The organism is Bacteroides sp. ET71 (assembly GCF_023336905.1).
GTDB lineage: Bacteria > Bacteroidota > Bacteroidia > Bacteroidales > Bacteroidaceae > Bacteroides.
Window position 1 is genome coordinate 56,981 of record NZ_JAMBLS010000003.1, and the last position, 57,671, is coordinate 114,651.

Genomic DNA, 57,671 nt, shown 5'->3' on the forward strand with positions numbered 1-57,671 from the left:
CGTATCGCAAACCTTGTTCGCGTAAAACTCGCCGTTTGGAACCAAGACTTTAACACCCGCTTCCTTATTCTCGGCTGTTTCTGGCTTCACTACTTTTAATAACACCTCCACTTTCTTTATATCGTCGTAAAACCTTTCCAATTTCAAAGCTTTTTTCTGAATAAAAGCCTGAAGACGCTCGGATGCGTCAAAGTGAATTGATTGAATTCTTACTTCCATACTTACCTCCTTTTTATTACGCCCGAGGATGGGCTTGGTTATACATTCTCTTAAGTTCTTCAAAAGTGGTATGCGTATAAACCTCAGTCGTAGTCAAGCTCTCATGCCCCAAAAGTTCCTTTATCGCCGTCAACTGAGCATCATGGTTCAGCATCATGGTTGCAAAAGTGTGCCTTAGCACATGAGGAGACTTCTTCTTCAGCGTCACCACTTTCGAAAGGCTTCGCGTCACAATAGATTCAACGATACTGCGGTATAATTGTTCACCGGTTTTGCGCACAAAAAACGCTTTCACGTCCGGTTTCACATATTCATCCCGCATCTTGACATAGACTTGCAAATCTTTTTTCAGTTCTTCACCAAAGGGTATCAGACGTTGTTTGTTCCGTTTTCCCGTCACTTTTATGAGGGAAGAAGAGAAATCCACATCTTCATCCTTAAGCCCAATCAGCTCAGACAAACGGATGCCCGTCAGATAGAACACTTCTACAATCGCGCGGTCACGACAGGCTTCAAAGCCTTCTCCGAAGTCCACATCGTCCAGCAATCTGTCCATTTCTTTTTCCTTCACGAAAACCGGCAACCGCTTCTTTTTCTTCGGGCCTACGATTTTCAGCATCGGATTATTCTGACAGACGCCCCGCTTCATCAGAAATCGATAAAAAGAACGCAAGGTACTCAGCTTACGGTTTACGGTAGCAACGGCAACGTTTTCATCCATCAACGACAGAATCCAACCCCGCACTGTCTGCGTCCCGACCTCGGCCAATGAGTAAGACTCTTCTTTTGTTTCTTTCGCACAGTAGACCTCAAATTGCATCAGGTCTTCCCTATACGCTTTTACGGTTTCCTGCGAGTAATTTCGTTCATACCGCAGGTAATCCAAAAAAGAGTCTGTCAAGTCCATACCGTCACATATCTAAAATCATGCAACGAATGTATGAAAAAGAATTCAATAAATCAAAGGATTTTACGATTTATTAATCCTCTAATTGCTGAAGTTTCTGCACGTAAACGGCACGTTCTCTTTTAAGTCTCTTGATTACAGAGGGTTTGTCAAACTGCTGTCTGTTTCGCAATTCTTTCACGATGCCGGTTTTTTCGAATTTACGCTTGAACTTCTTCAGCGCCTTCTCGATGTTTTCGCCTTCTTTTACAGGTACTACAATCATTGTTTTTGGTTTAAAAAATAACAGTTAATGGTTTTGTTGTCAAATTCGAGCGGCAAAATTACACATACTTTCTTTATTTACAAAACTTTCAACCTTTTTTCTGCAAAATGGTCTTGAGAATACCCGCACCGGACACGCATAACCAGGAGAACGGAAGGCGTACGCAGCCTCTCCGGTCACTTCCCTTCTCCACCCGGCCTGATGTCCGGAAGAAGCACGGCTACCACGCCCAGCAGCGGTAGCCATGTACTGACGTGGAAAATGTATTCAATGCTGGTCAAGTCGGCCAGCCAGCCGAAGAAGGCCGAACCTATGCCGCCCAGGCCAAACATCAGGCCGAAGAAGATGCCGGCTATCATGCCTACCTTGTCCGGCATCAGGTCGGTGGCATACACTACGATGGCCGAGAAAGCCGAAGCAATCACCAACCCCGTTATAATGGCCATGGCCAACGTTCCAAACAAGTTCAGGTAGGGCATGGCCAGCGTGAAGGGAGCTGCTCCCAGAATGGAGAACAGGATGACATACTTCCGTCCGTAACGGTCACCCAAGAAACCGCCCAGCAATGTACCTGCCGCGAAGGCTGCCAGATAAGCGAACAGACAATACTGAGACTGCTGCACCGTCAGGGCAAATTTATCCATTAAGTAGAACGTGAAATAGCTGGTCATGCAGGCATTGAAGAAATACTTTGAGAATATCATCAGCACCAGGATGCCCAACGCTACGCGCACTGTCTTCCGGGGCAGAGAAGAAGTTGCAGCCTGTGCCTTGCGGCGAAATGTCTTTATCTCACGCAGCATCAAGCTATACCAATAGCCCACCCGCGCCAACAGAAATGAGGCCAGCAAAGCGGCCAGTGCGAACCAGCCCACAGCGTGTTGCCCATAAGGGATGACAATCAGAGCCGCCAACAACGGGCCAACAGCGCTTCCGCCGTTTCCGCCCACCTGGAAAATGGATTGTGCCAGGCTCTTCCGCCCACCAGAAGCCATCTGTGCCACGCGAGACGCCTCGGGATGAAACACCGAAGAGCCACAGCCTATCAGCGCCACCGACACAAGAATCAGCAGGAAATCGGAAGAAAAGGCCAACGCCAACAGCCCTACCAGCGTAAAGCACATCCCCAACGACAGGGAATAGGGCTGCGGATGACGGTCGGCATACAGCCCGATGAAGGGCTGGAAAATAGAGGAAGTCAACTGGAAGACCAACGTAATCAGACCAATCTGCGCAAACGTAAAACCGTACAAATCCTTCAGCAAGGGGTACAGTGCCGGAATAACAGACTGAATCATGTCATTCAGCAAATGGCAAGTCCCCATGGTGAACAATATCGCATAAGCCGTACCTTGCGCAAGGCTCGGATGCCCTTTTATCTTATTCCATACATTCATATTCATATACTGTCTCCTTTGACCCATATCAGGTGTCTGCTTCCTGCCGCGCGAACCACGGTGAAAGCAGATTCCCCCCAATTCGGGGGGGACAAAGGTATATCGTTTTCAGCAAAAGGCAAACAACAAGAAAAGAAAAAGAGGCTGCCTCAGCATGCAGGAAGGTTCTTTCCCACATCACGAGACAACCTCAATAATGCCGCTCCGGCGGGCACCAGCCGCGAAGCCATCATTGAAGCCGGGCAAAGAATCGCCCTGTATTTTCCGGTCTTCCGGAGCATCCACTTTGTTGTTGCCTATGGCCGGTCCTGCATCGCCGTCCAAGCCTACGGATTTCAGACCGTCGGCCTGCCAGCCTCCGGTCAGATTGGTTTCTACCTACAACAAGACTACGCCATCGGCATACGCCTGTGTCCGAAGAGACAGCCGGCCAGCGCGAAACGCCTGGACTTCAAGCCGCCAACCGGGCATCTGCGGCAATGCAACGGATGAGGATATCCCTCCATGTATATCCGGTTTATAAGTCAATGGTCTGGGTATATGTCTCACCGAAACGATTGGTCCACTCCACTTTCACCTGGCGAGCGCCGTCGGCAGGCAAGGCACGGAACAGGTGAGGAGTCTGCACGGCTGCGGAGCGGTCTTTCAACTGCGAAGCACGTTCCTCGTCGGCGCCGACAAACTGTTCCATCTCGCCCATGGGCTTGCCGTCCTGATACCAGACGATGCGGCAGGCATCGTCCCAATCCCAGACGTTGGCCACCACGAAAGGAGCCTGGCTCTGGAACTCACCTTTATTATACAGGCGGAACTGGTAAGAGAAGTCGCGACGGGTGGCCTTGTAGTGCCACTTCAAACGGTCACCGTCCACGTCTACCACCAGGTAGCCGTTCGGTGCGCCGCACTGGTTTACCCAGCCTGCCCACCAGGCACCGCAAGCAGCGCCTATGTTATGTTGATAGAGGTTAGAAGCGACTTCGACGTTCTGGAAGAAATGGGTATGCCCGCAGAACACGTGCACGTTATAGTCTTTCAGTGCCTCCTGCAAACGGGCCGCGTTGCGGATGTTTCCGTCCTTACCCACACGGTTCCACGCAGCGGCGTGCATGTTCAGCAGCACCAGACTGCCTTTGGGCACATAGCTCAAGTCCTTCTCTAACCACGCAATCTGGTCGCCTGTCATTGCCTCGAGGTAGTGTTTGTTTCCTACGTAGTTCAGGTTCTTCATCGTCACGACGTGAGCCTTTCCGATATTGAAGGAGTAGTCGGTGGGGCCGAAATAGCGGTTGTAAACCATCTCGCCGTAGACGGGTGTTCCGGCGGCCATGTTGTGCAGGTCTTGGTACTGCTTGTCGAAGTCGTGGTTGCCGATGCACTGGAAGAAGGTGGCTCCCGTGTTTTCCAACGAAGCCTTATATTCGCCATACAGCGACATGTTGTCGAACACCAAGTCACCGAGGGTCATGCCCACTACCTCGCGCGACTGCTTCAGCGAGTCGATGACTTCCACCATATCGGGCACCGTCTCTTGGCGCCAGCGTTTCATCTCACGCTCGTTGCGCACTTGAGGGTCGGACACGGGGATGAAGCAGAAGCGCTCGGACACCTGGCGGCGTTTCTGCAACACGAAGTCGTGCCGTCCTCCGGCCACGGCCAGCGCGCGTACCGACACGTAATGTCCGGCGGCCAGTCCGTCTTGTTGCGGCAGCTCGTAAGCGGCCGGCGTGGAAATGCTGACAAACTTGCTGCGCGTCGTGTCTGTACGGAGGCTCCATGCGCCTTTGGCGTCGGTCTGCGTAAAACTCATGCCGTCGTTCACCACGACTCCGGCAATACCCTTCCCTGCTTTGTCGACCACTTTGCCGCCAAAGCTAAACACGGCATCCTGCGCAAAGGTTTCCACACAGAAACCAGCGCACAAGACGCCCACCATCCATGCTTTGAATTTCATCTTTTTTATTTTAAGTTATCTCCAGATTTTTGACGGTGCAAAAGAACAGCGAATGTGTTTCAAACACGTTACGAAGGCGCGACATTCCCGTGTCTTTCCGTATTCATTCTTGTGACAGGCGCCCGCCGGGGCCATGCCGCACTCCGGTGCATGCCCAGCGGGAGACGCGCGGGAGGCTGTGAGAAGAAGAACGGCGGCCGGAAAGCGGAAAGCGAAAAGATTCCGGCCGAAAAGTTTTCCTTTTACCCGAAAAGGCGTACCTTTGGAAGACGGTTTGAAAAACCGTCCGAATACGGAACTTTTAAAGTAAACAACCATGAACAATCCCGTCAAAGAACGAATCAAACGACTGCGCGGCATGATGCAGCAACAGGGAATAGCCGCTTTCATCATCCCCAGCACCGACCCGCACATCAGCGAATACGTGGCCCCGCACTGGCAGGCACGCGAGTGGTTCTCAGGCTTCACAGGCTCGGCAGGCACGCTGGTCGTCACCCGCGACGAAGCCGGGTTGTGGACAGACTCGCGCTACTTCCTGCAAGCGGCCGCACAACTCGAAGGAAGCGGCATCTGCCTGTACAAAGAAGGGCTGCCCGACACGCCGGACATACCGGCCTATCTCGCCACCCATGCCGACCGGAGTCTGCCCGTAGGCTACGACGCGGAGGTCTGCGCCGACAGCTATGCCGAAAGACTACGCCGGCTGTTGTCCGAAAGAAGCATCGCTATCACCCACGTGAACGACCCCTACCAAGGGATATGGACAAACCGCCCTCCCAGGCCCGACGGGAAAGCCTATATATATAAGGTAGCATACGCCGGACAAAGCTGTGACGAAAAGCTCGGCATCCTGCGACGCGAGATGGACAGCCAAGGCTGCGACGCCCTGCTGCTGGCGGCGTTGGACGAGATTGCCTGGACACTCAACATCCGTGGAAACGACATCCATTGCAACCCGGTGGCCGTGTGCTACCTGCTGATAGGCAAGGAGAAGGCGATACTCTTCATCGACCCGGAAAAGACAGACTGCGAGCTAAACGCCTACCTGAAGGAGAACGGAGTGGAGACCCGCCCGTATGCAGACTTCTGGACACACATCGCCGGGACGGCTTACGGCACCGTCTGGGCAGATTCCGACAAGACCAATGCACGGGCCATGTCGCTGCTTGCCGCCCGCAACAGCCTGCTCCGCCAGCCGTCGCCAGTCGCCCTGCTGAAAGCCGTGCGCAATGCCACAGAGATAGAAGGGCTACACCGCGCCATGCAACGCGACGGGGTAGCCTTGGTGAAGTTCCTGAAATGGCTGGAAGAAGCCGTCCCCCGGGGCGGACAAACAGAAATCAGCGTCAGCCGGAAATTGCAGGAACTGCGGGCAGCGCAACCGCTGTACATGGGCGAAAGTTTCGACACCATTGCCGGATACGGCGAACACGCCGCCATCGTCCACTACGAGGCTACGCCGGAAACAGACATCCCGCTGCGCCCCCGGGGATTCCTCCTGCTGGACTCGGGCGCACAATACCTGGACGGCACCACAGACATCACCCGCACCATCGCCCTGGGCCCGCTGACAGAGGAAGAACGCACGGACTATACATTGATACTGAAAGGACACATCGCCCTGGCACGCGCAGTCTTTCCCGAAGGAACCCGGGGCGCACAACTCGACGCCCTGGCACGCATCCCGCTCTGGCAACACGGCATGAACTTCCTGCACGGCACCGGACACGGCGTAGGCCACTTCCTCAACGTGCACGAAGGGCCTCAGAGCATCCGCATGAACGAAAACCCGACACCGCTGCGCCAGGGCATGCTGACGTCAAACGAACCCGGGGTCTACAAGGCCGGCAGCCACGGCATACGCACGGAGAACCTCATGCTCACCGTCCCGGCCGGCGAAGGAATGTTCGGACGCTACCTGCGCTTCGAGACCGTCACCCTCTGCCCCATAGACACGCAGGGCATCGTGCGCGAAATGCTGAACAACGAAGAAGTCGACTGGCTGAACAGCTACCACCGCCGGGTCTGCCAACTGCTGGCCCCCGGCCTGGACGAAACAGAACGAAACTGGCTGGCCGAAAAATGCAAGGAAATAACACTATAAACACTAACAACCACAGCAATCATGGCACTCATCAAATCAGTCAGGGGATTTACCCCGGAGATAGGGAAGAATTGTTTTTTGGCAGACAATGCCACACTGATAGGCGACGTAAAATTGGGCGACGACTGTAGCGTATGGTTCAACACCGTGTTGCGCGGCGACGTCAACTCCATCCGCATCGGCAACGGAGTGAACATACAAGACGGCAGCGTACTGCACACGCTCTACGAAAAGTCCACCATAGAAATAGGCGACCACGTATCCATCGGACACAACGTCACGGTGCACGGGGCGGACATCCGCGACTACGCCCTCATCGGCATGGGAGCCACCCTGCTGGACCACGCCGTGGTGGGCGAAGGAGCTATCGTAGCCGCCGGAGCCTTGGTGCTGAGCCACACCGTGATAGAACCGGGCAGCATCTGGGCAGGCGTCCCCGCCAAGTTCATCAAGAAGGTAGACCCCGAACAGGCCAAAGAACTGAACCAGAAAATCGCACACAACTACCTGATGTACGCCGAATGGTATAAATAACGCCCGAAGAAGATTCAGAAATTAATCTTGCTCAGAATCTTTTCCGTTGCCCCGGCATGACCGGTCACGTAGGCTCCTGCCTTCTCGCCGGTCTGCCGGCGGAAAGCCTCATCCGTCAGCAAGCGATCCAACAGAGCGGTAAGCTCTCCGCCAGTCTTGATAGAATAAGCACCGCCAGTCTGTATCAGCTCCACAGCCTCCTGGAAGTTCTGATACTTGGGGCCGAAAATGACAGGAATACCATAAACGGCAGCCTCGAGCGTATTGTGGATACCAACGCCAAAGCCCCCGCCAATATAAGCAATCTCGCCATAACGATAGATAGAGGACAACAAACCGAAGCAATTGACAATCAAACAATCGGCTTTCTCGATGTTCCGCTCGTCAGCACGGGTGTAGAGTACGTACGGGCGCTTCAGCTTGGCAGTAATCTCCACCAGGTGATTCTCGTCGATGACGTGCGGCGCGATAATCATTTTTATCTCCGGATGTTGGTTGAAGTAATCGATGAACAGGTCTTCGTCGGGCTGCCACGAACTGCCGGCAATAAAGGTCGTAGCCCCGTTCTTGAACCGCTCCACCAACGGCAAATCCTTGGCTTCCCTGCGTATCTGGAGCACCCGGTCGAAACGGGTATCCCCCACCACCGTCACACGGTCGATGCCTATCTTGGCCAGGAAACGCTTCGAAAGCTCGTTCTGCACAAACAGATGGTCAAAATCGCGCAACACATTGCGGTACGTTCCTCCATACCACTTAAAGAAAATCTGTCCGCGACGGAAAATGGAAGAAACGCTATACACCGGAATACAACGCTTGTGCAGTTCGTCCAGATAGTTCTTCCAGAATTCATATTTAATGAAGAAAGCCATGCAGGGATTCACAATATCCAGGAACTTGCGGACATTGCGCCGTTTATCGAAAGGCAAGTAGCACACCACGTCCGCACCCCGGTAGTTTTTCCTGACCTCGTAACCCGAAGGCGAGAAGAATGTCAGCAAGATGCCGTATTCCGGATAACGGGCACGAATAGCCTCTATCAGCGGACGCCCTTGCTCGAACTCGCCAAGGGAAGCTGCATGAAACCAAATGTAGCGCACGTTTTTTTCCAAACGCTGGCGCAGTATTTCGTACGCTATCCAATGGCCTTTCATCATTTTGCGGGGCTTGCGACTGAAAGGCGCAGCCAGATGCACCGCTATGTCATAGAGAGCGATTGCCAAATCGTAGAACATGGTACTTCTATCGGATTAAATGCACAACAGACTTCGGGTTATTTCAATGTTTCAACGGCACGGGCGATGCGTTTCAGGGTCTCTTCCTTGCCCAGCAGTTCGGTGATGTCGAACATGTGAGGGCCTTTACATTCACCCACGACAGCCAGACGGAAAGCGTTCATGACGTTGCCCATGTGATAGCCTTTCTCCGAAATCCACCCTATTACGATGTCTTCGGAGGGCTTCGACGAGAAGTCATCTATGCCGCGCAACACGTCCATCAGTTCACCCATGATACGGGGAGTGTCTTCATTCCAACGTTTCTTCACATCTTTCTCGGCATACGTGTCGGGAGCCACAAAGAAGAAGCGGGCTTGGTCCCAGATTTCTTTCACGAAGTTGACACGGCCTTTCACCAGCGAAACAACGCGAGTCAGGAAGTCATCAGTGTAATCGGTGACACAGATGCCGTGAGCTTCCAACACCGGTTTGAACAGTTCGGCTACTTCAGCGTCGGGTTTGCGCAGAATGTACTCGTGATTGAACCAGATACCTTTCTTGTAATCGAACTTTGCCCCCGCTTTGCTGCAATGACTGAGGTTGAAGAGTTTCACCAGTTCGTCCATTGACATGATTTCCTGGTCGTTGCCCGGGTTCCATCCTAAAAGTGCCAGAAAGTTGATAACGGCTTCGGGCAAATAGCCAGCCTCACGGTACCCCGACGATACCTCGCCCGTCTTGGGATCATGCCATTCCAAGGGAAAGACCGGAAAGCCGAGACGGTCGCCATCGCGCTTGCTCAGCTTACCGTTGCCTTCGGGTTTCAACAAAAGGGGCAGATGTGCAAAGGCCGGCATGGTACCTTCCCACCCAAAGGCGCGGTAAAGCAAAACATGCAGCGGAGCTGAAGGCAACCACTCTTCACCCCGGATGACATGAGTGATTTCCATCAGATGATCGTCGACAATATTAGCCAGATGATAGGTGGGCAGCTCGTCGGCAGACTTGTAGAGTACTTTATCATCTAATATCGAAGAATTGATGACGACATCTCCTCGGATAAGGTCTGCCACGTGAATGTCTTCGTCAGGTTCTATTTTGAAGCGCACGACATATTGTGTACCAGCAGCCAGTAGTGCATCGACCTCGTCTTGAGACAAGGAAAGCGAGTTGCGCATCTGCATGCGTGTGGAGGCATCGTATTGGAAATTGGGGATTTCCTTGCGCTTCTCGTCCAATTCGGCCGGGGTGTCGAAAGCAATATAAGCCTTACCGGCATCAAGCAGTTGCTTCACATATTTCTTATAAATATCACGACGTTCGGATTGGCGGTAAGGGCCATGGTCGCCCCCAAAGCTGACGCCTTCGTCGAAATGGATGCCCAGCCAGCGGAATGATTCGAGAATGTACTCTTCGGCACCGGGAACAAAACGGTTGCTGTCTGTATCTTCAATCCGGAAAACAAGTTCGCCGCCATGTTGACGGGCAAAGAGGTAATTGTACAGGGCGGTACGGACTCCGCCGATATGAAGTGCACCCGTCGGACTGGGTGCGAAACGTACTCTAACTTTCCTTTCTGTCATAGCTTTTATGCGTTTATTCTCAATTTAGAGTTATTTAGAGTGCAAAAGTAGCCCTTTTTTTTCACACTAAGGATTTTTTTCGTACTTTTCGCCGGAAAATCGTTGAATATAACACTGGAGCTTATGAAAAAGATTAAGATATCGAGAAACTTGTTGTACAAAGCGCTCATCTTCGTCATTACTGTAAGCGTCATCGTGTACTTTATGCCACGAGACAGCAAGTTCAATTACCAATTTGACATCGGTAAGCCGTGGAAGTATGGGCAACTGATGGCGACATTCGACTTTCCCATCTACAAAGGTGCAGAAGTGATAGAAAAAGAACAAGACAGCCTGATGCACCATTTCCAACCGTTCTTCAACATCGACAAGGAGCAGGGGAGGAAGGCACTGGAGATGCTGAAAGAAGATTGCCAGGGAGAGCTAAGCCTGGTCTTGCCCGCAGACTATATACGATATGTGGAAAGACAACTGAAGGAGATTTATGAAACAGGAATCCTGACCACGGAGGCATTGGATTCGCTGCAGAAAGACAGCACGGAAAGCATCATGATCGTGGACGAGAAGCTGGTCAACCAACAGAGAACGGACGGACTTTATTCGGTAAAGACGGCCTATAAGAAGCTGCTGACGGCGGATACGCTCAGATACAGACCCGGCGTGCTGCAAGCGGCGGGTCTGAACAATTACCTGATGCCCAACCTGACGTATGACAAGGAACGCAGCGAGGCTGCCCGGCAGGAGTTGCTGGACAGTTATTCCTGGGCCAGCGGCATTGTTTTAAGCGGGCAGAAAATTATCGACCGGGGAGAGATTGTCAGCGAAAAGACGTACAACATCCTAATCAGCTACCGGCAAGAGTTTATCAAACGCAGCGAGACAAACGGCCAGCGGCGCCTGGTACTGACAGGGCAGATTCTGTTCGTAGGCATCTTCATGCTGTGCTTCATGCTCTACCTCGACCTGTTCCGGAAAGGATACTATGAACACCGGGGAGGGATGGCGCTGCTCTTTGCCGGAATAACGATTTACTGTGCCATAACGGGGCTGATGATGTCCCAACATTTCATGACGGTGTATATGCTGCCGTACGCCATGCTTCCCATCATCATCCGCGTGTTCTTAGATTCGCGAACGGCGTTCCTGAGTCTGGTCGTGACGGTGCTGATTTGTTCCGTCAGCCTGCGCTATCCGCACGAGTTCATCTTGCTGCAATGCGTGGCAGGCCTGACGGCCATCTACAGCCTGCGGGAATTGTCGCAACGCTCGCAACTGTTCCAGACGGCAGCCGTGGTGACAGTGGCTTATGCGGCAACATACTTTGCTTATGAACTGATGACGGAAAGCGACCCGAGCAAATGGAACGCTGCGATGTATATCAACTTCATCATCAACGGCGTGCTGCTGCTGTTTACGTATCCTTTGCTGTTCCTGGTGGAAAAGACGTTCGGCTTTACGTCGAACGTGACGCTGGTCGAGCTGTCCAACATCAATACGCCTTTGCTGAGAAGGATGTCAGAGACGGTGCCGGGAACGTTCCAACACAGCATGCAGGTGGCCAACCTGGCTGCGGCTGCCGCCAATGCCATCGGCGGAAACGCGCAACTGGTCAGGACGGGGGCGCTGTATCACGACATCGGAAAGATGGAACAGCCGGTATTCTTCACGGAAAACCAGTCGGGAGGCGTCAACCCGCACAAGGCGCTGACCTACGAGCAGAGCGCGCAGGTGGTCATCAGCCACGTGACCAACGGGCTGAAACTGGCGGACAAGTACGGGTTGCCGAAGGTGATCAAGGATTTCATCTCCACGCACCACGGCAAGGGAGTCACGAAGTATTTCTACATCTCCTGGAAAAACGAGCATCCGGGCGAGGAGACCGACCCGGCCATATTCACTTATCCCGGTCCGAACCCCTTCACCAAGGAACAGGCCGTGCTTATGATGGCCGACTCGGTGGAAGCGGCTTCGCGCAGCCTGCCCGAATATACGGAACAAGCGATAGGCAACTTGGTAGACAAAATCATCGACGGACAACTGGCCGACGGTTTCTTCCGCGAATGCCCCATCACGTTCAAAGACATTGCAACGGTCAAAGCAGTCTTCAAGGACAAGCTCAAGACGATGTATCACACGCGCATCAGTTACCCGGAACTAAAGAAATAAGATATGTACGAGAAATACGACCGGCAGGTCGAGCGCCTGCTTCGAAGGAAAAGAATCGACGAACGGGAAGTCAAGTCATTCAGCTTCATGAAGCGTTATACGCCCGTGACGGACAAACACAGTGAAAGGAATCTGTACGGCCCGGGCATACTGACGCTGCATCTGAGTGACGGCACGGAGCGTGCCTTTATCTTGCACACGCGCCACCACCCCACTACCGCCGTACACTACCTGCTACGTAAGGGCATCCCGATGGACAACGAAGGACAGGTGCCGCGCAAGGAAGTGCCGCAGCAGCCGCTTACCTTCCGCCGCCCCTCGCTCTTGCTCGTCTGGCAGGCCCTGCTCAGTCTGGCGTTTTTCTGCCTGGGGTTCTACTTGGCCGCCATGCAAGACGGAGCGGCCGGGCTATGGCTCAGCCTGCCTTGCTTCGTACTGGCCATCTACGGCAGCTATACGTTGCTGACGCGCTACTGCTACGTGACGCTCGACAGCCATGCGCTACAAGTGCACAGCATGGGGCGGACGCTGGCTTTCCCTTACGAGGACATCCGGAAACTGAACATCGACTTTGCCCGCGAGCAACAGCACACGCACGTCATGGAGCTGTTGGAGAAGGACCATCATTATCGCCTGTTCTACATCGGGCGAGTGCCGCGCAGCCGTCTCTTAGAGCTGACCGAGGCCCTGCGCCATGCCGGAGTAGATGCCACGTGCAGCCTCAATCCGGAGAAGCGCCATTACTATGACGTGTATCACCAGCAGTAAGACAAGCCTGCAACAAACCGGCACAGGCATCTTCCAGCAAATCCAACACATATTCGAATCCCTCGGCCCCGCCGTAATACGGGTCGGGCACGTGGTCGGCGTCCGTGTGCAGGCGGCAGAAGTCCGTCATGCGGCACAGCCGCGCCCACTCCGCAGGCGAAGGGGCACGTTCGCGCAGGTCGTCCATGTTGCGAGCGTCCATTCCGACAATCAGGTCGAAGTGCAGGAAATCGTCGGTGGTGACCGGGCGCGAGCGATGCGTCAACCGGTAACCCCGCCGTGCGGCATGCGCCCTCATGCGCGGGTCGGGCAGTTCGCCCCGGTGGTAGGACAAGATGCCTGCGGAATCAATTTCAAACTGGTCGGCCACCCCAGCTTCTTCCACCAGGTGGCGCATCACTCCCTCGGCTGCCGAGGAACGGCAGATGTTTCCGAGGCAGACGAAGAGTATCTTACATTTCGGTTTATGGTTCAGCGAGTTATTTTCCATCATTTCAAATTGGTTTACAGGAGAGGTTACCATGCGCCATCGCCGCGCACGCCATTGCCTTCGCAACTCGCCGCAAAAGTAACAAAAATCGAGCGTAATCAGGCAAGTGACCTCCCTTTCTTATCGGAAACTCTCCACCGGACGGCCTGTGTAGGTACTCTTCTTCCGGCAAAGAGCCGCCATGCCTGTGACCGGCATCTTCCGCCAGTCGGGACGTGAAAGAAACGCAGACTGTCAAAAAGCAGAGGAAATCCATCAAAAAGCATAGGGGCAGAAGGCTTGCTTTCGCTTATTTTTGCAACAAAGACACAGACGCAGGCCGGACATCGCCTGCCGGGAAAGGGAACAATCCCTTTGGCCCGTGTGCGGACGAGCCAGCGCCCGCGTCCGCAACAGCCTGCGCCCGTGTCCGCAACAGCCAGCGGGCACAAGCCTGCCGGGCGTTTTGCTTGATTGAAAGAAACTTAACGATAACGAAAGAACTGCCATGAAACAATGCTTTTTCGCGGTCGACCTCGGTGCAACGAGCGGCCGTACCATCTTGGGAAGCTTCGGAGAAGGCAACTTGGAACTGGAGGTGCTGAACCGATTCCCGAACCACCTGATTGAAGCAGGAGGACACTTCTACTGGGACATTTACGAACTCTACCGCAACGTGCTCGAAGGCCTGAAGTCGGCCGCACGCCGCAACGATTGCGTCATCACCTCCATCGGCGTAGACACGTGGGGGGTGGATTTCGTATGCGTTGGTTCCGACGGAGCCTTCCTGCGCCTGCCCCGCGCTTACCGCGACCCCCATACGACGGGAGCGCCCGAACGCTTCTTCACGCGCATGCCGCGCAGCACGGTGTACGGGCTGACCGGTATCCAGGTGATGGACTTCAACACCTTGTTCCAGCTCGACACGATGAGACATAACGCCGACAGTGCCCTGGCCGCCGCCGACAAGCTGCTGTTTCTGCCCGACGCCCTGAGCTACCTGCTCACGGGCGAGATGGTGACAGAATACACCATCGCCTCCACAGCCCAACTGGTCAATGCCACCACACGCCGCCTGGAGCCCTCCCTGCTGCACGAACTGGGACTGTCGGAAAAGCACTTCGGACGCTTCGTCTATCCCGGCGAAACGGTCGGTACGCTCACACCGGCAGTGCAACGGCTGACAGGCTTAGGTCCCGTCCCCGTGATAGCCGTGGCCGGCCATGACACCGCATCGGCCGTAGCCGCCGTGCCCGACACCGGAAAAGACTTCGCCTACCTGAGCAGCGGCACCTGGTCGCTCATGGGCATCGAAGCAGCAGCCCCAGTCCTCACTCCGGCCGCCGAAGCACTGAACCTCACCAACGAAGGCGGCGTAGAAGGAACCATCCGCCTGCTGAAGAACATCTGCGGCATGTGGCTTCTGGAACGTTGCCGCCCGGGCTGGGGCAACGCCTCCTATGCCGACCTCATCGCCGAAACCAAGGCCGCCGAACCATTCCGAAGCCTCATAAACCCGGACGACCCCACCTTCGCCAACCCCGCCGACATGGAGCAGGCCATACGCGACTACTGTGCCTCACACCTCGCCCAACCCCAGCTCGAGACACGCGGACAGGTAGTGCGCTGCATCTTCGAAAGCCTGGCCCTGCGCTACCGCCAGGTGCTCGACAGCCTGCGCGCCTTCTCCCCCCGCCCCCTCTCTGCACTGCACATCATCGGCGGCGGAAGCAACAACCACCTGCTCAACCAATGGACAGCCAACGCCTGCGGCATCACAGTAGTCGCCGGACCTGCCGAAGCCACAGCCATCGGCAACATCATGATACAAGCCATAGCCGCCGGCCAGGCGACCAACATAACAGCCATGCGCAGTGTCCTGAGCCACTCACTCAACCTGCCAGTGTTCGAGCCACAAGACACCCCCGCATGGGAGGCCGCCTACCGCCGCTTCACACACTTGGAATAACCCATACAGCATAAACTATCTGTTTCATTAACCTATACAATCATGAAAGAAGAACAAATCATCAACGCTTACAAGCTGGCCAAAGCTCGCTACGCAGACCTTGGCATCGACACAGACAAAGTCATGGACACTTTGCAACGCACCTCCCTCTCCCTGCATTGCTGGCAGGCCGACGACGTGACAGGCTTCGAATCGCGCGGCACACTTACCGGCGGAATCCAGACCACAGGCAACTATCCCGGCAAGGCCCGCAACATTGACGAGCTGCGCCAAGACATCCTGAAAGCCGCCTCCTACATCCCCGGCAAGCACCGATTGAGCCTCCATGAAATATACGGAGACTTCGGAGGCCAGTTCATAGACCGCGACCAAGTGGAACCCCGCCACTTCGAAAGTTGGATGCAATGGGCCGCCGAAAACGGCATGAAACTCGACTTCAACTCCACCTCCTTCTCCCATCCCAAGAGCGGAGACCTCTCGCTGGCCAATCCAGACAAAAGCATCCGGGACTTTTGGGTGGAACATACCAAACGCTGCCGTGCCATTGCCGAAGAGATGGGCAAACGCCAACAGGACCCTTGCATCATGAACCTTTGGGTGCACGACGGCAGCAAAGACATCACAGTGAACCGGATGAAGTACCGCGAGCTGCTTAAGGATTCGCTCGACAGAATCTTCGCCCAGGAATACACCCACATGAAAGACTGTGTGGAGTCCAAGGTCTTCGGCATCGGGCTAGAGAGCTATACCGTCGGATCGAACGATTTCTATATAGGATACGGAGTGCTACGACAGAAGCTCATCACGCTCGACACGGGACACTTCCATCCCACGGAAAGCGTGGCCGACAAGCTGTCGTCCCTCTTGCTGTTCGTGCCAGAGGTCATGCTGCATGTCAGCCGTCCGGTGCGCTGGGACAGCGACCACGTGACCATCATGAACGACGAGACACTCGACCTTTGCCATGAGATTGTCCGCTGCGGCGCGCTGGAGCGCGTTCATATCGGCCTTGACTACTTCGACGCCTCCATCAACCGTATCGGAGCTTATGTCATCGGCAGCCGTGCCACGCAAAAGTGCCTGTTGCAAGCTCTGCTCGAGCCGCTCGACACGTTGCGACGCTACGAGGCAGAAGGCAAGGGCTTCCAACGTCTGGCATTGCTTGAAGAAGCCAAGTCGCTCCCGTGGAACGCCGTGTGGGACATGTTCTGCCTGAAGAACGATGTCCCCGTGGGCCATGAGTTCATAAGCGAAATAGAGAAATACGAGGCCGAAGTTACTTCGAAACGCTGATTCAACGGCTATCCCGGGCAATCCTTCCGAGAAAGAGCTGTCCGGATGGCCGGCAAAGGAATATGTAACCTATGGAGATACTTGCAGGTCTTTTGATTATTGCGATAGGCAGTTTCGGACAAAGCAGTTCGTACGTGCCTATCAACCGGGTGAAAAGCTGGTCATGGGAAAGTTTCTGGCTGGTGCAAGGCATTTTTGCCTGGCTGGTGTTCCCGTTCCTTGGTGCGTTGTTAGCCGTTCCCGAAGGGGGTAACTTGTGTGCCCTGTGGTCGGCAGGAGGCGCGTGGCCAGCCATTGTCTACGGTGTATTGTGGGGTGTGGGAGGACTGACGTTCGGCCTCTCCATGCGCTATCTTGGGGTGGCTCTGGGACAGAGTGTTTCGCTGGGCACTTGCGCCGCGTTCGGCACGCTGTTTCCCGCGCTTTTTGCGGGGACTGACCTGCTGCATGGCGAGGGTTTGATGCTGCTGGGCGGCGTGTGCGTCACGTTGGCGGGCATCGCCATCATCGGTTATGCAGGGAGTCTGCGCTCGCGCAACATGAGCGAGGAAGAGAAGCGTGCGGCGGTGAAGGATTTCGCTTTGGGCAAGGGCTTGCTCGTGGCGTTGCTGGCCGGCGTCATGAGTGCTTGCTTCGCTTTGGGGCTCGACGCCGGCACTCCCATCAAAGAGGCGGCGTTGCTGGCCGGGGTAGAGCCGTTGTATGCCGGGCTGCCGGTCATTTGCCTCGTGACGTTGGGCGGTTTCTTCACCAACGCCGCTTATTGCATCAGCCAGAACGTGAAGAACGGCACTGGCAAAGAATATTTCTCGCAACGAGGCGGTGTGCTGGCTAACAACGTACTGTTTTGCGCACTGGCCGGCGTGCTGTGGTACTCGCAATTCTTCGGTCTGGAGATGGGCAAGAGCTTCTTGGGCGATGCTCCTGTGCTGCTGGCATTTTCGTGGAGCATCCTGATGTCGCTCAACGTGACGTTCAGCAACGTGTGGGGCATCGTGCTCAAAGAGTGGCGCGGGTGCGGACGCAAAGCGGCCGTAGTCCTGGTGAGCGGGCTGTTGGTACTGATAGCCTCTATCATCGTGGTGGCCATGGCGCAGGCCTGATGCCTGGCGCATTGACAAAATGTATCATCATCATATAAAACAAGAAACGTATGAAATCTATTCTTACTGAACGCCCGGCTCTGGCAGCCGAAGTGGAAAAGGTGGCCGAAGTGGCCGGTTATCTTTGGCAGAAAGGCTGGGCAGAACGGAACGGCGGAAATATCACCGTGAACATTACCGAGCATGTGGACGACGCTATCCGACAGATGCCGCCCATCAGCGAGGTGAGGCCCATCGGCGTCACCCTGCCCCGCCTGAAGGGCTGTTATTTCTATTGCAAGGGGACCAACCGACGGATGCGCGACCTGGCGCGGCGCCCGATGGAGAACGGTTCGGTCATCCGCATCCTCGACGACTGCGCAAGCTACGTCATCATAGCCGACAATCCGGTAGCGCCTACTTCGGAGCTGCCCTCGCATCTGAGCGTGCACGACTACCTCATAGCCCAAGGCTCGCCCTACAAGGCTTCGATACACACGCACCCCATCGAACTGGTGGCCATGAGCCACTGCCGCCGCTTCTTGGAGAAAGACGTGGCGTCCAACCTGTTGTGGAGCATGATTCCCGAGACGAAGGCATTCTGCCCGCGCGGTCTGGGGGTGGTTCCCTACTGCCTGCCCGGTTCGGTGGAACTGGCAGAAGAGACGATACGCCAGCTCGACGACTACGACGTGGTGCTGTGGGAAAAGCACGGCGTCTTTGCCGTAGACGTGGACGTGATGGCGGCCTTCGACCAGGTGGATGTGCTCAACAAATCGGCCCTTATCTACATAGCTGCCAAAAACATGGGCTTCGAACCGGAAGGCATGAGCGCCGAGCAGATGCGCGAGATGTCCGTGGCCTTCAACCTGCCCAAGTGAGAACGGCAGCCGCCGGCCTGCGCCCACAGGCGTCCGCCCCGTGCCCGCAATAGCCTCGGCCCGTGTCCGCAACAGCCAGCGCCCGTGTCCGCAACAGCCAGCGGGCACGGCCTTGCCGAAGATTGCCGGAAAACAAATTATTAACGATAAATGTACGAACCATGAAAATACGGTTGAAAATAAGACAGATATTGTGCGGCGCACTACTGCTCGGACTGGCGGCATCATGCGCCCCTTCTGCCTCCGCCGATCTGGAGGCAGGCTTCAAGAATCCTCCCGCCGACATTCAGACTTCGGTCTACTGGTATTGGGTGTCGGGATATATCTCCGAGGAGGGAGTGGTGAAAGACTTGCAGGCCATGAAACGGGCGGGCATTAACCGCGCGTTCATCGGCTGCATCGGAGAAAACTCGGTACAGGCACCTTACCCCCAGGTCGCTTTTGGCAGCGAAGAGTGGTGGCGCATACTGCACACCGCCCTGAAGACGGCCACCGAACTGGGCATCGAAATCGGCATCTTCAACACACCGGGCTGGAGCCAGTCGGGCGGCCCGTGGATAAAACCCGAACAAGCCATGCGCTACCTGACCTCCGTGCATCGGGAGGTAACGGGCGGCCGACACGTAGAACTGCTGCTGGAGAAGCCGTCAGCCGACTTCCAGGACGTCAAGGTGCTGGCCTTCCCCGCCGGCGAAGCACTCCCCGCACTGTCCTCAGGCCCGGTCAGCTTCCCCGCATCGTCGAAACGCCCGTATGCCGTAGACTTCACAGCTCCCGAAGGCTTCACGCTGCGCACCGTCAAAGTCACACCGTCGCACGACGGCATCCTGGCCAACGCACGCCTGCTGGCCGACAACGGCGACGGATACCAACCGGTGACCGAGTTCGGCATCGCACGCATCAACTCCGCACTGATAGTGGGCTTCGACCCGTATGCCCCCATCGTGGTCACCGTAGCCGACACCCCGGCACGGCGCTTCCGCCTGGAGTTTGGCGACGCCGTAGCCGACAAGACACTGGAAAACATCGAACTGCTGTCGGCACCGCTCCTCGAAAGCTACCCGGAAAAGACGCTTGCCAAGATGTTCCAGGCACCCCTGCCCTATTGGCATGAATACCAATGGAGAGAGCAACCGCCCCTGTCCGACGCCTCGCTGGCAATACCCGCCGCACAGGTGATCGACATCTCCGACTGCCTGCAAGGCGACACCCTGCGCTGGGACGCCCCCGCCGGACGCTGGATAGTGATGCGCACAGGCATGAGGCCCACTGGAGTGACCAACGCGCCGGCCGACCCCGAAGCCACAGGACTGGAGGTAGACAAGATGAGCCGCGAGCATGTGAGAGCGCACTTCGACGCATTCATGGGAGAAATCTGCCGCCGCATCCCCGAAGCCGACCGCAAAAGCTGGAAGGTCGTCGTGCAGGACAGCTACGAGACAGGCGGGCAAAACTTCACGGACGACTTCCTCGACTCGTTCAAGCAACGCTACGGTTACGACCCGCTGCCCTTTCTTCCGGTGTACGAAGGATACGTAGTAGAAAGCCGGGACCGGTCCGACCGCTTCCTGTGGGACATGCGCCGTCTGGTGGCCGACCGTGTGGCCTATGACTATGTGGGCGGCTTGCGCGACGTGTGCCACGAACATGGCCTGCACACGTGGCTCGAGAACTATGGACACTGGGGCTTCCCGGCCGAGTTCCTGCAATACGGCGGCCAGTCGGACGAAATCGGAGGCGAGTTCTGGAGCTTCGGCGACCTCGGCAACATCGAAAACCGGGCGGCATCGTCGTGCGGCCACATCTATGGCAAGACACGCATCTCTGCCGAATCGTTCACCAGCGGAGGGCGACCCTTCGAGTGCTATCCCGCACAGATGAAAACCCGCGGAGACCGTTTCTTCGCGGAAGGCATTAACAACACGCTGCTCCACCTCTATATCTCACAACCCTCCGACGAGCGGGTACCGGGCGTCAACGCGTGGTTCGGCAGCGAATTTAACCGCATGAACACCTGGTTCACGCAGATGGACCTCTTCACCACCTACCTGAAGCGCGTGAACTACATGCTGCAACAGGGCTTGAACGTGGCCGACGTAGCCTACTTCATAGGCGAGGACACCCCGAAAATGACGGGCTTGGCCGAACCGGCACTGCCGGAAGGCTACCAGTTCGACTACATCAACGCAGAAGTCATCCTGCGCGACCTGAACATGGAAGACGGACTGCTGACCTTGCCCCACGGGACGAAATACCGACTGCTGGTGCTGCCGCCGCTGAAGACCATGCGCCCGGAGCTGCTGGAAAAGCTCGCCACACTGCTGCGCGACGGGGCAGTGGTACTGGGCACGCCCCCAGACCGCTCGCCCAGCGGACAAGACTATCCGAACGCCGACAAGCGTGTGCAGTCCCTATCAGCCGAACTGTGGAAAGGCTGGGACGGCCAGACAAAGACAGCTATCCCGGTAGGGAAAGGGTTCCTGCTGTGCGGCATGGACATGCAGGAAGCCCTGGATTTCATACACTGTGCCCCCGACTGCGCCTTGCCCCAAGGAGCACCCGTGGTGTACGGACACCGCACCCTGCCCGGTGCCGAGGTTTATTTCCTGGCCAACCAAAGCGGAGAAGCGGTCGACGTGTCGCCTGTGTTCCGCGTGAATGGCCGACAGCCGGAACTGTGGAATCCGATGGACGGCAGCATACGTCCCCTGCCCTCTTACGCTGAAAAGGGAGACAGTTGCACGGAAGTGCCGCTGCGCTTCTGCCCGGGCGAAAGTGCCTTCATCGTCTTCCGGAAACCTTCCGAAGCGATGGACGGAGAAGCGTCGGTCGACATTAACTTCCCACGCCCGCACACCTTGGTGCAGCTCGACGGCGACTGGGGCATACACTTCCGCGACTCGCTCCGTGCTCCTGCCCCCGCAACGCTCACAAGCCAACTCTTCGACCTGACCACGAGCAGCAACGACACCATACGCTACTACTCGGGCACGATAGACTACGAAACGACGTTCGAACTGCCCCAGAAGCCCGCCGGGCGCCTGTATCTCAACCTGAACCACGTGGGCGTGATGGCCAAAGTAAAGGTGAACGGGCGGTATGCCGGAGGCGTATGGACTGCCCCCTACCAGGTGGAAGTGACCGACTTGGCCGTAGCAGGCAAGAACCGGGTGGAGGTGGAAGTCGTCACCACGTGGCAGAACCGCCTGATTGGCGACAGCCGCTTGCCGGAACAGGAACGGACCACGTGGGCCGCCCGCAACACCTGGACGCCACAAGACGCCCTGCAACCTTCGGGGCTGATGGGGCCGGTGACGTTAGAGGAAGTAAAATAGCATCGTTCTTCGCACAAACGCCTGATGTTTAGAGAATAATCCGTATTTTTGCCGGTAGCTAACAATACAAGTGTGCTTTATGGACAAAGACGACACAAGCAGGAAGGCAGCCTACAAGTACCTCATCGTCAACGACAGAGACCGGAAGTACGGGCTGTGGGTCAATACGGTAGGTTTCCAAACCATCGGAGCAGGCTCGTTCTATCCGTTAGAGGGGCATCCTTCGGGTTATTTCTTCAACGTCAGCAAAGGGCGTGTGTTGCACGAATACCAACTGGTCTACATCACGAAAGGCAAGGGAGAGCTGTCCCTGGAAAGAAACGGCACCAGGCCGATATCCCGAGGCAACCTGCTGCTGCTCTACCCGGGGCAATGGCACACGTACTCCCCGTGCCGCGACACAGGGTGGGACGAGTATTTCATCGGTTTTGAAGGAACGGTGGCAGACCAGTTCATGAAAGAAGGTTTCCAGTCTCTTGGCGAACAGGTCTTCGAGATGGGGCTGAACGAAGAGCTTTTCTCGCTCTTCGCCCGCGCGCTGGAAGTGGCCCAGGCCGACAAGATGTTTGCACAGCAATACCTCGCCGGCATCGTGCTTCACATGCTGGGGATGGTGCTCTCCGTCTCGAAGAACTGTGCCTTCGGATTGAACAACATGGCCCGGAAAGTAGAACAAGCCAAAATCATGATGAACGAGAGCGTCTGCCAGGAAATGAATCCCGAGGAACTGGCCATGAAACTGAACGTCAGCTATTCGTGGTTCCGGAAGGTGTTCAAAGACTACACCGGCTATGCCCCTGCCCAATATTTCCAGGAGCTGAAACTTCGTCGGGCCAAGCAAATGCTGGTCGGGACGTCCTGTTCTGTCAAGGAGATTGCCTACTCGCTTGGCTATGCGTCGCCCGAGCACTTCTTTTCCATCTTCAAGAAACACACGGGCTGCACCCCCTCCGATTACCGCCTGGTGGGACGGGGCACGCCCCGCGGCAAACGGGACGGCGATTGAGGGCCGTGCCTGTCTGCCGGAAGAAGCACGCTTCGTCCGAACTGTGGCGGAGCAAGCAACGAACAATAGAGAAAGGGCCTATGTACAGACAAGAATCGCCTGCTGCACACTAAGGACAAGATTCTATAACAAAATGAGTTAGCAAAAAGCGGGAAACAGAGATTCTGTTTCCCGCTACATCGGATCTACATCATAATAAACCATCGCCCCCTTGAAGCGCGGGTCGCCCCCCACCTCGCGCTGCACGGCCAGCAGCAAGCTACGTACGCGTGCCACGGGCGCCGTAGTCTCCACCTTCAGCACTATCTTGCGGATGAAAAGAGTCTGGATTCTGGCCACGGGCGGTTTGTCCGGGCCCAGCACACGCTCCCGGAACAAGGTGCGCAGACGGGCAGCCATGTCTTGCGCCATCTGCTCTACGACGTCCTCGCGCCGGTGTTTCAGGTAGACGTACACCAAGCGGTAGTAGGGCGGATAGCGGAACAGTTGGCGTTCGGCCAGTTGGCCGGCCGCCATGCCCTCGTAATCATTGGCTATGACTTGTGCTATCATTGGATGGTCGATGCTCTTCGTCTGAAGGATGACGCGCCCGCGCATCTCACGCCGGCCCGCACGGCCGGCCACCTGGGCCATCAACTGGAAGGCACGTTCGTAGGCCCGGAAGTCGGGATAATTCAGGAGCGTATCGGCGTTCAAGATGCCCACCACGCTGACCCGGTCGAAGTCTAGCCCCTTCGACACCATCTGCGTACCCACCAGGATGTCCGTACGGCCCTGCTGGAAATCGTCGATGATGCGTTCGTAGGCCGAACGCGAGCGAGTGGTGTCCAGGTCCATGCGTGCCATGCGTGCCTCGGGCAACAGGGCGTGCAGTTCGTCTTCCACCTTTTCCGTACCGAAGCCCCGCGCCCGTAAATCCGTACCGTCACAAGCCGGGCAACGAAGTGGCAGGGGGGTGGTGTAGCCGCAGTAGTGGCACGTCAACATGTTCAGGCCCTTGTGGTAAGTCAGGCTCACGTCGCAGTTCTGGCACTTGGGCACCCAGCCGCACGTATTGCACTCGACCATCGGCGCAAAGCCCCGCCGGTTCTGGAAGAGGATGACCTGTTCCCGCCGTTCGAGCGCTTCGCGGATGTATTGCAACAGCAGGGGCGAGAAAGGCCCTTTCATGCGCTTCTTGTGCGCCAGTTCGCGGATGTCCACAGGGATGATTTCGGGTAGCTGGACCGCACGATGGCGTTCGCTCAAGTCCACACGGGCATACTTTCCCGTTTCGGCATTGTGCCACGTCTCCAGGCTGGGAGTGGCCGTTCCCAACAACGTTTTGGCTCCGTAGTAAGAAGCCAAGACGATGGCCGCGTTCCGGGCATGGTAGCGGGGAGCGGGGTCTTGCTGCTTGTACGTAGTCTCATGCTCCTCGTCCACAATGACCAGCTCCAACCGTCGGAAGGGCAGGAAGACTGACGAGCGCACGCCCAGTATGACATCATAAGGCGTGTCGGACAACTGCCGCTGCCAGATTTCCACCCGCTCGGCATCGGGAAACTTAGAGTGATAAATCCCCAGGCGGTTGCCGAAGACACGCTTCAGGCGTTCGGTTATCTGAGTAGTCAGCGCTATCTCCGGAAGCAGGTAAAGCACCTGTCCGCCCCGTTCCAAAGCTTCTTGAATAAGGTGAATGTAGATTTCCGTCTTACCGCTGGAAGTAACACCGTAGAGCAGGCAGACATGCTTCTCGCGAAAAGCTGCCACAATCTCGTCATGCGCACGCTGCTGGGCGGCAGAAAGCACATGAGGCTGCCCCAGCGGACCAACAGGCTGGCCGTTGCCCAGACGGCCTACCTCCTCCTGGTAGGTCTCAAGAATACCGCGCGAGACAAGGCCCGTGAAGACAGCCTGCGTGGCTCCCGTGCGTTGCAGCAAATCGCGCTTGGACACCGGGCGTTCCCTCCCTCCAAGGGCTCCGGACTGCTCCAGGTACTTCATCAGAAGGTCGAGCTGCTTAGGGGCACGGCGCTGCAACTCGTCGAAGAAGATGTGCAACCGATGCTCATTGCGGGCATCCGGAGCCAGGCGCACGCGAGTTTCCGTCTTCGGCTTGTACGTACGCTTCAGTTCCTCCTTCACAAATACGGCTTCACGAGACAGCAATGCGTTGAGGACGGCCAGTATATTCTTTATCCCGGCACGCTGTTCCAGCTTCGTGACCGACAACGCTGGCTCTTCAGCCAACAAATCCAAGACACATTGCTCACGCTCCGGCAAACGTTCGCCCGCCTCAAAGTCCGGATTCAGTTCAACCACCGTCTCACTCTCCAGTTTCAACCCCGAAGGCAAAGCCGCCTTATAGACATCACCCAGCGTGCATAGATAGTAGTCCGAGAGCCACTTCCAAAACCTGAACTGAACAGGCAACAGAACAGGCCGCGCATCCAGCACGGCCAATACCTCCTTCACCTCATAACCCTCAGGACGGAGCGCATGAATCCTCTCCACAATGCCCGTATAGAACTTCTTGCGCCCGAAAGGCACCACCACACGGCACCCTTCCCGTACGCTCTCCTCCAGCTCCGGAGGCAGCAGATACGTAAACCCACCGGGCAAAGGCAAAGGCAGTATGACGTCGACAAACCGTTCCATGCACAAACTTTTATACTGAACGAAGCCGAAGCACCCCCTCGCGTTCAGAAGGAATGCTTCGGCTCTATCCGAATGTTAAATCTCATCAAAAGAGGTAAGCCAAAGACACTTGCCAAGTCTTGTCCTTAGCCCCATCGCCGTCCCACGTGAAGTGGTCGCCCATAGCAATGTTATAGTTCACGCCGAGCTGCAAATGGTTAATCAGCTTCACGCCGGCGCCCACGTTGATGCCTACCTGCGCTTTCTTTCTATCCACACCGTCCGGGTCGCTCTTGAAATCGAAGAAGAAGTCCGGGCCTGCAGCAATGAAGATGCCCAGCATACTCCCCAATCCGAAGGTGTACTTCAGGTTGACCGGGATGTCCAGTCCCACCTGCTTCCTGTCGTCCGAATCCGCCTTGATGCCCTTTTGCGAGAACAGCAACGATGCATCCAGCCCCAAGCCGACAACGGGAATCGTCATCTCAGCCATCGGCCCTATGAAAAAGCCAGCCATCTTGTCCTTATAATCATCGAAGTCCAACTTAGTCACGTTCACTCCGCCTTTCACACCCCAGCGCAGAAGCTGTGCCTGGGCAGCCGGCATCACTACGAAGGTGCAGCACACGGCCACAACCAACAAAATAAATACTCTCTTCATATCCATATTTGTCTTTAAAGTTTGTGGCAAATATATGTATTTTTCCCGCACTTCCTCGCCCTTCCGGACAAAAAAATGTCTCCTTCGGCAAAAAAAAGGTCCCAAAGCATACAACTTATCGCAAAAGAAGCTACCTTTGCACCGCCTTAAGCAAGGAAAGATGCCGGAGTGGTCGATCGGGCCGCACTCGAAATGCGGTGAACGGGCAACTGTTCCCAGGGTTCGAATCCCTGTCTTTCCGCAAAAGAATTGCCTGCGGGCAACAAAAAAAGGAACCGGAGTGAAAAACTCCGGTTCCTTTTTTTATGCTCTGCCGACAGGACGGCTCAGTCCGAGAGAGAGGCTTCTATGTCATAAACGCCGGCCTCCAGGCGCAGGGAGCCCTCCGGCAAGGCAACGTCCTCGCCGTTGACCTTGCAAAGAGAGGCGTTCCCCGGCAAGCGCAAATCGGCTGTCGAACCGATGGGGATGGAGACATGCACCTTCAGTCCGCCGTCTTTCAAAGCCCAGTTCACGACCACCGTGCCATAAGGAGTGTCCTTCGTCGTATGAGCCCAAGTGACACCTTGGGGAATCTGCGGCTCTATGAAGAAATGCTTATACCCCGCCTTGTCCGCATCAGGCCTGATGCCTCCGATGGCTTGGTAGAACCAGTTTCCGATGCCGTTGTAGCAATTGTGCACACGGCTGCGCTCTCCGCTCCAATATTCCCAAGTGGTCGTAGCACCATTCAGCAGCATGTGCAGGTAGCCGGGATAGTCCGGTTGCTTTAACAAACGGTACATCCAGTCCGCTGCACGGTTCTGCACGGCCCATTCTGTCAAGATGGGGACTCCTACCAGGCCGACACCGATGTGCCCCCGGTATTGCTCTGCGGTGCGTCGTTCCATCTCATCTTTGACCGAAGCATAGAGTTCGGACGGCACCACGCCCACCAGCATCGGGTAGGTCATGTCGAGCTGCGAGCCGGTGGCATAGATGTGTTCCTCCGCTTTGTAGAAAGCCTGGTGGATGCGTTTGTTCAGCGCTTCTTTCTGCGCGGCAAAGTCTTTGGCCTCATCCGCCCGGCCCAAAGCCCCGGCCACGCGGCACAAAGCCCCTAAGCAGTCGCTGATGAAGCAGTTGTTCACCAAGTCTATCGAGGCCTGGTTGCCGCTGTCCACTCCCATCGGAGCCAGCCAGTCGCCCAAGTACCAGCCGCGATAAGAGGTATCCGGCCAGCGCTGCAACAGGCCGTCCACCATATACTTGCGCACATAGCCCATCCACGCCTTCATGTCGTCGTAACAACGTTCCAGCAGGCGGCTGTCGCCATAGTTCAGATAAGTGCGCCACGGAGCCAAGACGATGAATCCGCACCAATAAGGGCCGCCGCCTCCGCCGCCCGCCGGGGCGACATGGGGCAAGCCACCGTCCGGCTGTATGACATCTTCCCAGGCCTGCAGCCAGTTCAGGTAGGTGGGAGCCGCATCGTACATGGTCTGGAAGACTTGCGTGGATGAGTTACCGTCGCCGCCATAACCGGTGCGCTCCAGATGGGGGCAGTCCACCATGTATCCACTGAAAGTCAGACAGCGCAAAGTATAGTTCACCATGTCGTGTATGGCATTCAGGTCTCGGTCCGAGCAGACAAAGGTAGATGCCGGGCGGTAATCCCCATGCACCAGATAGGCCTTGACCTGCGCCGGCTGCGGCTTACAGGGCAGGCCGGAAATCTTCGCATAGCGGAATGCATGGTGGTGGAACTTGTTGCAGAACAGGTCAGCCGTCCGGCCAGATGCCACGTAGATGTCGCTTTCTCCCTGCTCTTCAATCGTCCCGTCAGGTTTCATGAAATCGCTGTAAGAGACCTTCAGTTCGTGCCCGGCAGGCAACGAGGGAATCTGCAGTTCGAACCATCCGGTCAGGACCTTCCCCATGTCGACCAGCCACGTGCCATTCTCCAAGAGCGTGATGCTTTTGGGTGACAGCGTCTCTTGCACCTTGTTCGGCTCGCACATTTGCGGGGTCAACCGACGGGAAGCGACGTTTATTTCGGCAGTATTCTCCCAAGCCAGCTTATCCAGCCCGGCGGACGTCAGGGAAAGCGGCAACTGACGGGCGTCAATCCGCTCGCCGCCGAACTGCAATGCGTTCCAGGAGCCGGTATCGCTGTACCCGCTCTCGCGGCCTTGCCAGGTATCGTCCGTCGCCACGAGCGTATCCCAGCCACCCTTCTTGTTCAAGGCAGACAACTCGGCACAGACCACCGGCCCGTCGTGTTCGGCCTTGAAGGTGGTCTGCTTGTACCAGCCCTTCCCTATCCACAAGAGCAATTCGTTCTCGCCCGGCTTCAAGAGAGAGGTGACGTCATAGGTCACTATCAAGCAGCGTTTATCCAACTGGGAGACTGCCGGCGCCAAGACAGAGGCATCCACCTTGCGGCCGTTCAGGTATGCTTCATGGTAACCCAAGGAAGCGACGTGCAAGAAGGCGGTGGACAAGGCGTCCACCCGGAACTTTTTCCGCAGCAGGGGGGCAGAGACCTTCTCCCCCGCCAAGCTGATGAACTTCCCCTTCAGGGCGTCTCCTTCTTCTTCCAGAATACCGACGGCAAAGCGTTGCACCGGGCTCCAGTCGGACTGGTTGCCTTGTTCGTCGGTCACGCGCACACGCCAATAACACAGCATCCGCGACTTCAGGTCCCGGCCCCCGTAGGGCACCATCACCGAAGCATCAGACTGCACCCGGCCCGTGTCCCACAGGTCTGCCCGGCCTTGGGCCAGGCGCACGCTGTCTGTGCCCACCTGAATCTGGTAGGCGTGCTGGCTCATCGAGCCATCGGAAGCCAGCACTTTCCAACTGAAGCGCGGGGCGGTGTTGTCAATGCCCAGCGGGTTGGTCAGGTTCTCGCAGCGCAAGTCCGCCAGCCAGATGGAGGCGGCTGCCGCCTGCCACACGCCCGCCAAGCACAACAGGAGTGATAAAAAAGCTTTCTTCATGAGCGGCATCCTTTACATCCGGCGCAACACGACGCGGCGCGTCACCGGCTTGTTGATTTCATAAATCTTGTCAATCATCACATCCATCTCTTCCTGACGGGCGTCGCGCACGGTTTGGAACATGTGGCGCGTGTAGTTATCGCGGTGGCCTTTCACCCATCCGTCCTTTTCCACATACTCGTCCATCACGTCGAGGGCCTTGCGGTCGTTGGCAAACAGCAGCCCGTGTTTCTGGAAGAAGCTGAACTGCGTCCAGGCATACTCGCGCATGGTGCGCTCGATTTCCCAGCGTATCTCGTTGAGATGCATCACCGCCAACGCCTGCTGGTATTGGGGCGTTTTCGTCTCGGCCGCCAGATTGACGCCTTTTTCCAGCTCGGCAGCGGTATAGGTGTTCACCTCCTGCCCGTCAATCAGCAGCTTATAGTTACCGGCCTTCAGGCCCGATACCTTCAGCAGCTCTTGGTTCATTTCGTCCATGAAGGGCACGAGCTTCGTGGCGTCGGCCTGCGACTTGCGCTGCATCCATCCCCGGGGTATGGTGTCGAGCGGGTAAGGCAGTGCTTCGGCCAGGTAGTCGAAGCTGAAGTCGCGTCCGTTGCGTTCGATGTTGCTCAGGCTACAGTTCTCAGCCTTGACTGCTTTCCGGGCACGAGCGTCCAGTTCCATCTCTGCCACGGGTTTCCCGGCAAAGCCTTGCGCCTTCAGGAAGAGGTAAGCCATCACCATGTGACCGTCGTTGTCAGGATGGATTCGGTCGCTGCCGCACAGCGTGAATCCCGGGTCCTTGACCTGCTCCCGCTGGTTGATGGCCACCATCGGCTCGTTCCAGTCCGTAAATTCCCAGCCGTTTTCGGCGGCCACCTGCTTCTGGTAAGCCACCAGCCGCTTGATGGTTTCGTTCTTTGTCCGGAAAGGCGTATTGTCCTTCATCTGCACCGTCTCGTCGTACGGCGAGGTGCCGACCATGACCAGGCGCGTGCCGTGCAGTTCCTTGAAGCGGGCAGCCATCTTGTCGAAGTTGCTGACGCTCTCTTGGTACTTCTGCTCGCCAAAGGCTTTCGGGTTATCGCCGTTGTACTCGAAATAGCCAGAGTCGTTCATCCCGAACGTGACCATCAGCGTCGTCGGCTCCAAGCAGAAGATGTCTCCGTCCAAGCGTTCGAGCATGTCGCCCGCCGTGTCGCCGCCGATGCCACCGTTGAAGACGCGGATGTTCATGTTTGGGAAGCGGGTCATGTAGTAAAGCCAGATGTACGAATGGTAGTGTCCGCCATCGGTGATACTGTTGCCTAAGAACACGGCGCGTTCGCCGTCCTGAAAAGGTTTAATGGTTTGGGCCGATGCGCCTGCGCACAGGAAGCCATCGGGAGTGGATCGGGGTGTTTTACTTCCGAGCGCTTTGCCTGGGAGAAAGAGACATTCTCAGCCTGTTCGTCGAGGTAGACGCGAGAGGCCATACGGAAGGCTTCGATGCTCTGCTGTTCAATCAAGACATTCATCTCGCGCAGGCGGGCCAGGTTTTCGTCGGTGTAGCGGAAAGCCTTGTCCAGTTTATGCTTCCTCTCTTCCAAATACTCTTTCAGCAGGTCTTCCTTGGCATCGCGGCTCAAGTAGTCGTCGGCGGCGATGCGCAGGACTATGTCTTCCAGTATCTCCACCGGCAGCGGTTCCAGGTTCTCGTAGCCGCAGAGGTATCCGTCTCTGTATTTCAGGCTCATGGTTGTTCCGTTTTTTCTGCCACCGGGTCAGAGGTTGTACATTTCCTGCCAGTACTCGGCAAACAGGTGTAGCCCGGTGCGCATGCGTTTCAGGCTCGGTTCGTTGTGGTGGCGTGCGGGGTCTTCCAGGCACTCGAAGGCAAATATCATTTCGTTCAACGCCGCGTCCCAGTGGGCGCACTCGTCCTCCAGGTCCATGTAGATTCTGCTGAAGTAAGCGGGCGGAAACTGCGTGTGGTCCGCGAAGGCTCTCAGCGTCGGCAGTATCCTCCGGGCCATCTGGCGGTTGGTCTGCGCATAGTCCTCGTCGTCCACGAACATGTATTCGGCATTGAGGAAAGGCAGGCAGACGGCGAAGTGGTGCAGGCCGTAGAGTACGCGGGAGGCTGTTTCGGCGTCCGTCGGCCGGTCGTCCTGCTCGTTGCGGTCGAGGATGTGGCGGAGGGCGAACACGGCTTCTTCACACGCCGGCCTCAGTCCGTCGGGGATGCGGGCGTGGCGCATGAAGCCCTCCAGCAGCGGGAGGCAGGCACCCGCGGCATAGTCGGCGAAATACCAGACGCGCTCGCGCCTGTCCAAGTCTGAGCAGGGGAATATCTCTGAGGGGGAGTTCGTATCCATAGGCTTTACGATTTTTCTGCAAAAGAAAGGGGGTGTTGTGCCAAACGGGGGCACAAGGGCGGAAAATCTTCAAACAGAGATGCTCAAAACAGCTTCAACTCTTCTTCGCGCACCTCTCCGAACCACTCGCGGAGGCGGGCTTTGGCTTTCTTTTCTATTTCCGGCGTGACGTTGGACCACACTGCGTGCAACGCCCACAGCAACGCGGCCATGTCGTCGGTATAACCAACGCCCGGCGTCATGTCCGGAAACCACTTTGATGCCCGCCTTCCGAGCCACTTGCTTAATTTTATCCCACAGCTTGGATTCCGAATAATTACTACCGTAGGAACTGTAATCGGTCACTTTTCCCATATCTATTATTTATTGGTTTTATTCTTCCCGTCCTTTCTCCATCCTCGCCCAAACCTTCCGGTACGCCCCCTCCGACAACCGTCCCAGCAGACCGGCCGGCCGCGTCTGCAGACTGCCGCACTTGGGACACGGCTGCGGCATGGACAGGGCGGTCGCCATATACTCCACGTCGGGTGCCTGGAAACGCTCGCCGCAACGGGCGCATTGGAATGTCTTGATGCCTCTATACATATCTTCCGTTTTTACCGTTCAAAATTACAGCATCCGGCCACACGCGTCAAGTTCATAATGGTTCATATCTATTTATTTAACAGTCGTCGGACAGAGCACGGAGAAAGAAAACGTATCTTTGCCGGAAACAACCGGTAAACCCTAAAACATCAGACACATGAAACAGCACCATCCCTCCCCCGCCGCCGAAGCACTCTGCCGCGCCCAACGGCAACTCATCGACGAAATCTACGCCCACGCCCGACGCCTGGGCCTGTCCAACGACAACCTGTGGCCCATCCCCGACGGCATCTACGTGCCAGAACCCAAAGCCGGAACCGAAGCCGCCGACCTCTCCACCCTCGAAGCCTACCTGAGCGGCACGCGCGTGATGTGGGTCTTGAAAGAACCCTACGACGAAACAGAAGGCGGCACCCCCTCGGGCGGAGGCTGGAACATGTTCGAAGCCTTCGACAACGGCAACGCCTGGGCCAACCGCACATGGCAGTCCATCATCTACGCCATGCACGGCCTGTTCGCCGGAAAACACTGGCAGGAAATGGATTGGATTCGGGACGACAAGCAGATGGCACAAGTATTGAAAAGGATAGCCTACATCAACGTCAGCAAGATGCCGGCACTGACGCAGACAGACGACGGACAATTGCAGGAACTATACGAACGATGGCGCCCCATCCTGCTCCGGCAGATAGAAGTGTACGACCCGCAAGTCATCGTCTTCGGCAACACCTTCCGCTATTTCAAGAACGACCTGGCCCCAGGAGCCGCACAGCCCGACCAAGTGTACGGCGACCACGCCTTCCACACCTACGTGCGCGGCGGCCGCCTGCTGATTGACGCCTACCACCCCAACCAGCGCGTGCTGCCCCGCGGAGAATATGTAGACAGCCTCATCGACATCATCCGCAGCTACGAAACAGAAAACCTCCACCCATAAACCACCCCGAGACAGGCACTCCGCCACGGCCGTCCCTCCCCCGGACAAGAGCCGTGCCCCCTGCGGACAAGAGCCGCCCCTCCGCCGGACAAGAACCACGCCCCAAGCAACAAAGAGCCACAGAAACACATCACCAACAACGACCGCTACGCACGCCCCAAGCAACAAAGTCCGCCACCCGCGCCACCGCCCGGCAGGAGACAGAAAAAACAAAGTCCGGTAATCAACGATTACCGGACTTCATCCTGTACCCAGACCCGGGGTCGAACCGGGATGGAAGTGAATCCACTGGTGTTTGAGACCAGCGCGTCTACCGATTCCGCCATCTGGGCAACTTGTTTTCTCAATTGCGGTGCAAAGATACGGCTTTTTCCGGAACCTGCAATACTTTTCCTAAAAAAAGGCGAAAAAAACAAGAAAATGAAGCACGAGAAGTCGGAAATAAGGAAATATAATGTACTTTAGCGGAAACTTTCTAAAACTATATCGTATGGCAGCTAATAAAGATAATTTTTGCGTGATTATGGGCGGAGGAATAGGAAGCCGTTTCTGGCCGTTCAGCCGCAAGACGCTACCCAAACAGTTTCTGGATTTCTTCGGGACGGGACGCTCGTTGTTGCAACAGACGTTTGACCGCTTCCGGAAGATTATCCCGGTGGAAAACATCCTGATTGTGACGAACGCCATGTATGCCGACTTGGTGAAGGAGCAGCTTCCTGAGCTTTCGCCGGAACAAATCCTGCTGGAGCCGACGCGCCGGAACACGGCGCCGTGCATTGCGTGGGCGTCGTACCACATCAGGGCCATGCATCCGAACGCTAACATCGTGGTGGCGCCGTCGGACCATCTGATTCTGAAGGAAGGGGAGTTTCTGGATGCCATTGAGAAGGGTCTGGAGTTTGTGTCGAAGTCGGATAAGCTGCTGACGCTGGGCATCAAGCCGAACCGTCCGGAGACGGGCTATGGTTATATACAGATTGCCGAGCCGGTGGGCGAGAACTTCTACAAGGTGAAGACGTTCACGGAGAAGCCCGAACTGGAGCTGGCGAAGGTGTTCGTCGAAAGTGGTGAGTTTTACTGGAACTCGGGGTTGTTCATGTGGAACGTGAACAGCATCATCCGGGCGGGCGAGCTGCTGTTGCCCGAGCTGACGGCCAAGCTGGCGCCGGGCGAGAAGGTGTATGGGACGCCGGAGGAGCAGCAGTTTATCGAGGAGAATTTCCCGGCTTGCCCGAATGTGTCCATCGACTTCGGGGTGATGGAGAAGGCGGACAACGTGTATGTGTCGCTGGGCGATTTCGGCTGGTCGGATCTGGGGACGTGGAGTTCGCTGTATGACCTTTCGCCGAAGGATATGAACGGCAACGTGGTGCTGAAGTGCCAGACGCTGTTGTATAACTGCCGCGACAACATTGTGACGATACCAAGCGGCAAGCTGGCTGTCATCGACGGGCTGGAGGGTTACCTGGTGGCCGAGTCGGACAATGTGCTGCTTATCTGCAAGAAGGATGAAGAGCATGCCATCCGCAAGTATGTGAACGATACGCAGATGAAGCTGGGCGAGGATTACATCTGATGCCGGCCGGGGCGTGTGTCCCGCCGGGGGCTTGCGCCGCTGCAAACAGGCAGGGCGGTTTCACCGAGGTGAAGCCGCCCTGTTCGTTTTGCGGTGGAGGAAGCCGTCGGGTGCTCAGAGTTGTGCGCGGATGGCTTCGGCCACGGCGCGGAACTCTTCGTCGGTCAGTTGCAGTTTGGGGTTGGAGAAGCGCATGTCTTGCTCGCTCTGCATGGGCACGAGGTGTATGTGTGCGTGGGGCACTTCCAGTCCCAGCACGGCCATGCCTACTTTCCGGCAGGGGAAGGCGCGTCCGATGGCCAGCGCTATCTTCTTGGCGAAGACGTGCATGGCGGCCAGGTCTTCGTCGCTCAGGTCGAAGATGTAGTCCACTTCTTGTTTGGGCACGACGAGGGTGTGTCCTTTCACCAGGGGGTTGATGTCGAGGAAGGCGAAGAACTTGTCGTCTTCGGCCACTTTGTAGCAGGGTATCTCGCCTGCAATGATTCTGCTGAATATCGTCATAGTTGCTGTATATATATAATAAGGTGTGTATGCCGTCGGGGATGCCGGGGGCAGGGATGAAAAAAATGAAGAATGAGGCATCGGCCTGTGGCGCGTATGGCTGTCATTCTTCATTTTTCATCTTGTTAGAAAGATATGCTTAGGATTTCGAGTTTAATCATGCCCTGGGGGACTTTGATTTCGACCACGTCGCCGGCTTTCTTGCCCAGCAGTCCTTGTGCGATGGGGGTGTTGACCGAGATTTTGCCTTCTTTCAGGTTGGCTTCGCTTTCGGAGACGATGGTGTAGGTCATCTTGGCTCCGTTCTTCACGTTTTTCAGTTCCACCTTGTTCAGAATCTGCACGGTGTCGGTCTTCAGCTTGGACTCGTCGATGATTTTGGCATCGGCAATCGTGGCTTTCAGCTTCGCTATCTTTGCCTCGAGCATGCCTTGTGCTTCTTTGGCGGCATCGTATTCGGCGTTTTCAGACAGGTCGCCTTTGTCGCGCGCCTCGGCGATGGCGGCTATTACTTTGGGGCGTTCCACCGCCTCCAAGTGCTTTAATTCGGCCAGCAGTTTGTTGTAGCCTTCTTCTGACATATAAGCCATAGTTTGTTCCTCCTGATAGTTTTTTGTTTTTAATGTTCTTTACGGTAGTTTCTTATATAAACAAAAAAGAATCCCGGCATGAGTGTCATGCCGGAACCCTCTTTTGTATTTCGGGGGCAAAGATAGGCTTTTATAGGATATGTGTCAAGCAAAAAACGATGCTTTGTGACATATTAAGCATTTTTTACGCCCGCCGGACGGTTGTCAGAGCAGTTTCTGCACTTCTTCTTCCAGGTTCTTGATGGCTTCGCCGCGCAGGCTGAGGTCGTTGTTGCGGTTGACGAGGAAGAGTGTGGGCAGGTTCTGCACGTTGTAGGCCGAGGCGTAGGCCGAGTAGACGCCTTGCGGGTCGCGCACGCAAATCCAGGGCAGGTTGTCGGCCGTGGTTTTCCAGAAGTGCTCGTCGGCGTCCAGCGACACTTGAAAAATCTGGAGGCCGCGGGCTGCGTACTTGTCGTAGAGGTCGCGCAGCATGTAGTTGTGCGCGGCCGATGCGGCGCTCTGGTAGATGGTGAAGTCCAGGATGACCACCTTGCCCTTCAGGTCGGTCAGGCGGTGCGTGTTGCCTTGCAGGTCGCGCAGGCTGACGTCGATGACGCCCGTCTCTTCCACCTGAATCTGCGTGGTGTCGGCCTGGGCCGTGCGGTGCGGCGTGCGCGTATTCTTCATGCCTTTGATGACGATGTTGTAGAGGTTGCGCGAGCGGTCGGCATGCGGGTAACGGTTGTTCAGGCTGGTGGCCACGGCGGCAAAGCAGCGCACGTCTTGCTTGCTGTTCAGGGGGTCGAAGATGAGGTAGCCGTTCAGCTTCTGGAAGAGGGCGAAGTAGGCAGCCGTCGTGTTCGGAGCCGCGTAGATGTAGCGGGTGCTCACCTCCGACTTATAGTTCTGCATCCAGCGCGACAGGCTGTCCTGGAAGTCGTCCACACCGATGGCGTGCGCCTGCATGGACTCGGTCAGGCGGTTGACGCGCTCCTGCAAGCCGGCCTGCATCAAGGTGAGTTGCTTGATTTTCTCGCAATTGTCCGAGCCTTCCACGGTGTAGGCCGTGGCAAAGCCATCGTAGGGTGCTCGCACGGTGATGGTCTCCGTAGAGTCGACCGACAGGTTAATCACTTTGTCCTCCACCCGCAGGCGGTAGAACTCGGGCGAGGCAGGGCGGTCGGCCTTGAAATCGAAAGCACCGTCCGCCTTCAGCTTCACCGAGTCCAGGGGCACGATGCCGGTCAGGGCCGAAGCCTCCAGATAAAGGGTCTTGCCCTCGGCGCCGGTCACCTCGCCCGCCACCTCAAACCGCGGCCCGGTGCTGCACGCGGCCATCACGACGGCCACGGCCGACATGACAAAAACATTCTTCTTATTCATTACACAATTCATTATGATTCATCGTTTCCTGCGCCAGCCCGGCCCCCTGCCCACTGTCCGGCAGAAGCGCGGCCCCTGCCCGCAACAGGCACGGCCCGTGCGCGCACGAAGCAAACCGCCCGCGCACGACAACGGCTGACAGGCTGCAAAGATACGTTTTTTCACATTCAATCAAAGCATTTCCCCCCTTCTTGCGCCAATTATTAATGAAAAATCACGCATTTATAAACTTTTAATCGCTCTCTCCTTCCCCCGCCCGATAATAATATGTATCTTTGCACGATTTTTTTAGAGAAACAGAAACAAAAATTTTTTTATGATTAACCCCATTGTTAAGACAATCGAGCTGGCCGATGGCAGAACCATCACACTCGAGACGGGAAAGCTGGCAAAACAGGCAGACGGTGCTGTGATGCTGCGCATGGGCAACACCATGCTGCTGGCGACTGTTTGTGCCGCAAAAGATGCAGTTCCCGGAACAGACTTCATGCCGCTGCAGGTAGAGTATAAAGAAAAGTATTCGGCGTTCGGACGCTTCCCAGGCGGCTTCACCAAGCGCGAAGGCCGCGCCTCGGACTACGAAATCCTGACCTGCCGACTGGTAGACCGCGCCCTGCGCCCCCTCTTCCCCGACAATTTCCACGCTGAAGTATACGTAAACATCATCCTCTTCTCCGCCGACGGCGTAGACATGCCCGACGCCCTGGCCGGACTGGCCGCATCGGCAGCCCTGGCCGTGAGCGACATACCTTTCGGCGGACCCATTGCCGAAGTGCGCGTGGCACGCATCGACGGACAGTTCGTCATCAACCCCACCTTCGAGCAACTGGAGAAGGCCGACATGGACCTCATGGTCGGAGCCACCTACGAAAACATCATGATGGTCGAAGGCGAGATGAAGGAAGTCTCCGAGCAAGACCTGCTCGCCGCCCTGAAAGCCGCACACGAAGCCATCAAACCCATGTGTAAGGCACAGATGGAACTGGCCGAAGAAGTCGGCTCCACCGTCAAGCGCGAATACAACCACGAGGTGAACGACGAAGACCTCCGCAAAGCCGTGCACGACGCATGCTACGAAAAGGCCTACGCCATCGCAGCCAGCGGCAACCGCAACAAACACGAACGCCAGGACGCCTTCGACGCCATCTGCGACGAATTTAAGGCACAGTTCACCGAAGAAGAACTCGAAGAAAAAGCCCCCCTCATCGACCGCTACTACCATGACGTCGAAAAGGAGGCTATGCGCCGCTGCATCCTCGACGAAGGCAAACGACTCGACGGCCGCCAGACCACCGAAATCCGCCCCATCTGGTGCGAAGTATCCCCCCTGCCCGGCCCCCACGGTTCGGCCATCTTCACTCGCGGCGAAACGCAGGCCCTGGCCACCGTCACCCTCGGCACGAAGGACGACGAGAAGATTGTCGACGACGTCCTGAACCAAGGCAAGGAGCGCTTCCTCCTCCATTATAACTTTCCCCCCTTCTCCACCGGCGAAGCCAAAGCGCAACGTGGCGTAGGCCGCCGCGAGATAGGACACGGACACCTGGCCTGGCGCGCCCTGAAGGGACAGATTCCCGAAGGATATCCCTACGTCGTGCGCGTCATGTCCGACATCCTCGAGTCCAACGGCTCCTCCTCCATGGCTACCGTCTGCGCCGGCACACTCGCGCTGATGGACGCCGGAGTCCAGATTAAGAACCCCGTGTCCGGCATCGCCATGGGTCTGATTAAGAACCCGGGCGAGGAAAAATACGCCGTTCTCTCCGACATTCTGGGCGACGAAGACCACTTGGGCGACATGGACTTCAAGGTGACCGGTACGAAAAACGGCATCACCGCGACACAGATGGATATCAAGGTCGACGGGCTCTCCTACGACATCCTCGAGAAAGCCCTGCTCCAAGCCAAAGAAGGCCGCGAATACATCCTGGGCAAACTGACCGAATGTATCGCCGAACCGCGCGCCGACCTGAAGCCGCACGCTCCGCGCATCGAAACGATGACCATCCCCAAAGAGTTCATCGGCGCCGTCATTGGCCCGGGCGGAAAAATCATCCAAGGCATGGAAGAAGAGACCGGTGCCATCATCAACATTGAAGAAGTGGGCAACGAAGGCATCATCGAAATAGCCGGAACGAACAAGAAGTGCATTGACGACGCCATGCGCATGATTAAGGCCATCGTCGCCATCCCCGAAGTAGGCGAAGTCTACCACGGAAAGATTCGCTCCATCATGCCTTACGGCGCCTTTGTCGAGTTCTTGCCAGGAAAGGACGGCCTCTTGCACATCTCCGAGTTCGACTGGAAGCGCCTCGAGACCGTCGAAGAAGCCGGCTGGAAAGAAGGCGACGAAATCGACGTCAAGCTGCTGGAAATCGACCCGAAGACAGGCAAATTCAAACTGTCGCACAAGGTACTGCTGCCCAAGCCCGAGGGCTACACCGAAAAGCCCGAACGCAAAGGACGCCACGAGAAAAAGTAAACGTCCCGCAGCGAAACATATCACACCGAGCCGCCTCCCCCAACCGGGAGGCGGCTCTTTTCTTTTAAGTTAATATTTTGTTAAAAAAGAGGCCCCAGTGGAAGCGGCAAACAACTTTTTCCGTAATTTTAAAGGACAAATAACACGGCGAAAAGCCCCGGAATGTCACATAGACACGGCAACCGACCGCTTAACGCCCTATTTCACATCCTAACATGAAAAAGATACTCTTTTCCCTCATCCTGCCGCTCGCCTTCCTGCACGCGACGGCGCAACAAGTAGAATACCAGACATTCATCTACACCGACGACGACCTGGCCCAAGAGATAGCCCGGCAATACGAAGAAGAAAACACCCGGGGCTACCTGGGCGACCTGTTCAACGCCAGCAAAGAGTCGGCCAAAGGCATCGCCTCGGGCTACGTCACCTCCTTCATCGACCTGGGCGTCAACGCCATTGCCTCGCTCGTCACCCGCAACGCACGACAGAAAGAAGAGTGGGAAAAGACGGTGCAGGCCGAAAACCAGTATCAGACCACCATCAGTACGGTGTCCGAACTGAACGACTTCTACAAAGAGACCTCTTTCGAAGGAGCCATGGACCCAAAGGGTATGCGCTTTGACGGCATCGGGTGCTTGCGGAAGGAGGGCCGTGATACTGCGTTCTACCTCTCTTGCCATATAGACCGGTCGAAAATCAGCCGCATCATCAAGCACTCCAAGTTCGAGCTGGTGCTCGACACCCTGATTGTCAGTCCGCTGCACTCCAACCTGCCCAACACGCCGCTGGACCTCCCCTTCTCGTTTGACGAACGGAAGAATTTCACCCTCAGCATGAACATCCGGCTCATCTCGTCATGGATGAACGAGGTTGTCCAACTGCAGAAAGACCAGGAACTCGGCGCGTTCACCATCACCATCCCCGTCAGCCCCGAACAGTTGGACAAACGGGGCTACCTGCGCTACGTCCGTGCCGAGGGCGAAACCCCTCGCTACGAAGTGGTGGGCGAAAGCTTCATCGTGCCCCGCTCGTTCATGGGCTACCGCGACGAGAACGACCAGTACCGCAGCAGTTGGGGCACGGGCGAGTACAAGCTCGACATCGAACTGCGCGAAACGTGCGACGTCACCGACCAATACCGCACCAACTGGAAGCAAGACCGCAAGCGCCGCAAGAAGATGCAGCCCAAGGAAGGTTTACTGAACACGACGTGGCAGGTCATCTCCAGCCAGAAATGGGACGAGCTGACCCGCTCGTGGGTCATCACCACCCTGCAAGCACCCGCCGGCATCATCACGCAGGACGTCATCGACAAGCTGGGGCTGGAGCCCGAGGCTGCGCCCGGCCGGTGACAACCACACTTCATAAAGAATCATCAAACCTACATTTTATAAATATATGAAGAAACATTTTTCCCTCTGCATCCTTTTGAGCGCAGTCCTGCTGTGTACCTTCACCGCTTGCCAACAGCAGAAAGCCCAAGTAGAACCCGAACCGGAGACAGCGTTCTATGCCTTTCCCGACCGTTTCCTGACGAAAGACAGCCTTAAATGGGAAGTAGGCATTGCCCGCTATGGCTCTTATACGGGAGAGTATTACACCCAATACGATTCCGACGCGGATTATTACTACCTGCGCAAAGACTCCGTAGGAATCCGCGTCCCCAAGCATCCCGACGGCAAGCTTGCCGTACAAGAAGGAGGGCAAGAGTGGAACGAAATAGGCCGTCCGATCGTATCCTACCCGGTCTACCCGTTCAGCGTATATCTGCCTAACATGTACTGCTACAAAGACGGTTACGTGAAAGAAGGAGATGAGACAGAGTGGTACCGCTATCAAATAGCGGGCAACGACATCCTCTGCGACACGCTGACGCTGGAGGACAAAAGCGAGGAAGGCTTCATCTTGCAAGGGAAGACGGGACGCTTCAAGCTGCCCAAAATCCAGAAAGGCTTCGCCACGCACAACGGAGACTTGCGTATCTACACAGAGCGGCAAGGGGAATGGATTCCCGCAGACACCTTGTTGTTCACGTACGGGTACGAGAAAGTAGAAGAAGACTACTCAATCTTTGATGCGATGTTCGGGACATTATACGGCAACGAATAGCATACGCCCCTTCTTGCACATAAACGACAGAATAACATGTCACGAATCATCACCCTGCTCTGTGTGCTATGCCTGCTCGCCCGTCCCGCCTGTGCGCAAGAGGCGGGAGGGCAGGCGGACTCTATCGCGCACCTTATCAACACCTATCAGGAGCGTGCCAATACAGCCGTTGCAGCGAACAATTACGACGACGCCATCGGGTGGGAACTGAAAGTGCTGGACATCGTGGAGAACTCGCTGGGGAAAGAAAGCCAGGAATATGCCCTGATACTGACGCTGATAGCCGGCTACCTGGATGCCGCGAATGAACCCGCCAAGGGACTAAACCTTGCGACACAAGCCTTGAACATTATAACACAATGTGCTAACGAACAAGACGAGAATTATATCCTCGTAGCACAAAGCACGCAGAAAATCAAGGAACATGCACTCGGCCGGCTGAATGACTACCGCGCTCAAGCCGATTCGGCAGTCAACCGCAGCGACTGGGCAGAAGCCCTCCGATGGGAACAGACTGCCGGCCAGTTCATCAAAGAAGCCGAAGGAGAAAGCACCGGGTATGCGCTTTCACTGAACCAGCAGTCTGTCTACAACGCCTTCCAGGGAGACTATACCAAGGCCATCGCCCTGGTGCAGCAAGCCATGCAGGTATGGGCAAAAGTCGCGGGAACGGATACTCCCAACTACCAGACCATGGCCGAAAACCTTGCGCACTACGAAAGCTACCGGAAAATAACCGTCTGTCAGGCGAAGGCCGACTCGGCTGCCGCCGCCAACGACTACCGCGCAGCCATCCGATGGAAGACACAAGTGGTGGACATCAGCAAAGCCACCATAGGCACACAAAACAACGAATACATCATGGCGGTGAACGACTTGGCGATTTATCACCTCAGTTTAGGCGAATACGCCGAAGCCGTCCGTTTGGGGGAAGAAGTCCTGCAACTACAGAAAGAGGCAATGGGCGAAGACAACCAGAACTACGCGACCTACCTGGAGAACTTAGGTGAATACAAAGCTGCCCTTGGCGAATATACGGCAGCCATCGAGCTGAACCGGAAGGCATTGGATACGAGGCAGAAGGTGCAAGGCGGTCGGCATCCGGACTATGCCGCGACTTTGACGAAGTTATCGAAATACTACTTCGACACGGGCGACGCCCGGACGGCTTTGCAGATGGCCGCGCAGGCTGCGGAGATTCTGTCAGCCACCGTAGGGAAGCAGACGGCTGACTATGCCGGTGCATTGAACGAACTGGCACGCTACAACGTCGCTTTGGCAAACCTGCCGGAAGCTATCCGGCTGGGCAAGGAAGCTGTAGACATTCAACGAGACGTCCTCGGGGTGAAGCACCCTAACTATGCCCGCTCGATGAGCAATCTGGCGCAGTATTATTTCCAGTCTGGCAATTATCAGGAAGCTGTCCGGTTGGGCACGGAGGCACTCGGCATCCAACAAGAATTGTTCGACGATGAACATCCAGATTGTGCCACGTCCTTGAACAACCTGGCCGAATACTACGCTGGGCAAGGCAACTACCAGGAAGCCATCCGGTTGACACGAAAAGCGCTCGACATCCGGAAGAAAACAGTGGGCGAAGAGCACCCTTACTACATTTCCACCATCAACAACCTGGCCAACTTCTATTTCCGCATGGGTTCCTATCCGGAAGCCATCCGGACAGGAGCCGACGCCTTGCAACGGGCAGAAAAAGTGCTGGGTCAGAATCATCCGAATTATGCCATGCTGCTGAGCAACCTCGGTATGTACTACGACCAGACGGGCGATTACCAAAAGGCCATCGAGCTCCATACAGCAGCCTTGCGCATCCGAAAGGTAGCCATTGGCGAGAAGCATCCGCTTTATGCCCAGTCGCTGATCAACTTGGGCAATGTATATTTCGAGCTGGGCAACTATCCGGAAGCCATCCGACTGACCGAACAAGCCGCCGCCATACAAAAAGAAGTGTTGGGCGAGAGGCATCCGGACTATGCCACGGCACTGAACAACCTCGGCCTTTACTACCAGTCGCAAGGGAACGACCAGACTGCAATAGACTGTTACAACCGTGCCTTGAACATACAAAAAGAAGTATTGGGTGAGTCGCATCCCAGTTTCGCCGCAGGGCTTAGCAACCTGGCCCTGCTCAGCCAAAAGGTGGGAAACGATACGGCCACCGTCCGCCTGCTCAACGCCTCGCTGGCCATCCAAAAGAAGAATGGACGAGAAAATCACATAGACTACGCCAAAACACTGAGCATACTTTCCGGGCATCAGCTTTTACACGGCAAAACGTCTGAGGCGCTCAACTTGCAAAAGAAGGAACTGAAGATAATCGAAAACACCGTAGGCAAACAACACGCCGAGTACATCAACCAGTTGGGAATACTGGCCGTCTACGAGGTACTTCTCCACCGCCCGGAGGCGACAGCCCTGTGCCACGAAGTGACCCGACGCCTAACGGACAACATCCGCCAGACCTTCGCCTACCTGACCAACTCCGAGCGCACCCAGTTCTGGCAAAAGAACCGCTACTGGTTCTCCCCCTTCATACACCAGGCCGCCTACACCTTCCCCTCCGACTCACTGGCCGCGAACGCCTACAACGGCCTGCTGCTGAGCAAGGGCCTGCTGCTGAACAGCGAAATTGAGCTGGGCACCCTCCTGGCCGAGAGCGGCGACGCCGAAGTGGAAGCCCTCTACAACGACCTGAAGCTACTCCGCCTGCAACTGAACAAGCTCTACGAACAACCCGTGACCGAACGCGCCCTCAGCACCGACTCGCTGGAGCGGGAGGCGCAGCGGCTCGAACGTGCCTTAGTGCAACGCTCGAAGGCCTACGGCGACTTCACCCGCAACCTGGCCATCGACTGGCAGCAGGTGCAGCAGCGGTTGGGCGAGCGCGACGTGGCCGTGGAGTTCGCCTCGTTCGCCACAGGGCGCGATTCGGTGATGTACGCCGCCTATTGCCTGCGCCGGGGCGACCGGTCGCCGCGGATGGTGCCGCTGTTTGAAGAAAAGCAACTGAAGGCCGTCGGCGCAACGCACTACTACGACCGTCCGGACGTGGCACGCCTGGTGTGGCAGCCCCTGGCGGAAGAGTTGGAAGATGCCGACCGCGTGTATTTCGCGCCCGACGGCGAACTGTATAACATCGCCATCGAGTCCGTGCCCCACTGGGCCGACTCGCTCCTCGTGTCCGACCACTACCGCTTCTACCGCCTCTCCTCCACCCGCCAACTGGCCTTGGCACAAGACGGGCAGTCGGCCGACGAAGCCGCCCTCTACGGCGGCCTGCGCTACGACACCGACGTCGCCACCCTGGTCAACGACAGCCGCCGACGTCCCGCCACGACGCGCACGGCCGACGTCGCCCTCTTCCACCTGGCCGACTCGCTCAACCTGCGCGCGGGGCTGCAAGACCTGCCCGCCACCCTCACGGAAGCGGAAGAGATAGAGACACATCTCCGCAATGCCGGCACGCACGCCACACTCTACACCGACACCGCCGGCACGGAGACTTCCTTCAAAGCCCTGTCGGGACGGCGCACGAGGCTGATGCACATCGCCACCCACGGCTTCTACTGGACCGAGCGCGAGGCGCAAGCCATCGGCGACCGCCTGGCCTTCCTCAACACAGCCGGACAGACGGCACGCTACGTCGAAGACAAGGCACTGACGCGCTCGGGACTGTTCTTTGCAGGCGTGAACCACGCGCTCGAGGGCGAGCCTCTGCCGGCAGACGTGGACGACGGCATCCTGACCGCGCGCGAGATTTCCACCCTCGACCTCCGCGGCCTCGACCTGGTGGTGCTGTCGGCCTGTCAGACGGGACTGGGCGAAATCACCGGCGACGGCGTCTTCGGCCTGCAACGCGGCTTCAAGAAAGCCGGTGCCCGGACGCTGCTCATGAGTCTCTGGAAGGTGGACGACCAGGCCACGCAACTGCTGATGACCCGTTTCTACGCCAACCTCACGGCCGGACAGAGCAAGGCCGAGTCGCTGCGCGAAGCCCAACGCTACGTACGCGAATACGAAGTCGAACAAAAGGTCACCCCCCGGAGCGGCCGCCTCCCCCTCTCCGCCCACGCCCGCCAGCAGGCACTGCAGCAACAGGCCGCAGCCGCCGGAACACAGCGCGTCCGCCCCTACCAATCGCCCCGCTTCTGGGCAGCCTTCATCCTGCTGGACGCCCTCGACTGAGCGGCCCGGTCCGCCCCGCACAAGAGCCCTGCCCCGTCCGGACAACAGCCGCGCTTCCTCCGAAGCGTTTGCCCGCCTCTTCCGGGCGGTGCAGCCAGCCCATCTGCACCGGCCGCACCGCCCGGAAAAGAAAAAAAGATTTAATACGTTCACCCATACCAATTAATTATCGTACATTTGCCGACGAAACCAATCATACGGATTTGTAACGCAATGAAAGAGAACTATTACCACGTCGGACTGAACGACGAACAGGTGCGCCAAAGCCGCGCCGAACATGGGGACAACCTGCTGACCCCGCCCAAACGCCCTTCCATGTGGAAGCTCTACTTAGAAAAATTCCAAGACCCCGTCATCCGCATCCTGCTGGTAGCGGCAGTCTTCTCGCTCATCATCTCCATCACCAAAAACGAGTACGCCGAGACCATCGGCATCTTCTTCGCCATCTTCCTGGCCACCGGCATCGGCTTCTACTTCGAGTACGACGCCAACAAGAAGTTCGACCTGCTCAATCAGGTGGGTGAGGAGACGCCCGTCACCGTCATCCGAAACGGCAAAGTCCACGAAATACCCCGCAAGGACATCGTGGTCGGCGACATCGTCATCCTGAACACCGGCGAGGAAGTCCCGGCCGACGGACAGCTCATCGAAGCCGTCTCGCTGCAAGTCAACGAATCGAGCCTGACCGGAGAGCTGATGGTGAACAAGACGACCAACGAAGCCGACTTCGACGAGGAAGCCACGTACCCGTCCGACAGCGTGATGAGGGGAACCACCATCACCGACGGGCACGGCACGATGGTCGTAGAGCGCGTGGGCGACGCCACCGAAATAGGCAAAGTGGCGCGGCAAGCCACCGAACAGAGTCAGGAACAGACTCCGCTGAACATCCAGCTTACGAAACTGGCCAACCTCATCGGAAAGGCAGGCTTCACCATCGCGGCACTGACCTTCATCATCTTCACCTCGAAAGACCTCTACGCCTACTTGCAGGCAAACCAGGTGACGGACTGGCACCAATGGCTTGACATTGCCGACATCGTGCTGAAATACTTCATGATGGCCGTCACGCTGATTGTCGTGGCCGTGCCCGAAGGACTGCCCATGAGCGTCACCCTCAGCCTGGCACTGAACATGCGCCGCATGCTCAAGACCAACAACCTGGTGCGTAAGATGCACGCCTGCGAGACGATGGGCGCCATCACGGTCATCTGCACCGACAAGACCGGGACACTGACACAGAATCTCATGCAGGTGTACGACGCCCAACTGGACGAAAGCCAACCCGACCTCATTGCCGAAGGAATAGCCGCCAACTCCACGGCCTTCCTCGAAGAGAAAGCCACAGGCGAAAAGCCCGCCGGCGTGGGCAACCCCACCGAAATAGCACTGCTGCTCTGGCTCAACCAACGCGGGCAAGACTACATGAAGCTGCGCGACGCTGCCAAAGTGGTCAACCAGCTCACGTTCTCGACAGAGCGCAAATACATGGCTACGCTGGTCGACTCGCCCCTGCAGCAACAGCGCATCCTCTACGTCAAGGGCGCACCCGAAATCGTCATGAGCCACTGCAACCTGCCGCAAGAAGCCATCACCCGATACAACGAACAACTCCTGGCCTACCAGAACAAAGCCATGCGCACCCTGGGACTGGCCTACAAAGTCATCGACAAGGGTGCCTCCGAAGACTGTGCCGAACTGGTGGCCCAAGGCGGGCTGACCTTCCTCGGCATCTTCGCCATCAGCGACCCCATCCGCCCCGACGTGCCCGACGCCGTGAAGAAATGCCAGTCGGCCGGCATCAGCGTGAAGATTGTCACGGGCGACACCCCCGGCACCGCCACGGAGATTGCCCGCCAGATAGGCCTCTGGCAGCCGGGCGACACGGAGCGCAACCGCATCACGGGCACAGAGTTTGCCGCGCTGTCGGACGAAGAAGCCCTGGACCGTGTGATGGACCTGAAAGTAATGAGCCGTGCCCGGCCGATGGACAAGCAAAGACTGGTGCAACTGCTCCAGCAGAAGGGCGCCGTCGTCGCCGTAACGGGCGACGGCACCAACGACGCACCGGCCCTGAACCATGCCCAAGTGGGCCTCTCAATGGGTACGGGAACGTCCGTCGCCAAAGAGGCCAGCGACATCACCCTGCTGGACGACTCGTTCCACAGCATCGCGACGGCCGTCATGTGGGGACGCTCGCTGTACAAGAACATCCAGCGCTTCATCGTCTTCCAGCTTACTATAAACGTAGTGGCCCTGCTCAGTGTGCTGTTGGGTGCTTTCTTTGGAACATCGTTGCCACTAACCGTCACGCAGATGCTTTGGGTGAACCTCATCATGGATACCTTCGCGGCGATGGCACTGGCCTCTATCTCGCCCAGCATGGACGTGATGAACGAGAAGCCCCGCAAACGTTCGGACTTCATCATCACGCCGACCATGCGCAACAACATCTTCGGGGTAGGGCTGGCCTTCCTGGCCATACTGATGGGGATGCTGTTCTACTTCAAGCAACTGCCCGGAGGGGTGCAGGCCGACGGCGAGATGAGCATACGCTACCTCACCATCTTCTTCACCGTCTTCGTCATGCTTCAGTTCTGGAACCTGTTCAACGCAAGCGTGTTCGGCACGAACCACTCCATATTCAAGGACGCCGGCCATGCGCTGGGCATGCTCAGCGTGGCGCTCATCATCCTGGTAGGGCAGTTCATCATTGTCACCTTCGGCGGCAAGGTGTTCCGCACCGAACCGCTCGACGGGCAGACGTGGCTGCTGATTATCGCCGGCACGTCGGTGGTGCTCTGGGTGGGCGAAGTGTTCCGCCTGGCGAAACGCCTGAGACAAAAATAAACAGAGGGGCATGGAAGGAAACATCAAGAACATTTTGATAGACTTCGGCGGCGTGTTGATTGACCTCGACCGCCGCCGTTGCCTCGAGCAGTTCCGACTGTTGGGCCTGCACGACGTGGACGGACTGCTGCACGACTACCAGCAGCAGGGCTTCTTCCAACTGCACGAGAAGGGGCTGATTACGGACGCCGACTTCCGCGACCGCATCCGCAGCCTCATCGGCACGCCGGTGAGCGACGCCGACATCGACAGGGCATGGAACAGCTTCCTGGGAGCCATCCCCGTCTACAAGCTGGACTTCCTGCTGGAGCTGCGCAGACGCTATCGCCTCTGCCTGCTGAGCAACACCAACGCCATACACTGGGACTATGCCTGCGCCACGGCTTTCCGGGCCGCAGGACACCGGGTGGAGGACTACTTCGACCGCATCTACCTGTCTTATCAAATGAAAATGGCCAAGCCCGATGCCGAGATATTCCGGGCCGTACTGGCAGACGCCGACATCCGTCCCGAGGAAACACTGTTCCTGGATGACTCGGAAGAGAATTGCCGGAGCGCACAGGCGCTGGGCATCCATACCTATACACCGCAAGCCCATGAGGATTGGAGACATCTGTTCCAATAACAGGCCGGGAATGGCCACCATAGGGTTCTTCGACGGCGTGCACTGCGGGCACTGCTTCCTCATCCGCCAGGTAGAGTGCGAGGCGGCTGCCCGGGGACTGACCCCGACCGTCATCACCTTTCCCACGCACCCGCGCCAGGTGTTGCAGAGCGAATACCGCCCGCGCCTGCTGACCACGCCGGCAGAGAAGCTGCAACGGCTGGAGCAGACGGGGGTTGAACAGTGCCTCTTGCTGGACTTCACGACGCACCTGGCCACTCTCTCGGCACGCGACTTCATGGAAGTGCTGAAGCATCGCTACCGCATCGGCGGGCTGCTCATCGGCTACGACCACCGCTTCGGCCACAACCGCAGCGAGGGGTTCGACGACTACGTGCGCTACGGCCGCGAACTGGGCATCGAGGTGCTGCCTGCCGAAGCGTTCCGCCTGCCGGACGGGACGGCCGTCAGCTCGTCGCTGGTGCGCCGCCTGCTGTCGGACGGCGACGTGGCCGCGGCCAACCGCTGCCTGGGCTACGCCTACAACGTGGGCGGCACGGTGGTGAGCGGACACCGCGTGGGGCATCGCCTCGGCTATCCCACGGCCAACCTCCTGCCCGACCATCCGGACAAGCTGGTGCCGGCCAACGGCGTGTACGCCGTAAGGGTGGAAATTGGCGGCGAACAGCACGGCGGCATGCTGAACATCGGACGCCGGCCCACGCTGGACAATGGCGACGACCGCAGCATCGAGGTGCACATCTTTGACTTCGACCGCGACATCTACCAACAGCCGCTGCGGCTGAGCTTCGTGCAACGCATCCGCGCCGAGCGCCGGTTCGACTCGCTGGACGAGCTGGTGGCGCAACTGCACCGCGACGCCGCCGAAATCCGGGCGATGCTGGGCTGACGGCCTTCCGCACATCCGCCGCAAAGATATCGGGCCGATTCTTTTGGCGCTTTCCGCGGTTTTTCCTACATTTGCGCATCATCAACCCTTTAACACCGTACTATCATGGGAAGCGAAGGCCTGCAAGAACGATACATCAATCCGTACACCGATTTCGGCTTCAAGAAGCTGTTCGGCACTGAACTGAACAAGGAACTGCTTATCAGTTTCCTCAACGCTTTGCTGCCAGACCAGCCGAACATCCGCGACGTGACTTACCTGAACACCGAGCACCTGGGCACACAAGAGCGAGACCGCCGTGCCGTCTTCGACGTCTACTGCGAGAACGAAGACGGCGAAAAGTTCTTAGTGGAGATGCAACGCGGCGAACAACAGTTTTTCAAGGACCGCAGCCTCTACTACACCACATTCCCCATCCGCGAGCAAGCCCCGCGAGGCAAGGGCTGGGACTATGAGTTAAAGAAGGTGTATACTATCGGCATCTTGAACTTCACCTTCGACGACACGGACGACACGTACTACCACCACGAGGTGAAACTGGTGGACATGAAGACGAAAGGCGTCTTCTACGACAAGCTGACGCTGATTTACCTTGAGATGCCCAAGTTCGAAAAGACCGAAGACCAGTTGGAAACGATGTTCGACAAGTGGATGTTCGTCCTCCAAAACCTGGGCGCGCTCATGGAACGTCCCGCCGCCTTGCAGGAGCGTGTCTTTACGCGCCTGTTCGAAGCCGCGGAGATTGCCCGCTTCTCGCGCAAGGAACTGGTGGCCTACGAGGACAGCCTGAAGGTCTACCGCGACTGGTACAGTACCATCAAAACCGCCATTGTAAAGGGGCGGAAGGAAGGTGAAGAAATCGGACGGGAGCGTGGACGAAAAGAAATGCAGCGAAACATCGCCCGTCAGATGAAAACCGACGGTCTTTCTATTGAGAGCATCGCCGGCTACACGCACTTGTCGCCTGAAGAAATAAAGAATCTGTAAATTTCTTTCTCCCCCGCCATGAAAAACCCACTGCGCGACCTGCTCTTCTTCTCACCGCAAGCGCAACGGGGCCTGCTGCTGCTCTGCCTGGCCATCGTAGCCTTCGCATGCCTCGTGCCGGTGTACGAACACCGTGCCCAACGTGCCGCCCAACCGGCAGCCGTCCCCGGAGAAGCATACCAAGATTTCCGCGCCGCGCTGCAGCAGGAAGCGACCGCCGGCCAATCCGATGCCGACCTCCACGCCAACAGCCTGCCCGGCGCCTCCCTGCCGGAACCGGTGCTCCGCCCTTTCCCCTTCGACCCCAACCGCGCGGACAGCGCGACGCTGCGCCGTCTGGGTCTGCCGGAGCGGACGACACAGCACATCGTGCGCTACCGCGATAAGGGCGGCCGCTTCCGACAGGCCGAAGACTTCCGGCGGATTTACGGCCTGACAGACGAACAATATGCAGCCTTGCGCCCCTTCCTCCGCCTGACACCCGCCGACACGCTTCACCCAAGGGTGCAGCCGTTGTGGGCAGGCAACCCCGGCGACAACATGCCGGAACCCGGCAAATACCCCGCAGGAACCGTGGTCGACCTGAACCGTGCGGACACCTCCGAACTCAAGAGAATCCCCGGCATCGGCAGTGCCATCGCCCGCCGCATCGCCAGCTACCGGCAGCAGTTGGGAGGCTACCACGACCTCGGACAGTTAAAGGAAATCAATCTGGACCATGAGCGGCTGCGCCCCTGGTTCTACGTAGACACCGCCGCCATCTGCCGCATCAACCTGAACACCGCCAGCCTGGGTGCCCTGTCGCGGCATCCGTACCTGAACTTCTACCAAGCCAAAGCCATCTGGGAATACAGGCAAAAGAACGGCTCGCTGGACAAGCTGCACGCCCTGGCCCTCTTCGACGAGTTCAACGAAGCCGACCTCCGGCGACTGGCTCCCTACGTCTGTTTCGACTGACCGGGCAAGAGCCGAGGCCACCGTCCGGAAGAAGCACGGACAGGACGCGGAAGAAGCGCGGCTCTTGTGCGCAAGAGCGAAAGCCACGGCACACCACTACGGCACCGGCATCAAAATGCCGCCAGAATTTGTCCGTTTCAAATAATTTTCTTTACTTCGCAAGCAATTAACGTTCTTTTGTCAACATATACAGCCCATGCGCTTCATTACGATACTTCTGCTCTGCCTGCTGCTGCCGCCTGCCGCCCTGCTTGCCTCGGTACAGCCCGGCACGGCCGAGACCGACACCCTGTCCGAAGACAAAGAGGCTCTGCGCGCTGCCGCCTTCGACTGCCTCAACCGCAACCGCCTTGACCGGGCCCGCAGCTATGCCAGGCAACTGTTCCGCCTGGCCGAACGCACCGACGACCGCCGTTTCAGCCTGCTCTACGGACACCTCATCCTGGGGCTGGCAGGCATCGAGACTGCACCGGGCACGGAAACCTACACACACTTGGAAACGGCGCGCGCACTGGCCGAACGCTTCCAAGACCACGAAGCGCTGATGCGCGTGCTCAACGCCTTCGGCAACTATTCGATGTTCGCCAACGACGACGTCTATTCGGCCATCTCCTACTACTTTCAAGCGCTGGACGAAGCGAAGCGCGTGGACAACCGCCGCCTGTACGCCATGATTCTGTCCAACATCTCGGGCGGCTATTTCATGCGCGAAGACCCCTCCGGGCTCAAATATGCCGAAGAGGCCGTACGCATCGCCCAAGAGATTAAAGAGCCCATCCCGCTGTTCTACGCCACCTTCAACTCGGCCTTCTACTACCTGGCCGCCGGCGACCTGCCCCACGCCCGCATCGCCATCGAAGCGCTCGAACAGATGCACGCTGCCCAAGGGTTCGGCATGAAAGCGGACATCTTCCTGCTGAAAGCCCAATACCACGAAAAGCTCGGCGAAACGGGCAAGGCCTACGAATACTACGCCCGGGCCATGGAGAGTTTCTCCGGCGCATCGGCCTCCACCATCACGATGATTTACCTGAAGTATGCCGCCCTGCTGCGCGCTGACCACCACGCCGACGCCGCCACCCGCGTGCTGGAATACGCGCTGAGGCACATCGAAGAAAGCGGCGTGCCCATACACAAGGCACAGTTGCTCAAAGAACTGGCGCTGAGCTACCGCGAGGCCGGACAGACCGGACAAGCGCTGGACTGCGCGTTGGAATACATGGACCACCAGAACCGGCTGTTCGACGAGGTACGCGAACGCGCCATGCAGGAAGCACGCATCAAACACGACATCTACTCGCGCGAGCAGCGCATCAGCGAACAACAAGTCGTCATCCTGGACAACCGCTACAAGATTGCCGTGCTGAGCGGCACGCTGGCGGCTGTCGTGCTGGCACTGGGGCTCACTTACTTCTTCTACCGCAAGAAGAACCGCCTCTACCGCGCCATCGTCTCGCAAAACCACGAGTACATGCAGCACGAGCAGATGCTTCTGACCCAGATAGAACAACTGCGCCAGACGGGACACCCCGCTCCCGTGCCCGCCGACAAACTGCAAGACCTGATGAACCGCTTCACGGTGCAAATGCTGGAGAACAAGCTATTCACCGACCCGTCGCTCACCATCGCCGCCGTGGCCGAACGCCTCGACACGAACCGCACCTATCTCTCCAAGGCCATCAACGACATCACGGGGAAGTCCTTCAGCCAGTTGCTCAGCGAATACCGCATCCGCCAGGCCATCGCGGAAATCTCCGACCCGAAAGCCGACAAACCGCTGAAACAAATCGCCACCGACGTCGGTTTCAACTCACTCTCCACCTTCTACAACACCTTCCAGGCCTCCACCGGCATGACACCCGCCCGCTACCGCTCGCAGTTGAAGGGCCGATGACGCCCGTTCTTTTTTCCGCATCCGTCAAATTGACGAATCGGAAAAAGATAAGCGATTGATTTTACGGTATTTTTACTTTCCTTTGCCGAAAGAAAAAGTTGAACCAAAAATCAATCGAGACATGCACACATTCATTACAGACTTCCTCAAGCCGCTCGGCTTCGCCGCCCTGACGGCACTGTCCATGCACAGTTGCACCCCCAAAGCCGACGCCCCGTTGCTGGAGGGGAAAATCAACGTAACGGAACCCACCGAGCTGGCCATCGTCTACGACTACGAAGGCGAGAACATCGTGACAGAACTGACCACCGACTCGACCGGCGCCTTCACCTACAACCCCGCACTGAAAGCGGGCGAGGCCGACCTCGTCATCTATGTCGGGCAAGACCTCTACGGCGCCTTCGTCAAGCAAGGCTGCTCGACGCACATGAGCATCGACGGCACCCGGGCCACCTTCACGGGCGACAACACCGACCGCTGCCGCTTCAACAACACCCTCTACCAGTCGTTCTCGCCCTGGACGTTCAAGCCCACGCCCGACCATCCCTTCCAGCTCGACGAATGGAACACCAACTTGCAACAAGCCTACGAACGGACGCAGAAAGCCGTCGAAGCCGTCGGCGACCCCGAAGCCCGCGCACGCTACCAACGCTTGGCCGACGCCACACACAAGTACTACACCCTGCAAATCCTCTCCCTGGACAGGATGATGAACCAGGCCGACAACGAGGCGCAGACCGACTCACTGCTGGCCACCATCGACCCCAATGCCGACGAGACACGCCTCAGCGGCCTTATCAACTACTGGTACAACCAGGCCAACCTGGTCCCAAACACGGAACGGGTGATAGACCTCACCACTTACTTCAGCAACCAGATTAACGCCATCGACAGTGCCCTGAGCAACGAAGGAAACAAACGCAGCCTCTACAACACGCTCACCACCATGTTCTTCATGTACGAACCTTCGGACAGCGACATCACGGCCTTCCGCACTGCCATCGCCCCGCAACTGGCCAAAGCCCCCTTCATCGCCCAAGACATCGAACGACGCCTGGCCGAACGCGCCAACCAAATTAAAGACGGCGACGCCCTGCCCTCAGACCCCACCCTCGTCGCACGCGACGGGACGCGCACCACACTAAACGAGGTCATCCAAGGCAAAGTGGCCTACATCGACTTCTGGGCCACCTGGTGCGCCCCCTGCTGCCGCGAGATTCCCTACTTCGAAAAAGTGTGGAAACAGTACAAATCCGACCCGCGCATCGTCTTCGTGAGCATCTCCCAAGACGATAATGTAAGTGCTTGGCAGGCCAAAGTGGACAAGGACCAGCCCGGATGGCCGAACTACATCTTCGAGAAAATCAGCGGAAGGCAGTTCCTCGACCGCATGGGCATCAACGCCATCCCGCGCTTCCTCATCGTGGGACGCGACGGGCGCATCATCCACGTCAACGCCGCCCGGCCTTCGGACAAGGACATCAAGAGCGTCATCGACGCCGCGCTGGCCCGCTGACCCCGACACGCCGGGAGCCACCCGGCACATATACCTATTATATTAACCGGAAAAACGAAACTTTCCATGAACAAAAAGACGAAATCTTTAGCCTATCTCCTGCTCGGACTGTTCGCCGCAGCAGGCAGTCTGTCGGCCACGGCGCAACAGACCCGTCCGCACAAGACGGTGGTGCAAGAAGTGCAAGACATCGAAAAGAAGAGCGTCGTGGGCACCGTCCTCGATGAGAATGAAGAGCCCCTGCCCGGCGCCTCCGTGCGCATCGAGGGCACGCAGATAGGCGTCATCACCGACGCCGACGGCAACTTCTCCATCATAGCCGAGGGGCGGAAGCCTGTGCTCCTCATCTCGTACATAGGCATGAAGACCGCCCGCCTCCCGCTGACGGCAGACACCAAGTACGTGCGCGTCACCCTGCAACCGGACGTGACACTGATGGACGAGGTCATCGTGACGGGCTACCAGAACATCAAGCGCGAGAACGCCACGGGCGCCTTCCAGAGCCTCACCGCCAAGGACATGGACAAACGCTACACGGGCGACATCACGGCCAACCTTGAGGGAAAGATTCCCGGCCTGGTCACCGTCACCACCGACCGCTACGCCACCGGTGAAGACGCCATCACCATCCGCGGCGTCGGCACGTTCAACGCCCGCACAAGCCCGCTGGTGGTGGTCGACGGCCTGCCCATCGAAGGCGGCATCGAAAGCGTCAACCCCTACGACATCGACAACATCACCGTGCTGAAGGACGCGGCCGCAGCGGCCATCTATGGCGCACGCGCCTCGAACGGCGTCATCGTCATCTCCACCAAGCGGGCCAAGGAAGAGCGTGTCTCCATCGACTTCAACGCCGACCTCGTCGTCAGCGAAAAACAGCGGTACGACAACTTCAACTGGGCTTCGGCGGCCGACATCATTCAGTTGGAGAAATACAACTTCAACGCCATGTTGCAGGAAGACCCGAACCTGATTCAGCAACAACTGGACTACTACAACGGCGGGCGCGTCTTTAGCCAGTCGCAAGTAATGCGTTTGCTGTTGCAAAATTACCAGGGAACGCTAAGCGACGCCGACCTGAACGCTACGCTCGAACGCTGGGCTCGGAACGACTACCGCAAAGAATGGCAGGACGCGCACGACCGCACCCAAATCACCCACCAATACAATCTGGGCATCCGCGTGAAAGGCAAGTCGCTCAGCTCGAGCATCGCCATCAACTACCGCGGAGATAACCAAGGCGTGCAGCGCGAGTATGGAAACTCACTCTCCTTCAGCTACAACGGCGACCTGAAGGTGAACAAGTGGTGGGACTTGTCCTTTGGCGTCAATGTGCTGAACAACCGCTCGAAGACGCACGCCATGAGCGAGTACGGCAACATCAATTCGTTCTCGGCCTACGAAAGCATGTACGCAGCCGACGGTTCGGGGAACCTGAACCGCATGGAGGCCGACGTCTATCCCGGCGAAGAGCCCTTCAGCAACTCCGTCTACGGCCTGAAGGACCCCACCTACAACTTTGCGGAGGAGATGAACTACAACTTCACGAAATACCGCTATACGAACGTGCGCACCCACGTGAAAACGCTGTTCCACCTGCCCGTCAAAGGTTGGACGGCCCAAGCACAGTTTCAGTACGAAGACATCAATTCGCGCTCGCAGACGCGCTACAACGCAGAGTCGCACTACATGCGGAGCCTCTACAACCTCTACACCACGGCGCAGAGCGTGACCGAGTGGGTGGAAGACCCGAACTTCGACTGGGACGCCGCCTTCAACGACCCGAACACCGACTGGTTCGACCCCTACCTGGGCATGATGCAGGTGACCAACACGGAGGTGAACCACGCAGT

44 protein-coding genes and 2 tRNA genes (2 of these 46 running past the window's edge) are annotated in these 57,671 nt (G+C 57.3%); 26 read left to right on the top strand and 20 right to left on the bottom strand.

Going from position 1 to position 57,671, the window contains the following annotated elements; all coding sequences use genetic code 11:
- From hpf to M3090_RS02810, 4 genes are all read right to left on the bottom strand, one after another.
- A protein-coding gene (gene hpf, locus M3090_RS02795) for a ribosome hibernation-promoting factor, HPF/YfiA family (protein ID WP_249053873.1) crosses the window boundary here: on the bottom strand, positions 1-219 show its 5' portion. It extends 81 nt beyond the left edge of the window; the window shows 219 of its 300 coding nt (coding positions 1-219); it begins with the start codon at positions 217-219; its stop codon lies off the left edge, out of view.
- Between the two features lie 16 nt (positions 220-235).
- Positions 236-1,126, bottom strand: a complete 891-nt coding sequence (locus M3090_RS02800; RefSeq protein ID WP_249053874.1) for a tyrosine-type recombinase/integrase — start codon at positions 1,124-1,126, stop codon at positions 236-238.
- Between the two features lie 73 nt (positions 1,127-1,199).
- Positions 1,200-1,391 carry a 30S ribosomal protein S21 gene (gene rpsU / locus M3090_RS02805; RefSeq protein WP_249053875.1) on the bottom strand — a complete coding sequence of 64 codons (192 nt, stop codon included), beginning with the start codon at positions 1,389-1,391 and terminating at the stop codon, positions 1,200-1,202.
- A 176-nt stretch (positions 1,392-1,567) separates the two neighbouring features.
- The gene (locus tag M3090_RS02810; RefSeq protein ID WP_410553165.1) at positions 1,568-2,794 is read right to left on the bottom strand and encodes an MFS transporter; all 1,227 of its coding nucleotides are present in this window, start codon (positions 2,792-2,794) and stop codon (positions 1,568-1,570) included.
- Between the two features lie 54 nt (positions 2,795-2,848).
- Here M3090_RS02810 and M3090_RS02815 point away from each other — a divergent pair, with 54 nt between their 5' ends.
- Positions 2,849-3,280 carry a hypothetical protein gene (locus tag M3090_RS02815; RefSeq protein WP_249053876.1) on the top strand — a complete coding sequence of 144 codons (432 nt, stop codon included), beginning with the start codon at positions 2,849-2,851 and terminating at the stop codon, positions 3,278-3,280.
- A 25-nt stretch (positions 3,281-3,305) separates the two neighbouring features.
- Here the strand turns inward: M3090_RS02815 and M3090_RS02820 are convergent, their stop codons facing one another.
- Complete coding sequence (locus M3090_RS02820) at positions 3,306-4,748, bottom strand: calcineurin-like phosphoesterase C-terminal domain-containing protein (RefSeq protein ID WP_410553167.1); 1,443 nt, start codon at positions 4,746-4,748, stop codon at positions 3,306-3,308.
- A gap of 307 nt (positions 4,749-5,055) precedes the next feature.
- Here M3090_RS02820 and M3090_RS02825 point away from each other — a divergent pair, with 307 nt between their 5' ends.
- Positions 5,056-6,843, top strand: a complete 1,788-nt coding sequence (locus tag M3090_RS02825; RefSeq protein WP_249053878.1) for an aminopeptidase P family protein — start codon at positions 5,056-5,058, stop codon at positions 6,841-6,843.
- A 21-nt stretch (positions 6,844-6,864) separates the two neighbouring features.
- Positions 6,865-7,377 (top strand): gamma carbonic anhydrase family protein, encoded by a 513-nt coding sequence (locus tag M3090_RS02830; RefSeq protein ID WP_249053879.1) that lies wholly within the window; start codon positions 6,865-6,867, stop codon positions 7,375-7,377.
- 14 nt (positions 7,378-7,391) lie between these two features.
- On the opposite strand, the gene M3090_RS02835 is transcribed toward M3090_RS02830, so the two are convergent.
- Entirely contained in the window at positions 7,392-8,612 is a 1,221-nt protein-coding gene (locus M3090_RS02835) for a 3-deoxy-D-manno-octulosonic acid transferase (protein WP_249053880.1), read from the bottom strand.
- Positions 8,613-8,650: 38 nt separating this feature from the next.
- Entirely contained in the window at positions 8,651-10,177 is a 1,527-nt protein-coding gene (gene gltX / locus M3090_RS02840) for a glutamate--tRNA ligase (protein WP_249053881.1), read from the bottom strand.
- Between the two features lie 123 nt (positions 10,178-10,300).
- Here gltX and M3090_RS02845 point away from each other — a divergent pair, with 123 nt between their 5' ends.
- Both M3090_RS02845 and M3090_RS02850 read left to right on the top strand, forming a co-directional pair.
- Positions 10,301-12,343 (top strand): HD family phosphohydrolase, encoded by a 2,043-nt coding sequence (locus M3090_RS02845; RefSeq protein ID WP_249053882.1) that lies wholly within the window; start codon positions 10,301-10,303, stop codon positions 12,341-12,343.
- 3 nt (positions 12,344-12,346) lie between these two features.
- Positions 12,347-13,111, top strand: coding sequence for a hypothetical protein (locus M3090_RS02850; protein ID WP_249053883.1), 765 nt, complete (start codon positions 12,347-12,349; stop codon positions 13,109-13,111).
- On the opposite strand, the gene M3090_RS02855 is transcribed toward M3090_RS02850, so the two are convergent.
- Positions 13,065-13,601 (bottom strand): low molecular weight protein-tyrosine-phosphatase, encoded by a 537-nt coding sequence (locus M3090_RS02855; protein WP_249054016.1) that lies wholly within the window; start codon positions 13,599-13,601, stop codon positions 13,065-13,067. The genes M3090_RS02850 and M3090_RS02855 overlap by 47 nt on opposite strands.
- A gap of 487 nt (positions 13,602-14,088) precedes the next feature.
- On the opposite strand from M3090_RS02855, the gene M3090_RS02860 reads away from it, so the two are divergent.
- From M3090_RS02860 to M3090_RS02885, 6 genes are all read left to right on the top strand, one after another.
- On the top strand, positions 14,089-15,549 hold the full coding sequence (locus M3090_RS02860) for a rhamnulokinase (protein WP_249053884.1): 1,461 nt from the start codon (positions 14,089-14,091) through the stop codon (positions 15,547-15,549).
- 42 nt (positions 15,550-15,591) lie between these two features.
- Positions 15,592-16,842 carry an L-rhamnose isomerase gene (locus M3090_RS02865; protein ID WP_249053885.1) on the top strand — a complete coding sequence of 417 codons (1,251 nt, stop codon included), beginning with the start codon at positions 15,592-15,594 and terminating at the stop codon, positions 16,840-16,842.
- A gap of 71 nt (positions 16,843-16,913) precedes the next feature.
- The gene (gene rhaT, locus M3090_RS02870; RefSeq protein ID WP_249053886.1) at positions 16,914-17,945 is read left to right on the top strand and encodes an L-rhamnose/proton symporter RhaT; all 1,032 of its coding nucleotides are present in this window, start codon (positions 16,914-16,916) and stop codon (positions 17,943-17,945) included.
- 50 nt (positions 17,946-17,995) lie between these two features.
- Positions 17,996-18,805, top strand: a complete 810-nt coding sequence (gene rhaD, locus M3090_RS02875) for a rhamnulose-1-phosphate aldolase (RefSeq protein WP_249053887.1) — start codon at positions 17,996-17,998, stop codon at positions 18,803-18,805.
- A gap of 161 nt (positions 18,806-18,966) precedes the next feature.
- A complete protein-coding gene (locus M3090_RS02880) occupies positions 18,967-22,140 on the top strand; it encodes a glycosyl hydrolase (RefSeq protein ID WP_249053888.1) in 3,174 nt (1,057 codons plus the stop codon).
- 79 nt (positions 22,141-22,219) lie between these two features.
- Positions 22,220-23,146, top strand: a complete 927-nt coding sequence (locus tag M3090_RS02885; protein ID WP_249053889.1) for an AraC family transcriptional regulator — start codon at positions 22,220-22,222, stop codon at positions 23,144-23,146.
- Positions 23,147-23,320: 174 nt separating this feature from the next.
- Here M3090_RS02885 and priA read toward each other — a convergent pair whose 3' ends face one another.
- Positions 23,321-25,786, bottom strand: coding sequence for a primosomal protein N' (priA, locus tag M3090_RS02890; RefSeq protein ID WP_249053890.1), 2,466 nt, complete (start codon positions 25,784-25,786; stop codon positions 23,321-23,323).
- Positions 25,787-25,871: 85 nt separating this feature from the next.
- A complete protein-coding gene (locus M3090_RS02895) occupies positions 25,872-26,426 on the bottom strand; it encodes a porin family protein (RefSeq protein ID WP_249053891.1) in 555 nt (184 codons plus the stop codon).
- Between the two features lie 154 nt (positions 26,427-26,580).
- Here M3090_RS02895 and M3090_RS02900 point away from each other — a divergent pair.
- Positions 26,581-26,667: transfer RNA gene (locus tag M3090_RS02900), tRNA-Ser, on the top strand.
- An 85-nt stretch (positions 26,668-26,752) separates the two neighbouring features.
- Here the strand turns inward: M3090_RS02900 and M3090_RS02905 are convergent.
- The 6 genes from M3090_RS02905 to M3090_RS02930 form a co-directional block, all read right to left on the bottom strand.
- Positions 26,753-29,407, bottom strand: a complete 2,655-nt coding sequence (locus M3090_RS02905) for an alpha-L-rhamnosidase (protein ID WP_249053892.1) — start codon at positions 29,405-29,407, stop codon at positions 26,753-26,755.
- 12 nt (positions 29,408-29,419) lie between these two features.
- Positions 29,420-30,766, bottom strand: coding sequence for an SGNH/GDSL hydrolase family protein (locus M3090_RS02910; protein WP_249054017.1), 1,347 nt, complete (start codon positions 30,764-30,766; stop codon positions 29,420-29,422).
- Complete coding sequence (locus tag M3090_RS02915; protein WP_249053893.1) at positions 30,700-31,128, bottom strand: hypothetical protein; 429 nt, start codon at positions 31,126-31,128, stop codon at positions 30,700-30,702. The genes M3090_RS02910 and M3090_RS02915 overlap by 67 nt, the downstream gene beginning before the upstream one ends.
- 27 nt (positions 31,129-31,155) lie before the next feature.
- Complete coding sequence (locus tag M3090_RS02920) at positions 31,156-31,749, bottom strand: hypothetical protein (RefSeq protein ID WP_249053894.1); 594 nt, start codon at positions 31,747-31,749, stop codon at positions 31,156-31,158.
- 83 nt (positions 31,750-31,832) lie between these two features.
- Positions 31,833-31,991 carry a hypothetical protein gene (locus M3090_RS02925; RefSeq protein WP_249053895.1) on the bottom strand — a complete coding sequence of 53 codons (159 nt, stop codon included), beginning with the start codon at positions 31,989-31,991 and terminating at the stop codon, positions 31,833-31,835.
- A gap of 130 nt (positions 31,992-32,121) precedes the next feature.
- Positions 32,122-32,334, bottom strand: a complete 213-nt coding sequence (locus M3090_RS02930) for a hypothetical protein (protein WP_249053896.1) — start codon at positions 32,332-32,334, stop codon at positions 32,122-32,124.
- Between the two features lie 157 nt (positions 32,335-32,491).
- Here M3090_RS02930 and M3090_RS02935 point away from each other — a divergent pair, with 157 nt between their 5' ends.
- A complete protein-coding gene (locus tag M3090_RS02935; protein WP_249053897.1) occupies positions 32,492-33,271 on the top strand; it encodes a hypothetical protein in 780 nt (259 codons plus the stop codon).
- A gap of 248 nt (positions 33,272-33,519) precedes the next feature.
- Here M3090_RS02935 and M3090_RS02940 read toward each other — a convergent pair.
- A tRNA-Leu gene (locus M3090_RS02940) sits at positions 33,520-33,603 on the bottom strand.
- Positions 33,604-33,761: 158 nt separating this feature from the next.
- Here M3090_RS02940 and M3090_RS02945 point away from each other — a divergent pair.
- Positions 33,762-34,847 (top strand): mannose-1-phosphate guanylyltransferase, encoded by a 1,086-nt coding sequence (locus M3090_RS02945; protein WP_249053898.1) that lies wholly within the window; start codon positions 33,762-33,764, stop codon positions 34,845-34,847.
- A gap of 114 nt (positions 34,848-34,961) precedes the next feature.
- Here the strand turns inward: M3090_RS02945 and M3090_RS02950 are convergent, their stop codons facing one another.
- The 3 genes from M3090_RS02950 to M3090_RS02960 all read right to left on the bottom strand — a co-directional run bounded on the left by M3090_RS02950 (position 34,962) and on the right by M3090_RS02960 (position 37,306).
- Positions 34,962-35,351: an HIT family protein gene (locus M3090_RS02950; protein ID WP_249053899.1), complete on the bottom strand. Its 390-nt coding sequence runs from the start codon at positions 35,349-35,351 to the stop codon at positions 34,962-34,964.
- 125 nt (positions 35,352-35,476) lie between these two features.
- A complete protein-coding gene (gene greA, locus M3090_RS02955; protein ID WP_249053900.1) occupies positions 35,477-35,941 on the bottom strand; it encodes a transcription elongation factor GreA in 465 nt (154 codons plus the stop codon).
- A gap of 204 nt (positions 35,942-36,145) precedes the next feature.
- Positions 36,146-37,306: a TlpA disulfide reductase family protein gene (locus M3090_RS02960; protein WP_249053901.1), complete on the bottom strand. Its 1,161-nt coding sequence runs from the start codon at positions 37,304-37,306 to the stop codon at positions 36,146-36,148.
- Positions 37,307-37,622: 316 nt separating this feature from the next.
- On the opposite strand from M3090_RS02960, the gene pnp reads away from it, so the two are divergent.
- From pnp to M3090_RS03020, 12 genes are all read left to right on the top strand, one after another.
- Positions 37,623-39,788, top strand: a complete 2,166-nt coding sequence (pnp, locus tag M3090_RS02965) for a polyribonucleotide nucleotidyltransferase (RefSeq protein ID WP_249053902.1) — start codon at positions 37,623-37,625, stop codon at positions 39,786-39,788.
- 215 nt (positions 39,789-40,003) lie between these two features.
- A complete protein-coding gene (locus M3090_RS02970; RefSeq protein ID WP_249053903.1) occupies positions 40,004-41,140 on the top strand; it encodes a hypothetical protein in 1,137 nt (378 codons plus the stop codon).
- Between the two features lie 46 nt (positions 41,141-41,186).
- On the top strand, positions 41,187-41,897 hold the full coding sequence (locus M3090_RS02975) for a hypothetical protein (protein ID WP_249053904.1): 711 nt from the start codon (positions 41,187-41,189) through the stop codon (positions 41,895-41,897).
- A gap of 36 nt (positions 41,898-41,933) precedes the next feature.
- Positions 41,934-46,100 carry a CHAT domain-containing tetratricopeptide repeat protein gene (locus tag M3090_RS02980; RefSeq protein ID WP_249053905.1) on the top strand — a complete coding sequence of 1,389 codons (4,167 nt, stop codon included), beginning with the start codon at positions 41,934-41,936 and terminating at the stop codon, positions 46,098-46,100.
- Between the two features lie 213 nt (positions 46,101-46,313).
- Complete coding sequence (locus M3090_RS02985; RefSeq protein WP_249053906.1) at positions 46,314-48,950, top strand: calcium-translocating P-type ATPase, PMCA-type; 2,637 nt, start codon at positions 46,314-46,316, stop codon at positions 48,948-48,950.
- A 10-nt stretch (positions 48,951-48,960) separates the two neighbouring features.
- Positions 48,961-49,575 (top strand): HAD family hydrolase, encoded by a 615-nt coding sequence (locus M3090_RS02990; protein WP_249053907.1) that lies wholly within the window; start codon positions 48,961-48,963, stop codon positions 49,573-49,575.
- Positions 49,547-50,464, top strand: a complete 918-nt coding sequence (ribF, locus tag M3090_RS02995; RefSeq protein WP_249053908.1) for a riboflavin biosynthesis protein RibF — start codon at positions 49,547-49,549, stop codon at positions 50,462-50,464. Before M3090_RS02990 ends, ribF begins: the two co-directional genes overlap by 29 nt.
- A gap of 105 nt (positions 50,465-50,569) precedes the next feature.
- Complete coding sequence (locus tag M3090_RS03000) at positions 50,570-51,451, top strand: Rpn family recombination-promoting nuclease/putative transposase (RefSeq protein ID WP_249053909.1); 882 nt, start codon at positions 50,570-50,572, stop codon at positions 51,449-51,451.
- A gap of 18 nt (positions 51,452-51,469) precedes the next feature.
- Positions 51,470-52,408 (top strand): ComEA family DNA-binding protein, encoded by a 939-nt coding sequence (locus M3090_RS03005; RefSeq protein ID WP_249053910.1) that lies wholly within the window; start codon positions 51,470-51,472, stop codon positions 52,406-52,408.
- Positions 52,409-52,604: 196 nt separating this feature from the next.
- A complete protein-coding gene (locus M3090_RS03010; protein ID WP_249053911.1) occupies positions 52,605-54,302 on the top strand; it encodes a helix-turn-helix transcriptional regulator in 1,698 nt (565 codons plus the stop codon).
- Positions 54,303-54,423: 121 nt separating this feature from the next.
- A complete protein-coding gene (locus M3090_RS03015) occupies positions 54,424-55,818 on the top strand; it encodes a TlpA family protein disulfide reductase (protein ID WP_249053912.1) in 1,395 nt (464 codons plus the stop codon).
- Positions 55,819-55,884: 66 nt separating this feature from the next.
- Positions 55,885-57,671, top strand: the 5' portion of a protein-coding gene (locus M3090_RS03020; protein WP_249053913.1) for a SusC/RagA family TonB-linked outer membrane protein. The gene runs 1,657 nt beyond the window's last position; only the first 1,787 of its 3,444 coding nucleotides appear in the window; it begins with the start codon at positions 55,885-55,887; its stop codon lies beyond the right edge, outside the window.

Coding starts and splice junctions, on each gene's coding strand:
- M3090_RS02800 (WP_249053874.1), bottom strand. CDS start 1,126: ATGGACTTGACAGACTCTTTTTTGGATTACCTGCGGTATGAACGAAAT.
- rpsU (WP_249053875.1), bottom strand. CDS start 1,391: ATGATTGTAGTACCTGTAAAAGAAGGCGAAAACATCGAGAAGGCGCTG.
- M3090_RS02810 (WP_410553165.1), bottom strand. CDS start 2,794: ATGAATATGAATGTATGGAATAAGATAAAAGGGCATCCGAGCCTTGCG.
- M3090_RS02825 (WP_249053878.1), top strand. CDS start 5,056: ATGAACAATCCCGTCAAAGAACGAATCAAACGACTGCGCGGCATGATG.
- M3090_RS02830 (WP_249053879.1), top strand. CDS start 6,865: ATGGCACTCATCAAATCAGTCAGGGGATTTACCCCGGAGATAGGGAAG.
- M3090_RS02835 (WP_249053880.1), bottom strand. CDS start 8,612: ATGTTCTACGATTTGGCAATCGCTCTCTATGACATAGCGGTGCATCTG.
- gltX (WP_249053881.1), bottom strand. CDS start 10,177: ATGACAGAAAGGAAAGTTAGAGTACGTTTCGCACCCAGTCCGACGGGT.
- M3090_RS02845 (WP_249053882.1), top strand. CDS start 10,301: ATGAAAAAGATTAAGATATCGAGAAACTTGTTGTACAAAGCGCTCATC.
- M3090_RS02850 (WP_249053883.1), top strand. CDS start 12,347: ATGTACGAGAAATACGACCGGCAGGTCGAGCGCCTGCTTCGAAGGAAA.
- M3090_RS02855 (WP_249054016.1), bottom strand. CDS start 13,601: ATGGAAAATAACTCGCTGAACCATAAACCGAAATGTAAGATACTCTTC.
- M3090_RS02860 (WP_249053884.1), top strand. CDS start 14,089: ATGAAACAATGCTTTTTCGCGGTCGACCTCGGTGCAACGAGCGGCCGT.
- M3090_RS02865 (WP_249053885.1), top strand. CDS start 15,592: ATGAAAGAAGAACAAATCATCAACGCTTACAAGCTGGCCAAAGCTCGC.
- rhaT (WP_249053886.1), top strand. CDS start 16,914: ATGGAGATACTTGCAGGTCTTTTGATTATTGCGATAGGCAGTTTCGGA.
- rhaD (WP_249053887.1), top strand. CDS start 17,996: ATGAAATCTATTCTTACTGAACGCCCGGCTCTGGCAGCCGAAGTGGAA.
- M3090_RS02880 (WP_249053888.1), top strand. CDS start 18,967: ATGAAAATACGGTTGAAAATAAGACAGATATTGTGCGGCGCACTACTG.
- M3090_RS02885 (WP_249053889.1), top strand. CDS start 22,220: ATGGACAAAGACGACACAAGCAGGAAGGCAGCCTACAAGTACCTCATC.
- priA (WP_249053890.1), bottom strand. CDS start 25,786: ATGGAACGGTTTGTCGACGTCATACTGCCTTTGCCTTTGCCCGGTGGG.
- M3090_RS02895 (WP_249053891.1), bottom strand. CDS start 26,426: ATGAAGAGAGTATTTATTTTGTTGGTTGTGGCCGTGTGCTGCACCTTC.
- M3090_RS02905 (WP_249053892.1), bottom strand. CDS start 29,407: ATGAAGAAAGCTTTTTTATCACTCCTGTTGTGCTTGGCGGGCGTGTGG.
- M3090_RS02915 (WP_249053893.1), bottom strand. CDS start 31,128: ATGAGCCTGAAATACAGAGACGGATACCTCTGCGGCTACGAGAACCTG.
- M3090_RS02920 (WP_249053894.1), bottom strand. CDS start 31,749: ATGGATACGAACTCCCCCTCAGAGATATTCCCCTGCTCAGACTTGGAC.
- M3090_RS02925 (WP_249053895.1), bottom strand. CDS start 31,991: ATGACGCCGGGCGTTGGTTATACCGACGACATGGCCGCGTTGCTGTGG.
- M3090_RS02930 (WP_249053896.1), bottom strand. CDS start 32,334: ATGTATAGAGGCATCAAGACATTCCAATGCGCCCGTTGCGGCGAGCGT.
- M3090_RS02935 (WP_249053897.1), top strand. CDS start 32,492: ATGAAACAGCACCATCCCTCCCCCGCCGCCGAAGCACTCTGCCGCGCC.
- M3090_RS02945 (WP_249053898.1), top strand. CDS start 33,762: ATGGCAGCTAATAAAGATAATTTTTGCGTGATTATGGGCGGAGGAATA.
- M3090_RS02950 (WP_249053899.1), bottom strand. CDS start 35,351: ATGACGATATTCAGCAGAATCATTGCAGGCGAGATACCCTGCTACAAA.
- greA (WP_249053900.1), bottom strand. CDS start 35,941: ATGGCTTATATGTCAGAAGAAGGCTACAACAAACTGCTGGCCGAATTA.
- M3090_RS02960 (WP_249053901.1), bottom strand. CDS start 37,306: ATGAATAAGAAGAATGTTTTTGTCATGTCGGCCGTGGCCGTCGTGATG.
- pnp (WP_249053902.1), top strand. CDS start 37,623: ATGATTAACCCCATTGTTAAGACAATCGAGCTGGCCGATGGCAGAACC.
- M3090_RS02970 (WP_249053903.1), top strand. CDS start 40,004: ATGAAAAAGATACTCTTTTCCCTCATCCTGCCGCTCGCCTTCCTGCAC.
- M3090_RS02975 (WP_249053904.1), top strand. CDS start 41,187: ATGAAGAAACATTTTTCCCTCTGCATCCTTTTGAGCGCAGTCCTGCTG.
- M3090_RS02980 (WP_249053905.1), top strand. CDS start 41,934: ATGTCACGAATCATCACCCTGCTCTGTGTGCTATGCCTGCTCGCCCGT.
- M3090_RS02985 (WP_249053906.1), top strand. CDS start 46,314: ATGAAAGAGAACTATTACCACGTCGGACTGAACGACGAACAGGTGCGC.
- M3090_RS02990 (WP_249053907.1), top strand. CDS start 48,961: ATGGAAGGAAACATCAAGAACATTTTGATAGACTTCGGCGGCGTGTTG.
- ribF (WP_249053908.1), top strand. CDS start 49,547: ATGAGGATTGGAGACATCTGTTCCAATAACAGGCCGGGAATGGCCACC.
- M3090_RS03000 (WP_249053909.1), top strand. CDS start 50,570: ATGGGAAGCGAAGGCCTGCAAGAACGATACATCAATCCGTACACCGAT.
- M3090_RS03005 (WP_249053910.1), top strand. CDS start 51,470: ATGAAAAACCCACTGCGCGACCTGCTCTTCTTCTCACCGCAAGCGCAA.
- M3090_RS03010 (WP_249053911.1), top strand. CDS start 52,605: ATGCGCTTCATTACGATACTTCTGCTCTGCCTGCTGCTGCCGCCTGCC.
- M3090_RS03015 (WP_249053912.1), top strand. CDS start 54,424: ATGCACACATTCATTACAGACTTCCTCAAGCCGCTCGGCTTCGCCGCC.